General features: G+C 36.3%; 48 protein-coding genes and 1 pseudogene (2 of these 49 only partly in view). 25 read left to right on the top strand and 24 right to left on the bottom strand.

Annotated features, from left to right (window positions below):
- From FLJC2902T_RS09175 to FLJC2902T_RS09140, 8 genes are all read right to left on the bottom strand, one after another.
- Window positions 1-401, bottom strand: the start of a protein-coding gene (locus tag FLJC2902T_RS09175; protein ID WP_023579514.1) for a cation:proton antiporter domain-containing protein. It extends 1,840 nt beyond the left edge of the window; only the first 401 of its 2,241 coding nucleotides appear in the window; the start codon lies at window positions 399-401; the stop codon falls past the left edge of the window.
- 142 nt (window positions 402-543) lie between these two features.
- Window positions 544-1,077, bottom strand: coding sequence for a YybH family protein (locus FLJC2902T_RS15840; protein WP_023579513.1), 534 nt, complete (start codon window positions 1,075-1,077; stop codon window positions 544-546).
- A gap of 516 nt (window positions 1,078-1,593) precedes the next feature.
- Window positions 1,594-2,343, bottom strand: coding sequence for a hypothetical protein (locus FLJC2902T_RS09165; protein ID WP_035677997.1), 750 nt, complete (start codon window positions 2,341-2,343; stop codon window positions 1,594-1,596).
- Between the two features lie 9 nt (window positions 2,344-2,352).
- Entirely contained in the window at window positions 2,353-3,696 is a 1,344-nt protein-coding gene (gene purB, locus FLJC2902T_RS09160; protein ID WP_023579510.1) for an adenylosuccinate lyase, read from the bottom strand.
- Between the two features lie 286 nt (window positions 3,697-3,982).
- Window positions 3,983-4,768: an NYN domain-containing protein gene (locus FLJC2902T_RS09155; protein ID WP_023579509.1), complete on the bottom strand. Its 786-nt coding sequence runs from the start codon at window positions 4,766-4,768 to the stop codon at window positions 3,983-3,985.
- Window positions 4,769-4,883: 115 nt separating this feature from the next.
- Window positions 4,884-5,567: an SIR2 family NAD-dependent protein deacylase gene (locus FLJC2902T_RS09150; RefSeq protein WP_023579508.1), complete on the bottom strand. Its 684-nt coding sequence runs from the start codon at window positions 5,565-5,567 to the stop codon at window positions 4,884-4,886.
- A 183-nt stretch (window positions 5,568-5,750) separates the two neighbouring features.
- The gene (locus FLJC2902T_RS09145; RefSeq protein WP_035677994.1) at window positions 5,751-6,551 is read right to left on the bottom strand and encodes an anti-sigma factor; all 801 of its coding nucleotides are present in this window, start codon (window positions 6,549-6,551) and stop codon (window positions 5,751-5,753) included.
- Window positions 6,551-7,081 carry an RNA polymerase sigma factor gene (locus tag FLJC2902T_RS09140; RefSeq protein WP_023579507.1) on the bottom strand — a complete coding sequence of 177 codons (531 nt, stop codon included), beginning with the start codon at window positions 7,079-7,081 and terminating at the stop codon, window positions 6,551-6,553. The genes FLJC2902T_RS09145 and FLJC2902T_RS09140 overlap by 1 nt, the downstream gene beginning before the upstream one ends.
- 57 nt (window positions 7,082-7,138) lie before the next feature.
- Between FLJC2902T_RS09140 and FLJC2902T_RS09135 the strand changes: the two genes are divergently transcribed.
- Window positions 7,139-7,810 (top strand): TrmH family RNA methyltransferase, encoded by a 672-nt coding sequence (locus FLJC2902T_RS09135; RefSeq protein ID WP_023579506.1) that lies wholly within the window; start codon window positions 7,139-7,141, stop codon window positions 7,808-7,810.
- A 102-nt stretch (window positions 7,811-7,912) separates the two neighbouring features.
- Here the strand turns inward: FLJC2902T_RS09135 and FLJC2902T_RS09130 are convergent, their stop codons facing one another.
- The 3 genes from FLJC2902T_RS09130 to FLJC2902T_RS09120 form a co-directional block, all read right to left on the bottom strand.
- Window positions 7,913-8,683, bottom strand: coding sequence for a carboxypeptidase-like regulatory domain-containing protein (locus tag FLJC2902T_RS09130; RefSeq protein WP_023579505.1), 771 nt, complete (start codon window positions 8,681-8,683; stop codon window positions 7,913-7,915).
- Window positions 8,684-8,761: 78 nt separating this feature from the next.
- Window positions 8,762-10,666, bottom strand: coding sequence for a DEAD/DEAH box helicase (locus FLJC2902T_RS09125; RefSeq protein ID WP_023579504.1), 1,905 nt, complete (start codon window positions 10,664-10,666; stop codon window positions 8,762-8,764).
- A 99-nt stretch (window positions 10,667-10,765) separates the two neighbouring features.
- Window positions 10,766-11,338 carry a non-canonical purine NTP diphosphatase gene (locus FLJC2902T_RS09120; RefSeq protein WP_023579503.1) on the bottom strand — a complete coding sequence of 191 codons (573 nt, stop codon included), beginning with the start codon at window positions 11,336-11,338 and terminating at the stop codon, window positions 10,766-10,768.
- Between the two features lie 518 nt (window positions 11,339-11,856).
- Here FLJC2902T_RS09120 and FLJC2902T_RS09115 point away from each other — a divergent pair.
- Complete coding sequence (locus tag FLJC2902T_RS09115; RefSeq protein ID WP_023579502.1) at window positions 11,857-12,939, top strand: Fic family protein; 1,083 nt, start codon at window positions 11,857-11,859, stop codon at window positions 12,937-12,939.
- Window positions 12,940-12,955: 16 nt separating this feature from the next.
- Here FLJC2902T_RS09115 and FLJC2902T_RS09110 read toward each other — a convergent pair whose 3' ends face one another.
- The 5 genes from FLJC2902T_RS09110 to FLJC2902T_RS09090 form a co-directional block, all read right to left on the bottom strand.
- Window positions 12,956-14,644, bottom strand: a complete 1,689-nt coding sequence (locus FLJC2902T_RS09110; RefSeq protein ID WP_023579501.1) for a hypothetical protein — start codon at window positions 14,642-14,644, stop codon at window positions 12,956-12,958.
- 131 nt (window positions 14,645-14,775) lie between these two features.
- The gene (locus FLJC2902T_RS09105) at window positions 14,776-14,967 is read right to left on the bottom strand and encodes a cold-shock protein (protein WP_023571623.1); all 192 of its coding nucleotides are present in this window, start codon (window positions 14,965-14,967) and stop codon (window positions 14,776-14,778) included.
- A 339-nt stretch (window positions 14,968-15,306) separates the two neighbouring features.
- Window positions 15,307-17,835, bottom strand: a complete 2,529-nt coding sequence (locus FLJC2902T_RS09100; protein ID WP_023579500.1) for a S8 family peptidase — start codon at window positions 17,833-17,835, stop codon at window positions 15,307-15,309.
- A gap of 3 nt (window positions 17,836-17,838) precedes the next feature.
- Window positions 17,839-18,834 (bottom strand): AAA family ATPase, encoded by a 996-nt coding sequence (locus tag FLJC2902T_RS09095; protein ID WP_023579499.1) that lies wholly within the window; start codon window positions 18,832-18,834, stop codon window positions 17,839-17,841.
- A 130-nt stretch (window positions 18,835-18,964) separates the two neighbouring features.
- Entirely contained in the window at window positions 18,965-19,207 is a 243-nt protein-coding gene (locus FLJC2902T_RS09090; RefSeq protein ID WP_162147682.1) for a helix-turn-helix domain-containing protein, read from the bottom strand.
- 629 nt (window positions 19,208-19,836) lie between these two features.
- Between FLJC2902T_RS09090 and FLJC2902T_RS09085 the strand changes: the two genes are divergently transcribed.
- From FLJC2902T_RS09085 to FLJC2902T_RS09075, 3 genes are read left to right on the top strand one after another with little or no spacing between them, the layout of a single operon-like run.
- Window positions 19,837-22,779: a SusC/RagA family TonB-linked outer membrane protein gene (locus FLJC2902T_RS09085; protein ID WP_023579497.1), complete on the top strand. Its 2,943-nt coding sequence runs from the start codon at window positions 19,837-19,839 to the stop codon at window positions 22,777-22,779.
- 17 nt (window positions 22,780-22,796) lie between these two features.
- Window positions 22,797-24,224 carry a RagB/SusD family nutrient uptake outer membrane protein gene (locus FLJC2902T_RS09080; protein ID WP_023579496.1) on the top strand — a complete coding sequence of 476 codons (1,428 nt, stop codon included), beginning with the start codon at window positions 22,797-22,799 and terminating at the stop codon, window positions 24,222-24,224.
- A gap of 2 nt (window positions 24,225-24,226) precedes the next feature.
- Complete coding sequence (locus FLJC2902T_RS09075) at window positions 24,227-26,869, top strand: alpha/beta hydrolase family protein (protein WP_081712548.1); 2,643 nt, start codon at window positions 24,227-24,229, stop codon at window positions 26,867-26,869.
- Between the two features lie 81 nt (window positions 26,870-26,950).
- Here FLJC2902T_RS09075 and FLJC2902T_RS09070 read toward each other — a convergent pair whose 3' ends face one another.
- The 5 genes from FLJC2902T_RS09070 to FLJC2902T_RS09055 all read right to left on the bottom strand — a co-directional run bounded on the left by FLJC2902T_RS09070 (window position 26,951) and on the right by FLJC2902T_RS09055 (window position 30,245).
- Window positions 26,951-27,226: a DUF6520 family protein gene (locus tag FLJC2902T_RS09070; protein ID WP_035677982.1), complete on the bottom strand. Its 276-nt coding sequence runs from the start codon at window positions 27,224-27,226 to the stop codon at window positions 26,951-26,953.
- A gap of 90 nt (window positions 27,227-27,316) precedes the next feature.
- On the bottom strand, window positions 27,317-28,396 hold the full coding sequence (locus FLJC2902T_RS09065; RefSeq protein WP_023579492.1) for a hypothetical protein: 1,080 nt from the start codon (window positions 28,394-28,396) through the stop codon (window positions 27,317-27,319).
- Window positions 28,393-28,836, bottom strand: a complete 444-nt coding sequence (locus FLJC2902T_RS16500; RefSeq protein ID WP_051364352.1) for a MauE/DoxX family redox-associated membrane protein — start codon at window positions 28,834-28,836, stop codon at window positions 28,393-28,395. The genes FLJC2902T_RS09065 and FLJC2902T_RS16500 overlap by 4 nt, the downstream gene beginning before the upstream one ends.
- Window positions 28,837-28,931: 95 nt before the next feature.
- The gene (locus tag FLJC2902T_RS15830) at window positions 28,932-29,843 is read right to left on the bottom strand and encodes a helix-turn-helix domain-containing protein (protein ID WP_051364349.1); all 912 of its coding nucleotides are present in this window, start codon (window positions 29,841-29,843) and stop codon (window positions 28,932-28,934) included.
- An 18-nt stretch (window positions 29,844-29,861) separates the two neighbouring features.
- A complete protein-coding gene (locus FLJC2902T_RS09055; protein ID WP_035677979.1) occupies window positions 29,862-30,245 on the bottom strand; it encodes a DUF7793 family protein in 384 nt (127 codons plus the stop codon).
- A gap of 227 nt (window positions 30,246-30,472) precedes the next feature.
- Here FLJC2902T_RS09055 and FLJC2902T_RS09050 point away from each other — a divergent pair, with 227 nt between their 5' ends.
- From FLJC2902T_RS09050 to FLJC2902T_RS16490, 17 genes and pseudogenes are all read left to right on the top strand, one after another.
- Entirely contained in the window at window positions 30,473-32,899 is a 2,427-nt protein-coding gene (locus FLJC2902T_RS09050; RefSeq protein WP_023579489.1) for an aminotransferase class I/II-fold pyridoxal phosphate-dependent enzyme, read from the top strand.
- A 37-nt stretch (window positions 32,900-32,936) separates the two neighbouring features.
- Window positions 32,937-33,776 carry an RteC domain-containing protein gene (locus FLJC2902T_RS09045; protein ID WP_023579488.1) on the top strand — a complete coding sequence of 280 codons (840 nt, stop codon included), beginning with the start codon at window positions 32,937-32,939 and terminating at the stop codon, window positions 33,774-33,776.
- Between the two features lie 340 nt (window positions 33,777-34,116).
- On the top strand, window positions 34,117-34,395 hold the full coding sequence (locus FLJC2902T_RS09040) for a helix-turn-helix domain-containing protein (protein ID WP_023579486.1): 279 nt from the start codon (window positions 34,117-34,119) through the stop codon (window positions 34,393-34,395).
- Between the two features lie 293 nt (window positions 34,396-34,688).
- Window positions 34,689-35,378, top strand: a complete 690-nt coding sequence (locus tag FLJC2902T_RS09035) for a transcriptional regulator (protein WP_234972664.1) — start codon at window positions 34,689-34,691, stop codon at window positions 35,376-35,378.
- Window positions 35,362-36,018: a P-loop NTPase family protein gene (locus FLJC2902T_RS09030; protein WP_023579485.1), complete on the top strand. Its 657-nt coding sequence runs from the start codon at window positions 35,362-35,364 to the stop codon at window positions 36,016-36,018. The genes FLJC2902T_RS09035 and FLJC2902T_RS09030 overlap by 17 nt, the downstream gene beginning before the upstream one ends.
- A 122-nt stretch (window positions 36,019-36,140) precedes the next feature.
- On the top strand, window positions 36,141-36,512 hold the full coding sequence (locus FLJC2902T_RS09025) for a hypothetical protein (protein WP_051364347.1): 372 nt from the start codon (window positions 36,141-36,143) through the stop codon (window positions 36,510-36,512).
- A 196-nt stretch (window positions 36,513-36,708) separates the two neighbouring features.
- Window positions 36,709-37,584: a DUF3347 domain-containing protein gene (locus FLJC2902T_RS09020; protein ID WP_023579483.1), complete on the top strand. Its 876-nt coding sequence runs from the start codon at window positions 36,709-36,711 to the stop codon at window positions 37,582-37,584.
- Between the two features lie 105 nt (window positions 37,585-37,689).
- On the top strand, window positions 37,690-37,941 hold the full coding sequence (locus FLJC2902T_RS16430) for a heavy metal-binding domain-containing protein (protein WP_023579482.1): 252 nt from the start codon (window positions 37,690-37,692) through the stop codon (window positions 37,939-37,941).
- A gap of 90 nt (window positions 37,942-38,031) precedes the next feature.
- Window positions 38,032-39,321, top strand: a complete 1,290-nt coding sequence (locus tag FLJC2902T_RS09010) for an efflux RND transporter permease subunit (RefSeq protein WP_023579481.1) — start codon at window positions 38,032-38,034, stop codon at window positions 39,319-39,321.
- 1 nt (window position 39,322) lies between these two features.
- On the top strand, window positions 39,323-41,260 hold the full coding sequence (locus tag FLJC2902T_RS09005) for an efflux RND transporter permease subunit (protein WP_023579480.1): 1,938 nt from the start codon (window positions 39,323-39,325) through the stop codon (window positions 41,258-41,260).
- Window positions 41,247-42,500, top strand: coding sequence for a TolC family protein (locus tag FLJC2902T_RS09000; protein ID WP_035677971.1), 1,254 nt, complete (start codon window positions 41,247-41,249; stop codon window positions 42,498-42,500). The genes FLJC2902T_RS09005 and FLJC2902T_RS09000 overlap by 14 nt, the downstream gene beginning before the upstream one ends.
- A 2-nt stretch (window positions 42,501-42,502) precedes the next feature.
- Window positions 42,503-43,747 carry an efflux RND transporter periplasmic adaptor subunit gene (locus tag FLJC2902T_RS08995; protein WP_023579478.1) on the top strand — a complete coding sequence of 415 codons (1,245 nt, stop codon included), beginning with the start codon at window positions 42,503-42,505 and terminating at the stop codon, window positions 43,745-43,747.
- 2 nt (window positions 43,748-43,749) lie between these two features.
- Window positions 43,750-44,970, top strand: a complete 1,221-nt coding sequence (locus FLJC2902T_RS08990; protein ID WP_023579477.1) for an efflux RND transporter periplasmic adaptor subunit — start codon at window positions 43,750-43,752, stop codon at window positions 44,968-44,970.
- Between the two features lie 49 nt (window positions 44,971-45,019).
- A complete protein-coding gene (locus tag FLJC2902T_RS08985; RefSeq protein ID WP_023579476.1) occupies window positions 45,020-45,574 on the top strand; it encodes an AAA family ATPase in 555 nt (184 codons plus the stop codon).
- 73 nt (window positions 45,575-45,647) lie between these two features.
- Window positions 45,648-48,182 (top strand): heavy metal translocating P-type ATPase, encoded by a 2,535-nt coding sequence (locus FLJC2902T_RS08980; protein ID WP_023579475.1) that lies wholly within the window; start codon window positions 45,648-45,650, stop codon window positions 48,180-48,182.
- Between the two features lie 14 nt (window positions 48,183-48,196).
- A pseudogene (locus FLJC2902T_RS16495) lies at window positions 48,197-48,535 on the top strand (MerC domain-containing protein); the annotation flags it as partial.
- A 48-nt stretch (window positions 48,536-48,583) separates the two neighbouring features.
- Entirely contained in the window at window positions 48,584-48,805 is a 222-nt protein-coding gene (locus FLJC2902T_RS16490) for a GDCCVxC domain-containing (seleno)protein (protein WP_035118559.1), read from the top strand.
- A gap of 83 nt (window positions 48,806-48,888) precedes the next feature.
- Here the strand turns inward: FLJC2902T_RS16490 and FLJC2902T_RS08970 are convergent, their stop codons facing one another.
- Genes FLJC2902T_RS08970 through FLJC2902T_RS08960 form a run of 3 tightly spaced genes read right to left on the bottom strand, consistent with a single transcriptional unit; the run spans window position 48,889 to window position 51,761 of the window.
- The gene (locus FLJC2902T_RS08970; protein WP_035118373.1) at window positions 48,889-50,115 is read right to left on the bottom strand and encodes a hypothetical protein; all 1,227 of its coding nucleotides are present in this window, start codon (window positions 50,113-50,115) and stop codon (window positions 48,889-48,891) included.
- Between the two features lies 1 nt (window position 50,116).
- Complete coding sequence (locus tag FLJC2902T_RS08965; RefSeq protein WP_023579474.1) at window positions 50,117-50,557, bottom strand: Rieske (2Fe-2S) protein; 441 nt, start codon at window positions 50,555-50,557, stop codon at window positions 50,117-50,119.
- 1 nt (window position 50,558) lies between these two features.
- On the bottom strand, window positions 50,559-51,761 hold the full coding sequence (locus FLJC2902T_RS08960; protein WP_035118371.1) for a di-heme oxidoredictase family protein: 1,203 nt from the start codon (window positions 51,759-51,761) through the stop codon (window positions 50,559-50,561).
- Between the two features lie 122 nt (window positions 51,762-51,883).
- Between FLJC2902T_RS08960 and FLJC2902T_RS16600 the strand changes: the two genes are divergently transcribed.
- From FLJC2902T_RS16600 to FLJC2902T_RS08950, 3 genes are all read left to right on the top strand, one after another.
- A complete protein-coding gene (locus FLJC2902T_RS16600; RefSeq protein WP_234972663.1) occupies window positions 51,884-52,210 on the top strand; it encodes a DUF6660 family protein in 327 nt (108 codons plus the stop codon).
- Window positions 52,211-52,308: 98 nt separating this feature from the next.
- On the top strand, window positions 52,309-56,628 hold the full coding sequence (locus FLJC2902T_RS08955) for a CusA/CzcA family heavy metal efflux RND transporter (RefSeq protein ID WP_023571593.1): 4,320 nt from the start codon (window positions 52,309-52,311) through the stop codon (window positions 56,626-56,628).
- An 11-nt stretch (window positions 56,629-56,639) separates the two neighbouring features.
- Window positions 56,640-57,671 carry the 5' portion of an efflux RND transporter periplasmic adaptor subunit gene (locus FLJC2902T_RS08950; RefSeq protein ID WP_023571592.1) on the top strand. 237 nt of this gene lie beyond the right edge of the window, so the window shows 1,032 of its 1,269 coding nt (coding positions 1-1,032); its start codon is at window positions 56,640-56,642; its stop codon lies beyond the right edge, outside the window.

Here is a 57,671-nt window from a genome sequence, read left to right as displayed (position 1 = left end):
ACCCCTAGAAAAAGACAGTCCATTTTTTCCCAACCCATCAGTTGTCCGGCAATGAAGCCCAAGGTCACCATGAGGACAATTTGTGTAATTGCAGTTATGGAGGCGGTACCGCCCACTTTAACCAGCTTTTTGAAACTGAATTCCAGCCCTAAACTGAAAAGTAAAAAAATTACGCCTATCTGTGCCCAAATCTCTACGCTGTGGGTGTCTTTTACCGTTGGAAAGAAGTCGAAATTATTTCCGGCCAGAAAACCGGCAATCAGGTACCCTAATACTAACGGTTGCTTTATTTTTTTAAACAGAAATACCGCAATCCCGGCAGTCAAAAGGATTAAACCCAAATCACTGATTAAGGGCTGTAGTTGTGATGTAACTGATGGTGCAGTAATAGTTAAAAGCATGGGCGTGTAGAGGTTATGACTGTTGAAAATGTATGAAGGCGTAAAATAGTAAAAAAAGCCCAAATTCTCAAGTTTTAAGATTGAATTCGGGCTTTTTTGATTGTTTTTATGTAAAAATTAACCTTTCATATAGAAGGGGGTTTTATTTTTTTACCGCAGGAGGTGGTGGCGGAGGAAGGGGTATATTGCTGTTCCAGATATCGGTATAGCATTTCCATTCTTCTCCGACTTTTCTCCAAATACAAATGTATTTTCCCTTGTCGATTGTATTGCCTTTTCCATCACCGATGAAAAATTTGCCCTCTTCGATTAAGTTGTCTTCGTTACCGTACAAAAGAACTGTTTCAACTTTAAATTCGGCCATTTTCATTTTGGCATATCCGGAAAATAGTTTTGCGATTTCACTTTTTCCGACAACAGCTTCACCATTTGGAGGCAATATTCGCCCGTCATCCGTATAGTGACTTACCAATGCTGTGGTGTCGCCACTTACCATGGCTTTTGCAAAGACCGCGTTTTTCTCTTCAATGGCAGGGCGGACCGATTCGGGGTTGAAGGCAGCTACTTCCGGAGCAATATCTTCCTTGGCTTTATCCTTCATTTTATCACATCCGATAATAATTACAAGCGTTGCAAGTAAAAGAAGGTAGAGTAAAAGTAAATTTTTTCTCAACATGATTTTTAGGTTTTAGGTTGTTGTCTTTTTGTTGACTAATAATTAGTTAGCGGGAGAATAAAGGTAACCTCTTTTATTTTGCGAGTTGTTTTTTTTCTTTGAACGATATAAAATTCTCGTTAAAATGATTTTTCAGATTGAAATGGTTATTTACTTCGTTTAAAACTTTACTTGTTACATTGATGAATGTATTTCGTCACGTCTACAGCCCCTTTTACCACGACGGGTAGCGTGTTTTAATACTTCGGAAACCCTATTTAATACGTTATGTAGCGTGTTTTAATACGTTGAGTTATGAAACACCTGATAGGTTTTCGAAACCTGTCAGGTGTTTGCAAACGGAGTAAAAAAATCCGCAATGTTTTGATTGCGGATTTGTAATTGTAAAAGCCACTTGCGGCTTGGAATTATTTATAATTGAAAGACCTGACAGGTTTCGAAAACCTATCAGGTGTTTGCAAACGGAGTAAAAAAAAATCCGCAATGTTTTGATTGCGGATTTTAGATGATGGAGGTTTAGAAAAAAGCAATTCTTACTCCTCTTATCATTTCATTTTTGGTTCCAATTAGTTGAAAAGGTAATTCGATGATTTTAAATTTTTCAAATCCACTTACATCCCAAAAATCATATGTTTTATTAATCAGTTCTGTTATTTTTGCAAGCTTTTTTTTGTTTTCCAAATCATCAGAAAGGATTATTGTTTCTACTTTTTTCTCTTCGAGATTTAATTTAATAGTTCCTTCTATATAAAAATCACCATCCATGCCATTTTTTATTTTGTCAAATACATGGTTAGAGATACTTTTTCTTTGAACAGGTGTATGATATTTGGTAGTGATTAAGATTTCTTTCCCATCATTTTTTTTCAGACTTTCATTTTTAAGTATTTCATTATTAATGAAAAAATATCGTTTTGCACCACTATTAAATGAATCTGAAAGAATTAGAGAATCTTTGCTTATTTTCTCAATCATATATCCCGATTCTGAAACTCTACTGGTCTTAGCAAGTTTGCCTTTCATTGTAAAAAGAACAGGAGCTTGTAAATCTTCAATCGTTGGATCGTTATTTATATGTAAATTATTTCCTTTAAAGGTAAATTTCAAATAACTGTTATTAATGTTTTTATCAAAAGTGTCATTTTTCATTGACGTCTTGAAGACTACCCATGAGCCTTGAAGCATATTAGCATAGTTTTGAGAAAAAACATCCTGATTTGAAAAACAGAAAAGTAATGCAATGAGTAGGTTTGTAAATAATTTCATTTTCTATGATTAAATCCCCAAATAATTACTAGGTGTAATCTTCATCAACTCGGCTTTGATATCATCCGAAACGTTTAAGGTACCGATGAAATTATGAATCGCTTCCTTGTTGATTACCGTGTTGGTTCTTGTTAATTCTTTTAGTGCTTCGTATGGATTTGGATAGGCTTCACGACGTAAAATAGTCTGAATCGCTTCGGCAACCACCGCCCAGTTTCTTTCCAGATCTTCGGCGAATTTGTCTTCGTTTAAAAGCAATTTATTCAATCCTTTCAAAGTAGCTTCAAAAGCGATGATGGTGTGTCCCATCGGTACGCCGATGTTACGTAAAACCGTACTGTCAGTTAAATCACGCTGTAATCTTGATACTGGTAATTTTGCGGCTAAATGTTCGAAAATCGCGTTGGCAATACCTAAGTTCCCTTCCGAATTTTCAAAATCAATCGGGTTTACTTTATGTGGCATCGCGGAAGATCCGATTTCTCCGGCTTTGATTTTCTGTTTGAAATATTCCATCGAAACATACGTCCAGATATCACGGTCCAAATCGATTAAGATGGTATTGATACGTTTCAAAGCGTCGAAAAACGCTGCAAAATGGTCGTAATGTTCAATTTGTGTGGTAGGGAAAGAGTGGTGTAATCCTAAGATGTCTTCCACGAATTCATTTCCGAATTTTTTCCAGTCGTTGTTCGGATATGCAACTACATGTGCGTTGTAGTTTCCAGTTGCGCCACCAAATTTAGCGGCAAACGGTACGTTGAACAACAAACGCATTTGTTCTTCCAAACGCTCCACAAAAACCTGGATTTCTTTTCCTAAACGGGTAGGGGAAGCCGGTTGTCCGTGGGTGCGGGCCAACATTGGTACATCCTTCCACTCAATGCTTAATTCTTTCAGTTTGGAAACCACGCTGATTAAGCCCGGCATGTATACTTTTTCAAACGCTTCTTTGGTAGAAAGCGGAATCGCTGTATTGTTAATATCCTGAGACGTCAATCCGAAGTGGATGAACTCTTTGTATTGTTGCAATCCTAATTTATCAAAAGCCGCCTTGATGAAATATTCCACTGCTTTTACATCGTGATTGGTGGTTTTTTCGGTTTCTTTAATCCAAAGCGCGTCTTCTGTAGAGAAGTTCTCATACATTTTACGTAATTCCGGATACAGGTTTTTATCAACACCCGAAAGTTGCGGTAAAGGCAATTCGCAAAGGGCAATGAAATACTCCACTTCCACTAAAACACGGTAACGGATTAAGGCTTCTTCGGAAAAATATTGGGATAAGGAAACGGTTTTATTTCTGTAACGGCCATCAATTGGCGAAATAGCGTTCAATTCGGTTAATTGCATGTCTGTGTGTTGTTTTTAAGAAAGGGCAAAGGTAAATTTTTTAAGGCAGAAGGCAAAAGGCAAAAGGCAAAAGTTACGGGTTACAAGTGAAAAAATGTAAAGTTATAAGTTCGTGATTTGTAAGAATAGAATAAATAAAAAAAGTGTACTGTGCTGTCTTCCTGCCAAATTTGATATAATTGAAGATCTTTTTTAAGGAAATGCGAAATACATAAAAAAGAAGTTCTGATCCTGATAGCTATCGGATGTATTAAAATTAACTTTGTAAAAACGTTGTCAGTTTTGGCTATTTTAATTTAACCAAAGGGTGATTTAATCCGTTTACAACATTTTTTACTACGGTGTATTTTTCAATACTCTCAAAAAGTTTGGTCAGATTTTTAAAACCATAAGTTCTGGGGTCAAAACTGGGGTCTATTTTTCTTAAGGAAGAACCAACATGGGCAATGTAAGCTTCGTCCTCCTCGTTAATTGAAATTTCGAAAGCCTTATCAATTATGCTTAAATAAGATTCTACCTTTTCTTTTTTGGATATATGTTTACTGCTCTGCTTTGTTTCATCCTTAGCGGAAGGTTTTATAGTTTTTTTAGGTAGCTCTTTTTCAATTTGTTCTGTGACAAGAGGTAAGGCTTCCGGGATTAGATTTTCACAAAATGTAAAAATTTCACAGGACTGAACAAATGCAACAGGCGTTTTTCTTTGCCCTATTCCCATTACAAAAAGGCCTTCCTCTCTGATTCGTTTTGCAAGCCCTGTGTAGTCACTATCGCTGGAAACAATACAAAATCCGTCAATATTATTACTGTGAAGTATGTCCATGGCGTCAATTATCAACGAACTATCGGTTGAATTTTTTCCTGTGGTATAAGAGAATTTTTGAATCGGATTAATGGAATACTGATTTATTAATTCTTTCCAGCTATTCATCTGCGGAATTGTCCAGTCACCGTATATTCTTCGAATGGTAGCTTTTCCATATTTTGAGACTTCTTCAAGAATTTCTTTAATTAATTTTGCTTGAGCATTGTCTCCGTCTATCAGGACGGCTATATTAAATTTGGTTGTATCCATAAATAGTTTTTTTTTGTTTTTATAATTGCAGTTAACGTCTGGCCTCCCTCTTTTTTAAGTTATCCCTTATCCCTTATCTCTTGCTTCTTGTCTCTTGTCTCTTGCTTCTTATTCCTCATCTCAATTTCCCCTTCACCAATTCCATTCCCTCACTGGCGGTCATCGAAAGTACTTCCAGAGGATTCGGTAAATCGTAAATTGTGGCAGGTTTTAAATCGATGTAATACACCGGAACGTCTTGTTTGGCATAATTCATCAATCCTGCGGCGGGATAGACTTGTAAGGAGGTTCCGATTACGATAAGAATATCAGCGGTTTCCACGATATCAATGGCCTCGTCTATAGCGGGAACGGCTTCCCCGAACCAGACGATGTGGGGACGGAGTTGGTTGCCGTGTTTGTCGGTGTCACCTAAAATTAAATCGGTTTTCCAATCGAGGATGTGGTTTTCGTTGGTTATGCTTCGTACTTTCAACAATTCGCCGTGCAGGTGTAGAACGTTGGTACTTCCGGCGCGTTCGTGCAGGTCGTCTACGTTTTGGGTAATTACATGAACGTCAAACTGATTTTCCAGTTCGGCTATGATTTCGTGTCCGCGGTTGGGGTGTACTTCGAAAAGCTGTGCGCGGCGTTTGTTGTAGAAATCCAGGACCAGTTCCGGGTTTTTATCCCATCCGATGGGTGAGGCGACTTCCATAATGTCGTGACCTTCCCAAAGACCGTCTGCATCGCGAAAGGTTTTGATGCCGCTTTCGGCGCTCATGCCGGCTCCGGATAGGATTACGAGTTTCTTTTTCATTTTTTAACCGTATGAGGTGTTTTTGGGTAACATAACAGATACAAAAAGGGATGCTTCAATAGCCCTGATGGGAGTGGAAATCCTGTTATTGTGAGATTGCTTGGCAAGCTTGCAATGACAGATTGTAACGGACAGCAGGAACATGGATTCCAAATAAGCCCAAGCCTTTCGCTCCAAAAAAAACTAAACTTTTCCTAAAGTGTACAGTTGCTCCATCGTTGGAACTGCGCTTCCGCCTTCCGGTTCCAGTGTGATTCCGAAGGCTTCAGCTTCCGTGGTGTTGTCTACTTTGTACATTTTGGTGGTTTCGGCTGATGCTTTGTCGAGTAAGCCGATGCTTGTCGGTGTGAGCGGATCCATTTTGAGTGACCAAACCTGATACACCATACCTTGCGGCGGTTCTGGTAAGCCCTGAGCGTCTATGTGAACGGCTTGTGTGGCTTTGTTCCAATAGACTTTAGCCATAGCGGTTGGCATGGCGGGCTGTCCTTCAAGTGTTATAATCCTGTTGTTTTTGTCCCGAATGATGTTTAAAAGGTTTTCGGAAGCTTTGTTTTTATCTTCAAGGGTAATGATGGTTTTTTGCATGGATTTGAATTCGGAGCTGTCTTTTTCTATTTCCGAATTGATAACGCCATTTATCTGATCGTTCATTCTAAGGTACATGAACCCGGCTCCAAGTAGGATGACTACAGCCGCGGCCCATCCCAGGTACTGTGCCCAGTTGGTTTTGGATTTCATTTGAATTACTTCCGGTGCATCTCCAAGTAGTTCATGGCGGATTTTATCATAGGTTTCCGATGAGATGTTTGGTGAAACACTGTGGGAAAGGTTGATTACGGCTTGTTCAATGGCCGCGATTTCGGTTCGTATGGCGGGGTTGTCTGTTGCCATTTGCTGTACTTCACGGGCTTCTTCCTCCGAAAGTTTTCCGAAAACATAAAGTTCTAAAATGCCACTCTCTATATATTCTCTGCTGTTCATTATACTTTCAATAGGTTTCTTAATTCGTTGATGCAGTTTCTGTTTTGTGTTTTTACGGTGCCCAGCGGAATTTCAAGTTCGTCGGAAGCTTCCTGTTGGGTATAGCCTTTAAAAAACAGTAAATCGATTATCTGTATGCATTTGGGTTTCAGTTTTTTTACAAATTCCTGAATGCCGATGGCGTCAATTTTATTGCTGACTTTGTTCGGATCCTCCAGTACATGTACGAAATTATCAACCGATAGGTTTTTCTGATTGTTGTTAAAGTTTTTGGAGCGCAATTTATCGATGGCATTATTGCGGGCGATGTTAAGCATCCAAGTGTAAAAGCGGCCTTTACTCTCGTTATACGTCTCGATGTTTTTCCAGATTTTTACAAAAGTTTCCTGAAGTACGTCTTCCGCTTCCTCCTTATCCCTTATAAGATTGTAAATTACGCCGAAAAGGCTTTTGGCATACATATCGTACAAAAGCGTGAAAGCTTTGTCGTCTTTTTTATAAATTAGCGGCAATAATTCGTCTTGAGTCATACGTAAGAATTAACTCTGTCTAAATTAGTAAACAATATTTAAAATTCCGCGTTTTTAATGGAAAACCTTTTATCCGACCCCGATTATCTGAATTATCTGGAAGAATTCATAACGCCAAACCGAAAAGAGCGTTTTCTGGAAGTGCTTCAAAACCGAACCAAGCATTTTACGGTTGCGGTTGAGGATTTGTTTCAGTTGCACAATACCAGCGCGGTAATGCGCAGTTGTGAGGTTTTCGGAGTTCAGGAATTGCATGTGGTCGAGCAGAAATACGGAAAAACAATTGATAAGGAAATTGCGATGGGTGCCGAGAAATGGGTGGATATTCACCGTTACAGTACGAATCAGGATTGCATCGATGATCTGAAAGCGAGAGGATATCAGATTATTGCTACCACGCCGCATGAAAATGATTGCCTGTTGGAAGATTTTGATATTTCGAAACCGTCGGCCTTGTTTTTCGGTACGGAACGTCTGGGTTTGTCTGAAGAGGTTTTACGTCAGGCAGATGGATTTTTAAAAATTCCGATGGTGGGTTTTACGGAAAGTCTGAATATATCGGTTTCGGCAGCGATTATTCTGCAGCATATTTCCACGCGTTTGCGTCATTCAGACATCAATTGGCAACTTACGGAAGCTGAATTGCTGGAAAAACGCATCGACTGGGCCCGAAAGTCGATTAAGGATATTGATTTTATTACGAAGAAGTATTTGGAAAGTGTTCAGTAATCAGACGACAGTAATCAGTTGGTGAAAGAAATCAGATAGCAGTACTCAGAAATTTACGTTCTGCTATCTGTAACCTGCGTTCTGCAACCTGTAATCTGCATCCTAATTATTCTTCTTCAATAACTTATAATCCTCATAACAGCCTTTGATCGCATCCATGATTTGAAGGTCGTTTGCGGTTTCGATAAACGCATCAGAATAATTACAGCTTTTTAAGATGTCTTTGATTTCTTTTTTGTCGATGCCTAAGATAGCGGCAACGGTTTCACGGTCGTATTTGGAAGCCAAAACGTTTCGGATGGTTTCGTCTTTTTTGAATTCCTTGAGTTTTTTCATCTCCTTCGGTTTCTTACCGAAAACATTATATAGGGCGTCGGCAGGATTTGAGAGGGCACCCATTACTTTTCCGACTTGAGATGCAGCGCTTCCGCCTGACTCATAGCCGTAAGGGAGTCCGGAAATACTGTAGCGTTGTGCTTCATTAAGCGCAATCAGTTTGGTGTCGACTTCGATGTATCCCGTCAGTAAGTATCTTGGGATAAACATTTCTTCCAAAGCATAGGCTTTTTCGGTAAGTTTTACCTTGAATCCGGTTTTGTTTTTAACCCAGTCGGCAGAAACACGGATTTTTATGGATTGGAAACCGATATAAGAAAAATGTAGTGTGTCGTTAACTTTAGCGTCGATTTCAAATTCGCCTCTTCCGTTGGTTGTAGTACCTTTTACGGTGTTAAGATTGATGACGTTAACGTCGCTTTTGGGTAATAAGTTGGCTTCGTTGACAACTACTCCCGATATTCTGGTGAGTTCTCCCTCTTGGGCAAATGTGATGAGCGAAAACAGGGATAATAAAAAAACTACAAAATATTTCATACTGAATTTAGAAAGGTCTAAATGTACTAGATATTTTGTAGCTTTTAATTTTTATTTTAAGAAAATTAACAAAAAGAATTAGCTTCTTCTTGGTCTTCTTGGAGCCGGGCTGTCCGAACGTCTTGGTGTTGTACCTCCTGAACGACGCTCGTTACGTGGTGCTCTTTCGGCTGATGAAGAATCGCTTCTTCTTTCCGGACGGTCTGAACGTCCTCCGCCAAAACCACCGCGGTCACTTCTTTCGCCTCTTGGAGCTCTGTCGCGATCGCCTCCGAAACTTCTGCGTTCTCCTCCGAAACCACCTCTGCGTTCACCGCCAAAGCCGCCTCTTCTTTCTCCGCCTGAATTTCTTCCGTTATGATCACGTCTTCCGCCACCGTCGTTTTTAGAAATCTCAACGTTGATACGTCTTCCTTCCAGTTGAACGTTGTTTAAGACTTCCATTACTTTGTCAGAATGTTCTGCATCGGTATTAAAGAAAGAGAATCCTTCTTTAACGTCTACTTTAAATACATCATCACGACCTAAGTCTAATGTTTCTTTTAAGTAGTCTTTCAATGACATCCAATCGAAATTATCTCTCGAACCGATGTTGATGAAATAACGAACCGCATCACCTTCTTGAGGTGCTCTGCCTTCAGAACTTCTTTCACCACCTGATTGACTTGATAAATCTCTTTTCTTTTTGTAGTAGCTGATGAATCGGTTAAACTCAACAGAAACCATTTTCTTAATTAATTCTTCTTTAGATAAGCCATCTAAAACTTCGTTAATTGCCGGTAAGTAGTTGTCGATTTCGTGATCAACCTCTGTGTCCTTAATCTTGTTCGCTAAGTGCAACAACTGAATTTCGCAGATTTCAATTCCGTTTGGAATCGTTTTCTCCTCGAATTTCTGTTTGATGATTCTTTCGATAGCCGAAATTTTACGTAATTCACTTTTCGTAATGATAACGATGGAAGTACCTAGTTTTCCTGCACGACCTGTACGACCTGAACGGTGGTTATAGGTTTCGATTTCATCTGGTAACTGGTAGTTTACTACGTGTGTTACGTTGTCAACGTCGATTCCACGAGCTGCAACGTCTGTAGCAACCAACATCTGAATCTGACGACCACGGAACGATTTCATTACCCCATCACGTTGTGCCTGAGATAAATCGCCGTGTAAAGCCGCAGCGTTATAACCGTCTTCGATTAATTTTTCGGCAACAGCCTGAGTGTCTCTTTTTGTACGACAGAAAACTACCGAGAAAATATCTGGGTTAGCATCCGCCAAACGTTTTAAGGCTTCGTAACGGTCACGGGCATTTACCATGTAAAATTCGTGTGAAACCGTAGCTGAACCTGAGTTCTTATGTCCTACCGTAATTTCTACAGGTTCCGACATGAATTGTTTTCCGATACGTGCTACTTCAGCAGGCATCGTTGCAGAGAATAACCATGTGTTTTTCTCTTCCGGTGTGTCCGATAATATGGAACAAATGTCGTCATAGAATCCCATGTTCAACATCTCATCTGCCTCATCTAAGATACAAAAGTCGATGTTTTTAATGTTTACAAGACCTCTGTTAATCATGTCTTGCATTCTACCTGGTGTAGCCACAATAATCTGTGCGCCACGTTTTACCTCTCTAGCTTGTTCTGTAATGCTTGCACCACCATAAACAGCCACAGTATGTAACCCCTTTATGTACTTTGAGTATAATTTAATCTCGTTGGTGATTTGTAAGCATAATTCACGCGTTGGCGACAAAATTAATGCCTGAGTATTTCTGTTCTCAGCATCAATTTTCTGAATTAGTGGAAAACCAAAAGCGGCGGTTTTCCCTGTACCTGTTTGCGCTAGGGCAACTAAATCTGTGTTTTGTTCCAATAGTACTGGAATCGCTTTTTCTTGCACTTCTGACGGATTCTCAAATCCTAGATCTTTAATCGCCAGCAGTAGCGATTCATTCAATCCTAATTGTTCAAATTTATTCATAAAATATTTTAAATTGGGTGCAAAGGTATTGATTATTAATGGAATAAACTAATACAAAACCCATTATTAAAATTTTATTACGTATTGAAAATCAATAAGTTACTTTTTTAGAAACGTCGTTAAAAGGGCTACGGCCTTGCCGCGATGGCTTGCTAGCGCCTTTTCTTCGAGTGAAATTTGTGCAAATGTATCCGAAAAACCATCCGCAATAAAGATAGGATCGTATCCAAAGCCATTGGTTCCGCGTGGTTCTTTTATGATTTCACCGTTCACAATTCCGGTAAAAAGGTGCTGTTTTCCGTCTAAATTAAGTGCGATAACGGTTTTGAAATTGGCTTTTCGGTTCGTTTCGTTTTCAAGGAGTTCGAGTACCTTGTTGATATTATCGGTATCATTGCGTTGCGGACCCGCGAATCGTGCGGAATATACACCCGGAGCACCATTTAGGACTTCGATTTCTAAACCGCTGTCATCGGCAAAGCAATTGTATCCGTAGTTTTCGGTTACATAATTGGCTTTTAGGATGGCGTTGCCTTCAATGGTATCGGCGGTTTCCGGTATATCCACATCACAACCGATGTCTTCCAGTGATAAAATGGAAATGCTTTCCGGAAGCAATTGCTGAATTTCTCTGATTTTATTCTTGTTGTTGGAAGCGAAAACGAGTTGCATTTTTTTTGTGAGTTAAAGTTGGAAGTGTAAAAATGTGTCTGCAGTTGTTTTGATAATGCAAAAATAGGGAAATATGAAGATCGGATGAATATTTTGAAGTGTCTAAAAAGCAAAAACCCGATAAATCGTGAGATTTACCGGGTTTTGATTTTGTTTGTGGGGAGAGCAGGATTCGAACATCCTAACTAATCCGTTTATTTATAAGGGTTACAAGTAACCAAAAAAACAAGGGTCTCGATTTTGCATCTGTACTGCAAACATCTTCAAATCTTATATTGCTAAGATAGTTATAATTGGCAATTTGACCAAATAAAAGGCTTTAAATCAGACCAAAAAACGAACAGGTTTTGAAAGATATTTGGTACTTAAATATCGTTTTTTTTACAAAATTATTGTCACATTGCGGTGAAAAACCAAAACAATCACCGCAAATAAGCGGCAATAAAGAAAAGTAATCACCGCAAAGCAATAAAAGTGCGGTAAAAAAATCTTATATTTACCGCAAAACAGCGGTGATTATGTACATACATCAAAGAAAAGACTGGCCAAATTTCACTTGGGATGCCGATAAAATCTCTCCATTATTGGGAGCAGTGAGGCACAATCAAGGAAAAATACTTGGCCAAATGCAGGCTTTAGGTTTTAAACTACAGGAAGAAACCATGTTAAAGGCACTTACTTTAGATGTGGTAAAAACAAGTCAGATTGAAGGCGAACAACTTAATCCGGAACAAGTACGTTCCTCCATAGCCAGACGTTTGGGTATTGAAATTGCCGGAGCTGTACCGGCAGAGCGTAGCGTCGAGGGAATTGTAGAAATGCTTTTAGATGCAACACAATCCTACGCCAAACCATTAACAGCCGAACGGCTTTTTGATTGGCATGCAGCATTATTCCCAACCGGAAGAAGTGGCATGTATAAAATCAATGTAGGTGCGTGGCGTGCTGATGTAATGCAGGTAACCTCGGGTCCTATGGGGAAGGAAATAATACACTTTGAAGCTCCACCAGCTATAAAAGTTCCGGCAGAAATGCAACAGTTTCTAGACTGGATCGAAACAGACCAAGGTATAGATCCCGTAATAAAAGCTGCAATTGCACATTTATGGTTTGTAACCATACACCCGTTCGACGACGGTAACGGACGTATTGCCCGCGCAATTGCCGATTTACAATTAGCAAGAGCAGACCAAAGTCCGCAGCGATTTTATTCCATGTCAGCACAAATACAGGCAGAAAGGAATAAATATTACGATATACTTGAAAACACCCAAAAAGGCGAGTTAGACATAACGCCATGGTTAGAATGGTTTCTGGATTGCCTTATGCATTCTATGGCACAAACAGACGAAGTAGTTTCTAAAACATTAATACGCGCAAAATTTTGGGAAACACACAGGGAAACACAACTCAATGTCAGACAGCAAAAAATACTTCATTTACTTCTCGACGATTTCTTTGGGGTACTCAATGTCTCAAAATATGCAAAAATTAACAAGACCTCAACAGATACTGCCTTGCGCGATATTCAGGATCTTATGCAAAAAGACATCCTGGAGCAGGAAGGAAAGGGTAGGAGTACTTCGTATAGGCTTAAATGAAATTTATAAGAACTAATTAATTTTCAGGGAATATTGAATTGTTTAAAATTTCTTTATAGGATTTATGATCAAGGCTGCTGTTGTTTTTAAACTTAACCCTTTCTAAATAATCAGAAAACGAAATAAAAGAATCTACTGCTTTTTTACTTCTGTAATATTTAATGTAATCCTCAATTAATAAGTCGAGTTTTTTCAATTGGGTGGTTCTAAGTAATATATCGTTTATATGTATAATCGTTAATGGTTTTATTCTGTTTTTAAGGCTATTATCGATTTTTCTTAAATCATTTGACATGTATTCATTAAGGATAGCGTTAAATCCCAACGATGTTAGTGTGTTGTCAGTAGTAATTAAAATAGGGTAATAGATACATTTTTCAAGTTTTGTGTTAGTATCGAAAAATTTATATTGGCCATTGTCTGATGATTCAACGAAGTTAAGAAGTTGCTTTACGGCTTTGTTTTTAGTGCCGTTATGATAAAATTTGTTTTTTAAATCATTCTCTATTGCATCACAATTAGCTTCAATTTTTAATTTATTAGAAATTAGGGAGTTCTTACATTCAAATACGAAAATCTTGTTTCCATTTCTAACATAATAGTCTGGGAGTGCAATATTGTCCACTCCTTTTTTCCCAACTGACTTTATTTTTATTTCATCAAACTGAATATAACTTTTACCAAAAACAGCTTTTAATGTATTGACTAATAAGTGTTTTTCAATAAAATTGGTGCTATAGTCCTGATGAAACCCATTAACATAGGTATTATTACTAAATTCAAGGATGTCATGATAAATTCCGGAGAAAAATTTATCTAATAAAAAGGAAAAGTCAAGAATTAAATATTCGCCATTTGGCAGCTTAAAGAGAGGCCTTTTTCTAATTTCCGAAAATTCATTCCAGTTAGGTGTTTTTTCCTCATGATTTGAAAAATACGAAAGGAGTTTTAAATCTTTGCTGTTTTCATCAACATTAAATTTGTAATTATTAATAGCTAATTTATTAAGATGAAAAATCAAAGTAAAGAGCTCGTACCATTCCGAAGAGTCAAATTTTTTAAGATAGTCTTTTGTGAAATTTTCGTATTTGGATTGATTTTTAATCCACTTTTCAAACTGAACAAATTTTAAAGCTTCAACCCATATTTTTTTTCCTAGAGGTTCACGATTCATGATACCTTGATTAATACCAAGATACATATGAAATCGAATTTCATTGTGTTTAGTACCAAAAATTTGCTGCCATTTTTCAAAGAATATATTTTCTCTTTCGGCTATCTCATCATTTACACTTAAATATAATTTGAATAAATTTTCCTCGTCATACTCACTTTTACAATTATTGGTTCCCTTAGCCAAAAGCAATTCGATTACTCTAAGTGTTGCTGTTTGGTTTATTATTTTAATTGATTGTAAACCGGTAAAATCTCTTTTTTTCCTTTTATTTTCTGTTAGAAAATTGGTGTAATAATCAATAATTGCTTTTTTTATTTTTTCATCAGAACTTTTTAACCAATCATTACAAATAAAACGTAACTCACTTGTGTCTTTTTCATGAACTTTATATTCAAACTTATTTAATACAGTTAGAAACTCAAGAGCGGGTACAAGTTCAATTTTCTCAATTAGTTTATCCTTATTAATTGATTTTTTAAAAATGTCTTTATATCCTATTCTGGAAATTAGTTTTGTATCAGTTGTCATAATTATTTATCGGTCAGTTTGCAATTTATAGAGTCATTTTAGCTATTCAATTTGAGTTTAAATTCACAATCTATTTCTAAAAAAAAACTTGGCACAAAGCCAAGTCCTGTAACAATTGTTTTAAAAAAATATTATACTTGTCTCACATTAACAGCCATAAGCCCTTTACGTCCTTCTTCCAATTCAAATGATACACTATCATTCTCTTTAACTTGATCTACCAAACCAGATACATGCACGAAGTATTCTTTGTCTGATTCATCTTCTTTAATAAATCCAAATCCTTTAGTTTCGTTATAGAATTTGATGATTCCTTTATTCATAATAAAAATTTAGTTGATGTATAATATACGAATATAGCTATTTAAACTTTTACCTACAAAAAAAAAGACACCCCAAAAGCGCCTCTCATTTCCTTTTCCTATTCTTCCAACTCCCATTATACCCTCTATAATAATCCCTCCTATGCTCAACAAGCTTTCCTCTCAAGTAAAGCCCTAAAACCCAAACCACAACCAACCCTATTATTTCATACCATTCCATAAACCAAAAATACAGCAAGTAGGGTAGTGATGGTTATGGTAAAGGTAAATACTCCGTTTTTGACAACTTTTTTTCTAAATGTGATAACAAACATTAAAATTAGAGTAATCTAATCAATATTATATTTCTAATTCTTGCTCTGGTTCGATTTCTACTTGTGCTTGAGCCAACAATTCATATATGTTCATTTCTGCATCTAAAACTTCAAAAGAAACACAAAAAGCATAATTAGTTTCATTTTCTATGTTTTTATCCCATCCAAAATGACCAATAATTGCAAGACTGAATTCCTCAGCAAATTGTTGAGGTTCAATTATTGCCCAACTTTTTTGAACTGTTGAATTATTTCTATTAATGCCATTGTTTGACCATTTGGGATTCTCTCTCAATATCCATTTTATCGCATCGGTACCTTGATCGATCTCTCCTGGTGTCCCATCTTCTTCTAAATAATCTAATGTGCGATTTCTAAAACTATTAAAACTTTCATTATATTTTGAAGATTGCCACTCTAGCCAATTAGATAAATAAGAATGAGAACCTTTTCTAGTCAATCTGGTTTTAGCAGTGAAAGCAAGTGTTACCTCTACTAAAATTCTAAATTCTTTTCCTTCACCTTTTATTTCATTAGGAACTTTTATGTGATACATGTCTGCTTTTCGTGGACCTACTTTTCCATTTTGAATGAATGTTATTCTTGATTGGGAATTGTTTAGAGCACGATTAGTATCAGGTATACCATAGCCATAATATCTAAAATCATTCTGGGTTGGATTATAAAAACAATGTTCAGGTAATCTCGCGCTTTGAATAATTAAAGCTCTGTACATTTGTGCAGACTCCATAGGATGTTCTGTTTGTAAACGAGAAGCTATATAGCTAACTTTCGGTGTACTGAATGAGGTCCCATAAGAATCTTTACCAACTGCGTTTGCCCCATGATAGGTAGAGTTAACTAATTCAGGAGAAGTCACTTCATGACTAATCATTTCTACTGAATTTTTATTTTTAACTAAGTCACCACCAAATTCAACAACATCAGGTTTAATACAACCCCACATTCCTAGACCTGTTCTTGAAAAAGGAGAAATGTAATCTCTTCCAGCTATCGATTTGTAATCATCATCTTCGAAATTTTCTTTTGCAATTGAACCAACTGTAATTGAAAAATAACTAACTCCGGGGTTTGCTAATTTTGATTCATCTTCATTGAGATATGAAGGATAATTTTTCCCAGATGACAAATGTTCTTTTATTCCTTTGTTAAATGGATGGTTAGAACTAGTATAAAGATTTCCAGCTGCAACAATAAATAGAATATCGTTTTCATGAATAAGTTTATCTAAAGAGGCTGCAAGTGCAGGCATATGTGTTCCTTGATAGGATATATCTTCAGAAACAGATAAATTAAATATTCTTGTTTCTGAATAATCAGAAACAATTTGTGCCATTAAGGATGGCTCAAACTTATTTGTCGCAATTTGATTATTTTTGTCAAGTATTCGGGCATTTTGAATAATACTCTCAAGTTTAACTTCTCCAGTTTTAGGTATATTTACCGGATATAGAACAGCTCCAGCTACCTTAGTACCATGGCCACTTTGTTTTACATAATCCGCAACAGAGGCTTCGCCATTTACATATGAACGAGAACTTTTATGATCAATTGATAATTCAATTAATCTATGATTTTCCTGAATACCACTATCAATAACACATACTCGTGAGGCATTGCCATCTGGCGCAACTATTTGTATGTCGTATTCATCAGGAAGTGAATTACTTTTACTAACAATATTAAAACTTGGTTCTAGTTTTACTTCATATACATATTGATATGTCTGAACAATATCCTTTAGCCCATTACCACATATAGAAATTTTAAAATGTATGGCATCAGTCTCATTATCCCAAATGTCATGTAGCTCACCGCTATATGTGTTTACATATTCTTCAATTTCATTTTCTCGTACAATTTGCTTATTGTCCCTTTCAATTCTTAAATTTGTTTCATAAGCTTTAAATTCAGCCACTTTTTCTTGAAACTTTACTTCAGAATCAAAATTATCTCTAATAGGGTATTCTTTTTTATTTGGGATATAACAAGAAACTCCTAACTGGACAGTATAAACTACGTCAGGTTCGATGTCAGCCCAAATTAAATTAATTTCACCTTGAAGTAATTGATTTATGCGCCAACTATCATCTGAAATTAGTTCCCAAATTTGTGCTGCTTTATCTTTTCTTTGACCAGTTTCATTGATAAAAGATTCTACATTTTCAATAAAAGATTCTAGATTATCTGTTGATGCACCTATAATATAGCCATTATTTTCTTCTGATATAAGTTCAATTCCCCAAAGTTTGAAATTATCTATATCAAAAACTTCTGTATCAATCTTTAGAAAAATAGGAATGTCATTCTCATTGGGTATTTTGATTCCCTCATTTTTTTTAGATTCTTTTAAATTGACCCAGTTTTTAATTAGCCCCTTTGCAGAATCTTTTAAATATTGTCCATGAACTTGCCTGTTTTTTTTGTTAGCATCTGTAATAGCAACAGCTTCAGGATTTCGTGCTCCTCCTATTTTAGGTTTGGGTCTGCCTTCTATTTTAAAGGGTAATTTGAGATGAGGAAAATCTGCCATAAATTATTTTTGATAAAGCATGTTTTCACTTAATGCTTTTTCTAAATGTTTTTGTTGAAGTGTTTTTTCATTTGCTATTACAGCAATTTTAGCAGCATCATTTGCTATTTTTACAACAATAGCGGAATTAAATCCAATCATTTTATCGACTACTGTATCCCAATTTATATCATTTGATTTTTCTATTGATACAAGGGTTTTTTTTGTTAATCTTAGAATTTCATCTTTTGTTGGCTTAGGCATTTCAATAATATCATCAAATCTCCTAAAAAGAGCTTCATCAAGAGCATTTTCTATATTGGTTGTTGCTATTAATATGCCTTCTGAATTGTACTCTTCTAAAAGTGTTAATAGGATGTTTACTACCCTGTGCATTTCACCTACGTCTTGCGAGTTTGCTCTAGTTTTACCAACCATATCAAACTCGTCAAAAAGTAAAACACAGGGGTAATTTTTGATTCCATCAAATAAATTAGAAAGGTTAGTAGCTGTTTCTCCAAGAAAAGAAGAAATAATGACATCAAAACGAACTTTTAAAAATGGTAAACCAAGATTCCAAGCAATCCTCTCAGCACTCATACTTTTTCCACAACCGGGTGCGCCATAGATTAGTATTTTTTGTCTGTATTTTAGACCGTGATTAGCTAATCTCTCCTTTGCAGCAAACTCCTTTTCAATTCGTCTTATTTTGTCTTCTGTTTCAAAAGGTAATACCATTTCATGACGAAGTTCATCTCGATCTATAGGTATTGCCAAAGGTAAATTATTACGTTTGTCTTTTGGAATAGTAATACCACTTGGTAATATTCTCCTAAGTTCGCCATGAAAACTTTGGGTAGATTCAATATTTTTTTCTAAAATAAATTTAAGTTTTCCAGCAAGTTTAGTATGCCCTTTTTTCATTTCATCATCAATGATAAGAGATGCTACTTTTACTACATCATCATCCTTATCTCCTTCTATGGAGCGGAATAATCTTAACATTAAATCCTGATTCATTTCTCTTTTAATTTATTAATAATAACAGCTTCCAAAGGTATAAATATAGCTCAAAATATGTTTATAAAAATGTAAATTATAATATTTAAGTGGATTATATTAGACGTAAGGAGATATATCTTAGGAATTTTTATTCTTTTTCCAAATTGAATTCAAAATCGAATAATTCTTTTGGCTGAATATCTAATCCTTTGGCGATAGAAATTATTGTTCCTAGTGATGCCCCATGGTCACCATTTAAAACTCTATAAACTTGCTTTGGTTCAATTTTCCCAATAGACGCTACTGTCATCACATCTTTTTGATGTTTGATAAGAAGTTTTTGTAGGTTTTCACCAAACTTTATGTAGTATTCTTTTCTAATTTCTTTCACAGTGTGAATGTGCATTGAAATTCAAAAAAAAAATTGTCAAATTTGACAATTGTAAAATAAATTCGTACATTTGGATTTTAGTAGAAATTTAAAATGATTTAAATATTTATTATTTTTGCGATTCTTCAAGTAAATTATTGAAGCATTCGCTTTGAATCTCGCGTCGAAAAACTGGTAATTTTAAGCAACGAGATGATAAGTAAGATGCTCACGTCTATAGGCGTGGGCTCACTTATTGTTGCACGGTATACCAGTACCTTCGGCGCAGTAAGCTGAGTTCCACGCTTTTTTATGCGCTACACTTTTCTTTTTTCAAAGCAAAACTTCTTTTTCACAGGCTCGCAAAATCAAAATAAAACCGGCTGGGTTTTCCTTGCCTTTATATGCCACTATGGCTTAGCTGCATTAAGCAAATAGTGGCATTGTTTTACAATGTCAAACTAAATAGTTGTGCCTATGGTGTAAATTCTCTTAAAAATAAAAACCTCCTGTCCCAGTGTTGGCGCATCAGGCAGAAGGTTTGCGCTAATAAAACTTTCGTTTAACTTAACTAATCCAATAATATGAAAATTTTTTCATTCAAGGGGTATAGGCAGTCCGTTTTTTGCTCTTTTTTTTGCATTACGGCCATGAACCTCTTATCGTCTGTTGCTTGGGGGCAACAGGCTATAACCGTCCAGGGTAAAATTTATGATAATTTGTCCTCTTTACCAGGTGTCAGTGTAACCGTCAAAGGGACAACGGTCCAAACAATCTCTAATTATGATGGCAGTTACACCATCAAAACCACAACAAAAGATACATTGGTATTTTCTATGATGGGATATGCCAAAAGGGAAATTGCGATTTTAGGTCGCAATACTATAAATGTATCTATGTCAGAGGAGGCAACTTCGTTACAGGAAGTCAAAATCAATGCGGGATACTATTCCGTAAAAGAAAAAGAACGCACGGGCAGTATCGCAAGAATAACTTCGAAGGATATCGAAAAACAACCCGTAACCAATGTACTGGCTACCATGCAGGGGCAAATGGCTGGCGTCTCGGTAACGCAAAGTACCGGCGTTTCCGGGGGTGGTTTCGATATTCAAATACGAGGGCAAAACAGCCTTCGGGCAAATGGTAATGCACCATTGTATGTTATCGATGGCGTTCCGTATTCTTCCGAAGCAATTGGTGGTGGTATCACGGCAACGGTCATGCCCGCACTCACAAGCCCGTTAAACAATTTAAACCCTAGCGATATAGAAAGTCTCGAAGTCCTTAAAGATGCCGATGCTACTGCTATTTATGGCTCTCGTGGCGCAAATGGGGTGGTGCTTATCACAACCAAAAAGGGAAAGAAAGGTAAAACAACGTTCTCAACAAGCATAAATAGTGGTTTGGGTAAAGTAACCCGATTCATGGACATGATGAAAACCCCGCAGTATTTACAAATGCGTGCCGAAGCCTATGTGAATGACGGTATCACTCCATACCCATCTGATGCTTATGACATCAACGGTACATGGGATCAAAACCGATATACCGATTGGCAAAAAACACTCTTGGGCGGCACAAACGAAATTACAAACATCCAAGCAGCGCTATCCGGAGGCACTGCTCAAACACAGTTTTTAGTAAGCGGAAATTTCGGTAAGGAAACAACAGTTTTTCCAGGCGAATTCGGTTATAAAAAAGGAAACTTGCATACGAACTTAAATCATGAGTCCGACAACAAAAAGTTCAGGATAAATTTCACCGCCGGCTATACAATACAGGACAACAATCAGCCATCTACAGATTTAACACCCGAAGCGTGGTCAATCGCACCCAATGCTCCGGCATTGTATGACGAAAACGGAAACCTGAATTGGGAAAACGGCACCTTTAACAATCCGCTTCGCAATCTCGAAGGGAAGTCGTTGGCCAATACGAAAGACTTAGTGGCCAATATGCTGTTATCCTACAAACTCTTGCAAAATTTGGAACTCAAATCAAGCTTCGGATATACTGATTTGTATCATACCGAAAGCAGTACCTTTCCTTCAACCATCTACAATCCGGCTTATGGTTTGGGTAGTGAGTATTCAGTCCTTTTCGCAAACAACACTTCCCGTAATTCTTGGATTATAGAACCGCAACTTCATTGGAACAAAGAGTTTGGGAAGGCGAGAGTAGAAGCATTAATAGGAACCACTTTCCAACAGCAAAACAACGTACAGTTAGTGCAGCAGGCAAGTGGTTTTATGAGCAATAGCCTTATTTATAATCTGGCAGCAGCATCAAATATTTCAGTGTTTACCGATGAAGCTACGGTTTACAAATACCAAGCCTTTTTCGGTCGCGTAAACTTAAATTGGGACAAACGCTACATCATAAACATTACAGGGCGTCGCGATGGTTCAAGCCGTTTCGGGCCCGGTAAGCAATTCGCTAATTTCGGGGCCATTGGTGCGGCTTGGATTTTTTCAAACGAAGCGTTTATTAACGAAAACCTAAGCTTTTTAAGTTTCGGAAAACTACGCGCCAGTTATGGTACAACCGGTAACGATCAAATAGGGAATTACCAGTTTTTAAATACCTACAGTACTTCGGGTAACAATTATCAGGGTACAATCGGTTTACACCCAACACGCTTATACAACCCCGATTTCGGTTGGGAAATGAACAAAAAGTTCGAAGTAGCACTCGAAACAGGGTTTTTAAACGACCGTATCACACTTACTTCCGCTTGGTACAACAACCGTTCCTCAAACCAATTGGTAGGTATTCCGCTTCCGGGCACAACAGGGTTTCCTTCCATTCAGGCAAATCTCGACGCTGCGGTCGTAAACAAGGGATGGGAATTCACATTGCGAACGGTTAATTTTCAGAAAGAGAATTTCAGTTGGACAACTAGCCTGAATTTTACAACAACTAAAAATAAATTACTGTCTTTCCCCGGCTTGGAAACCTCAACCTATGCCAATCAGTTGGTAATCGGTCAGCCTTTAAACATCAAAAAGGTCTACCATTTTACAGGAGTAGATCCGCAAACGGGTATCTATCAGTTTGAAGATGTAAATAACGATGGGATAATTACGGCCACCGAAGACAAGAAAACAGTAAAAGACCTTAACCCTGAATTTTACGGAGGTTTACAAAATCAACTCAAATACAAGCAGTGGCAACTGGATTTCCTTTTTCAATTTGTAAAGCAGGAAAATTACAATACGGCAGCCACATTGGCTTTGCCGGGTACAATGTCCAATCAGTCAACCATAGTTGGTAATCATTGGCAAAATCCGGGAGATTCCGCTCCATACCAGCAATACAGTTCAGGAGCAAACGGTGCAGCTGTAGATGCCTTTTACAAATACATCAGCAGCGATGCCGTAATTACAGATGCTTCTTTCATTCGTCTCAAAAACATTGCCTTGTCTTATGAAGTGCCAAAGAAATGGATGAAAAATGTTCAGTGTAAAGTTTCGTTGCAGGGGCAAAACGTGTTAACGTTTACATCCTACAAAGGGGGCGATCCTGAGTTTACCGCTTTAGGCTTCTTACCGCCACTGCGTATTATCACTTCAGGAATTCAAGTGTCATTTTAACTTTAAAACTATAAATCATGAACCATCATAATATAAGTTGCAATAAAACTTCTTTCAGATACAATCTGATAAAGCAAGGCAAACGTTTAGTGTCTATCACTTTATTGGGACTATTGGTAGCCTGCGATAATTTTGTTGAGGTAGATTTACCAACATCACAATTAACATCACCCACAGTATTCGAGAACTATACCACGGCAACTGCTGCCATGGTAGATATTTACGCTCAAATAAGAAATAACGGAGTACTGGCAGGAACCGTTACCGGAGTTTCCAATCAAATGGGAAATTACACCGATGAACTCACTTTTTACGGTAGCAGTTTTATGGGAACTATTAATTTTTATAACAATACTTTAATCCCTTCCAATGCCGATATTGCAACGTTGTGGAATAACAGTTACAGCCAAATCTATGCGACGAATGCGGTTATAGAAGGTGCTACCAATTCCACTGGCTTATCAGTAGCAGAGAAAAATCAACTATTGGGAGAAGCTTATTTTACAAGAGCATTAGTACATTTCTATCTGCTCAATCTTTTTGGGGATATTCCTTATATCACTACTACGGATTATAGGGTAAACAGTATTGTGTCTCGTATGTCTTCAACACAGGTTTATGCCAATATTAAATCAGATTTGTTGCTGTCGTCTTCAATGTTGTCGGACGATTATATTACGCCGGAAAGGGTAAGACCAAACAAAGCAACCGTAAAAGCACTATTGGCCAGAGTTTATCTTTATACGGGTGATTGGAACGCAGCAGTAAACGAAGCTTCAGATATAATAAACAACACAGGTTTATACGTTTGGGATACCAATCTGGATAACATTTTCCTGAAAGAAAGCACCACTACCATCTGGCAACTCATACCCCAATCAGCTGGCAGAAATACCGAAGAGGGTAGTACATTTATTTTCAACCAAGGTCCACCTCCGGTTGTGTCACTAAACGATAATTTTATAGCGGCTTTCGAAGTGGGGGACGAGCGTAAAAACCATTGGACAAAGGCAGTAACCGATGGTGTAAATACGTGGTACCATGCGTATAAATACAAACAGTTCACAAACACTGGAACATCACAGGAATACTCCATTATATTTCGTTTGGCTGAGCAGTACCTAATACGTGCCGAAGCCTTAGCACAATTAGGTGACCTTTCAGGTGCAAAGACAGATTTGAATAAAATCAGGAATACAGCTGGTTTGCCCGATACGGCTGCTCTAACCCAACAAGATATTTTAACGGCTATTATTCAGGAAAGAAGAGTAGAGTTTTTTACCGAACTAGGACATCGTTTTTTCGATTTGAAAAGAACTAACAATCTCGATGCAGCGTTGTCAGGAGTCAAAACAGGGTGGAACACTACCGATAGATTGCTACCGTTACCGGAATCCGAATTACTCATGAATCCGAATCTCAATCCTCAAAATCCCGGTTATTAATCATGAGAACAATACAATGTCCCTTTTCATTTTTTTTGTTTTTGTTAGTAGTTGCCTGCCCTGTAATGGGGCAGGTAAAACAAAAGAGACACCTTACGTCTCAGGAGTATCACTTGTGGAGTGAGTTACAGCCCGATAAAATTTCATCTAATGGCAATTGGGTAAGCTACGCGCTACGCTACGAGTCGGGAGAAGATACCTTATTTGTAAAAAAACGTAACGGAAAAACCGTGTCATTTCCTAAAGGGAAAAACGGCAACTTTAGTAATGACAGTTGGTTTGTCTGTCAGCAGCCTAATAATACACTAAACATCTTAAATCTTAAAACAGCACTACAGCAAACCATTTCAGAGGTAACAGATTATAAAATTGCAGCTAACGGTAATTATTTGATAGTACTTAAAACCGGAGTAAACAACAAGCTTAGTTTAGTGGCACAGGATTGGAAAGGTCAGGAACTCAAAAGTATTGAGAACGTCAAAGCATGGTATCCAAATCCGCAAAATTCAGCAATAGCTTATGTTACGGATAGCGGCAAACAGCATACGGTTGAGGTACTACAAATAGAAAAAAGGATACAAACTCACACTGTAGTTGTAGATACTAGTGCTGGCTTTCACAATTTTGCATGGCAAAGTAACGGTGAAGCCTTTTGTTTTTTGCACCATCCTTTGGAGGGGTTACAGGAACAAAACAACAAAGGAAAGCTGTTCACCTTCAGAAGTAAGGATAAAAGAACATTTGTATTTGATCCTAAAGCACAGCAGGATTTTCCGGAAGAGTCTACTATTTCAGACAGCGATTATAATCCATTATCACTATCAGAAGATGGGGAACGGATATTTTTTGGCGTAAAAAAAGTGCAGATTACAAAAAATACTGCCCAAACAGCCGTGCAGGTTTGGAATACCGAAGACAAGTCAATATATCCTTTAAAAAAACAAATAAGCGGATGGGATAAAGTAGAAAAATTAACTGTTTGGTATCCAAAAAGCAATCGTTTTTTTCAGATAGCAGATAACGCTTTACCTCAGGTGGCGCTCAATGGAAATCAAACCTATGCTATTGTCTCAAATCAAGAAACCTATGAACCACAGGAAAAAAGAGAGGCCGACCGCGATTTTTATGGACTGGATTTGCAAACAGGAACAAAAAAGTTGTTGTTGAAAAAATACTCAGGTGCTAATCAAATGATACTAATGTCACCAAAAGGGAAGTACATCACTTATTTTAAAGAGTCTGACTGGTTTATATACGACATTAAAAAGGATAAGCATACCAATATCACTCAAAATAGGATAGCAGAATTGTCAAAACCCGATTTCGAAATGAGTACAGATTGGGTGCCTTATGGTAATCCCGGTTTCACTACCGATGAAAAATCACTTTTACTGTATGATAAATACGATATATGGGAGGTGTCAGTAGACGGAAGTTTTTGTACTCGTTTAACCAGAGGAAAAGAAAAAGAAATTACATTCAGAATTTCAATGCAATCAGCAATTCAAAAACCAGATGTGAAATACCAGGGAAATTCAACTGGGTTATTTGATAGCAAGGGAATACTGCTTTTGGAAGCCACAGGAAAAGATCATGTAGCTTCGGGGTATTATTATTGGCAACGCTCACAGGGTGAAAAACCAATAGTCTACAAAGAAATGAGAATCAGTCGGCTTCAATTAGCTGATAATAAACAAGACCTAATGTATGTTGAGGAAAATTTTGATGTTCCGCCACGTTTGGTAATAAGCAGTATAAAGAACCAAAAACAGCAGGATATAGTCAACAGTAACCCACAGCAGCAAAACTATTTTTGGGGTAAATCAATTCAAATAAAATATACAAATGCTTCGGGTGTTCAGTTAACAGGAGTGCTTTTTTATCCGGCTAATTACAGTCCGGATAAAAAATATCCAATGGTGGTACACATATATCAAAAACAGTCAAGGGAATTGCATAAATATGTGAATCCGTCTTTACATAATAATGAAGGCTGGAACCATACAAATTTTACCACCAAGGGATATTTTGTGCTTTATCCGGATATTGTTTATGAATTAGGTAATACAGGGGCTTCGGCTACAGATTGTACAACTGCTGCTACACAGGCTGTAATTGATATGGGGGTTATTTCTCAGGACAAAATCGGATTAATCGGGCATTCCTTTGGCGGGTTTGAAACAAATTTCATAATAACCCAAACCGATATGTTTGCTGCTGCGGTTTCAGGAGCAGGACTGTCCGATTTTGTAAGTGCTTATCTTGGGGTATCCTGGAATTACTCAAAACCGGATTTTTGGAGATTTGAATACCATCAGTTCCGTATGGGAAAATCCTTATTTGAAGACACTGAAGGATATTTGCGAAATTCACCGGTACTTCAAGCTGCAAATGTTAATACACCACTTTTAACTTGGACTGGTGAAATGGATTTACAAATTAACGCAAAACAGAGTTATGAGTTTTATTTGGCACTTCGCCGGTTAAAAAAGAAAAGCATCATGTTAGTTTATCCCGGTGAAGAACACGCGCTGAGTGAAAGCACTAATACAGAAGACTTAACCAATAAGATAGAGTCTTGGTTCGATTATTATTTAAAAGGAAAAGAATCCTCTTCTTGGATGATTCCGAATTATTACGACTAAATCCGTAGGGTATAAAGTAAAAAACAATGCAGTCATAGTAAAGACTGCATTGCATTTTTTACAACCATATTTTTTTAAAAATTATGGTTTGTACAGCGGGATTACACAATTACCATTGGTATCCTTGGCCCAAAGACGTGGTGTGGCAACACCACCGCCAACGCGACAAAATGAAGTTCCACTTGTTTCACACATATCAGCAGCCTGACAAGGATTACTTTGTGAAATGAAATGGTACCCTTGTACTAAAGCCACTGTTTTAGATTTGGTATTCATGGCATTAGTACTAAATGCGCCTGTTACAGCAACCGCAATGGTGGCCATCGGCAAAATCATTTTTAAAAAATTGCTTTTCATGATAATAAAAATTAAAAGTGATGATTTACTCTTTTCTACAGGTTTTCAATCTTACCCCTGATACTGGCCGGTATATTTTAAACAGTTGTTTTATTTTTTAATTGGTTTAAAACCATATAATAGATATTTATTCAGTTCATAAGAAACAAGTTCGGTATCAATCAGGGCAAACAATCGATTACCATAGACCACAAAGCTTTTCATTTTTTTACCGTTACTGTCATATACATAAAAGCTTGATAGGTAAGTGTTATTTGAGGTGTTGTAAACATCGATAATGCTGGCATGTTTCCATATTTCTAGTGATTCATATTTTCCCAACAAAGCTGAATTTACAAAAAGTAAACCGCTGGATGTGTTACTTGTTTTATTCACCACAAGGGGTGGTGCGGCAAAAGTTCTCTCTCGTCGGTTCTTGATGTACGCTATTTTTAACTGTGCTTTGCTAATGGTATCTATCGTTTTTCCTCTATGCTTGAGTTTAAGATTAGAATCGGCTACAATAAATTGGTTTCGGTAACGGTATAGATAAACGATTTGTTTCATTTTTGAATCATAGTTCAAAACACCATCGGTATCAAAAACACCGTCAATTTGTTTTTGTAGTAAGTCAGTTCCGTAAACAATACTTTTGGTATCAGTAAGGTCGAATTTTCCAATTATGTTTTCACCAACACTGCTCTGTCCTCTAAATACGATATTGGTAGAATCCATAATTTCAGCTTGAGAGAAATTAGTTGTTCCTTTATACTTAAGGAATGCCTTCCAGTTTTTCGTTTTTCCTTTGTAAATACAAGGAACTGTACCATCCAGAACATAAAAGTAAGGGGGAGTTACTTTAACCTGTACCGAACGAAAGGGCAGGGTAGTATCATTAAGAGTAATGGTATGATATTCTCTCGTTTTTAAAAGTGTATCAAGAACCATTATCTGTAGCGGTGCAGTGGAATTTCCTAAATAAATTTTACCATCACCAACGCCTGCAAAATAGTAAGAGTTATATTTTATATCGGTTTGATATGAGGGTGTTGCCAACATTTTTGGAAAACGGCGCACAAATGTATTGTGGTGATGCATAATACCTTCAGATAATACAAAAAGCAAGGTTACAATTCCCGTTGCTAAAAACAGGCAGAGTAATAAGACTGTGTATATTTTTCTCCATTTCATAATAATTCGGTTTTAGGATTTTGCTTTGTAATAATCAAAACAGCTGTAGCTGCCAGTACAACAAAAGCAAGGTTAAAAACTAAATGTTCCGTCCAACCCATCTTTTCAAGTATCCCACCGCAGGAACAGGGTACAAACGAGCTGAAATTCAAAATGATTACGATATAAACCGTGAACATAACCATCAAGGTAAAGGAGGCAATAAGACCTAATAATCTGGATTTTGGAACAACCAAAAGAGACACAATTATTAATTCAAGGACAGGAACACCCCAAGCCACCCAGCCTGCAAAGGCACTAAGTAATGGTGATTGCCCTATCTGAACTTGAAAGTTTTCAAAATCAAGAAGTTTACTCACAGCAGCATATACAAACAAAAGAATGTATAGCAAACAGACAATCTCAACAAAAATCTTCTTTAATGGGTCATTCAGTTTCATAGCATTAACTGGTTTAGTTTAATGATGTAAAATTCTGAAATACAATTAATAAAGACTTTTCAATTCGGGACAACAACTTATCCAAAAGGGAGAAATTACAGGTTGTCGTTGTCTCTCTTTAAATCGTTGGGTGAGTAACCGTACTTTTTCTTAAAAGCCTTCGAGAAATTAGGATAGGTATTAAAACCATTCATATAAGCAATGCTCTTTAGTGGCATGTTGGTTTGCTCAATAAGTAAGTGAACTCTTTTTAGTCGTTCGTCATTATAAAACTGATAGATACTTGTATTAAAGAAGTACTTAAAGGCTTCTTTTAGCTTATGTTCATTGGTTCCAAAAATCTTGGAAAGCTCTTTTAGGGAGGGAAGCGGGTTTTCTAAATTCGATAAAATATAATCATATACCTGTTGCATTAATCGGGCATCGTCCCGTCTCGTTTTAGGTTGTCTGAAAGCGGAATTTACATCCTCAGAGTTGTTATCACCCTCCGTTGAATCAGCAAGAATGGAATGAATAATAAAACGGTTTTTATTGGATATTTTCGATATGCTGCTAAACAATGATACGACTTCCTTTTGGTCGGAAGTAAGATAGCTCAAGGAAAGAGTAGAAACCTTTTCATTAAGTAAGATGGTTGGCAATAATCTGTCAAAATTATGAGAAGAGCTGTCCGTTAAAATTTTTACAAATTTCAGTCCTTCAAGTAAAGTTGTATCGTAATTTAAAACGAGATAAGTTTCCGGTATTGTACTGTGAATAATAAAGTTTTCATCAACAATGAAACTCAAAGTGGTAGGGCTTTGTTGCAAATGATGCGTATTGATATAGCCTTTGGGAAACAGCGTTTCTTGCATTTCCTCGGCTACCATATTGATAAGAACTGCTAAGGATTCCAGCTCATCATCTTCCTCAGTTCGCACTATCCGCTGACTAAAATTACCACTGGCCATTTCAAGTAACATTTGCCGGATACTGTGCATTCGTTTCTGATTGATTTCCCTATGCATACACGCTTTAAAATTTAATTATAAATAAGATTTCAGGAAAGCTAACGCTTGTTCTTCATCAGTGAAAAATAAAGTGGGAATAGTGGGTTTGTTTATCCTTAGATAAAAATCTCCCATAGTTTCAGAAACTTGCGGATTACCAAGAATGGCAACAGCTTTAGTAAGTACCGAACCAAATTGAGCCAGGTAATCCCTACCGGCTTTGTCCGAATCTTTTACACCTCTGATATCACATAAAACAGGATAAGTTGTTTTGTTTTGAAATTGGATTCGGTCAGACACGACTTTTCGGGCGACAGTTAAGGAAATAACGGTCTCCGGCTTATATTCAAAATAGAGAATGCCGTGCGCTATGCAAAATCGTGCATGCGCATTTTCGTAACAATCATGAGCTGCATTCATGATGTATTAAATAAAATGATACAATGCTGCAAAAATAAAAATAATACTGAATTAAAAAACCTACAAAACAAACTAATTGTCCCTAAAATCAATTAGTGTTTGTCAATTCGGGAATATGAGTTGTCAAAATAGGAGTAAGCACAATTCGCTGTAAAACACACCAAAATTTATCTACAATTTTGGCGCCTTATTAACTCAAACGTAACCCACTACTAATCAAAACAGAAATGGCTAAAATTAAACACAACAACTTTATCGACACCGTAAATAGTGTCATTTCGGGAGCAAAAAATGAAGGAGTACTTCATTTGTATGCCGAAGATTCCTTTTTTAACGGTAGAACATTGCAAATACAAGGAAAGCAAATGTATCATTTCGGAACTACCGGTTACCTCGGTTTAGAGCAGGATGAAAGAATTAAGCAGGCGGCAATAAACGCTATTCGAAAATTCGGTACCCAGTTCCCGCTTTCCAAAACATACATTTCAAATCCATTGTATGCCGAATTGGAAGCTAAAATTGAAAGGATGTATGGTATAACGCCTGTAATTACTAAAAACAGTACACTAGGACATTTGGCGGTTATCCCAACAGTAGTTCGTGACGAAGATGCTGTTATCTTAGACCATCAGGTACATTGGAGTGTACAAAACGCTTGTCAACAACTCAAACTAAGAGGGATTCCCGTAGAAATGGTTCGTCATAACAACCTTAATATGTTAGAAGACAAAATAAAAGAGCTAAGCAACAGAAACGGAAAAATATGGTATATGGCCGATGGTGTATATTCAATGTTTGGCGATTTTGCACCAATCCCTGAATTGATAATGCTTACACAAAAATACACTCAGCTACATTTATATTTTGATGATGTTCACGGCATGAGTTGGAAAGGGAAAAATGGGACAGGCTATGTTTTTGACTCATTTAATCAATTACCAAACAATGTTTTAATTGTTTCAACTTTAAGTAAAACATTCGGAGCAAGCGGAGCAATGTTAATTTGCTCAGATGGAAAGTTAAGAGAGAAAATCAAAAACTTTGGAGGACCACTAACATTTTCCGCACAATTGGAACCCGCTTCACTAGCCGCAGCTTCTAGCTCTGCCGATATTCATTTATCACCCGAAATCACAGTATTGCAAGATGAATTAACAGAAAGAATAACATACTTCAATTCATTATTAGAAGAATCAAATGTGCCGCTAATCGTGAAGAATGATTCCCCTGTTTTCTTTATAGGAACGGGCATGCCGGCCACAGCTTATAATCTTACTCAAAAGCTTTTCAAAGAAGGCTTTTTTGTGAATCCGGGATTGTATCCAGCCGTTCCGGTTAAGAACACTGGTATTCGCATAACGATATCACGACACAATCAGAAAGAAGATATTAAAGCTCTTGCAGATGCATTGCAATTTCATTTTCCAAAAGCTTTGGAAGAAACCGATAATAGTCTGGAAAAAATCCAAAGAAGTTTTCGACTTGAAAAATCATATCCTAAACTCAAAAAGGAAAGTACCAATTCCGGTTTGTTGAAATTTCAGTTTGAAACATCAATTCACAACATAGATAAATATTTTTGGAATAGTTCACTGGGAGGCCAAAGTGTTTTCGATTGGGAAGGAATCTGTTATTTAGAAGAAACTTTCAAGAACAATCCGAATCCACAGGACAACTGGGACTTTTATTACTGCATTATAAAAGATACCGATAGTACACCAATCCTCGTTACTTTCTTTACTTGCGCACTATGGAAGGATGATATGTTGTTACCGGAATCCGTTTCAAAACAGTTGGAGGAAAAACGAAAATCAAATCCGATGTACCATACTTCAAAAGTACTGAGCATGGGATCGTTATTTACTGAAGGAAAGCATTATTACTGTAATAGTCAGCATCATTTAAAAAGTGAAGCAATCAAATTATTGCTTTCAAAAGTTGATGAGTTATACCATGATATAAATGCGGATATGCTGGTATTTAGGGATTTTGAAACGAATAATAATTGGAATGGTGTGCTACACAATCAAGGCTTTGTAAAAGTAGATATGCCGGAAGCTTGCACAGTAACCAACAACACTTGGTCAACGATTGAAGATTTTACTAAGAAGCTGTCACCTCGTTCCAGAAAACATTTTAATAAAGAAGTTCATCCTTTTGAATCCTGCTTTGATATTCAGGTTAAAAGTAGTCTGTCAGATTTAGAATTAGAAAAAGCATACAAGCTATATACGAACGTAAAAGAGAATAATTTTGCTATAAATACTTTCACTTATCCATTAAGTGTATTCAGGAAAATGAGCGAATATGCTTCATGGGAATATATAATACTATACTTAAAAGGAAAGGAATCCATAGAACCTGAAATGGTGGGTGTGGTATTCGGGTATAAAAATTTAAACAGAACTTACGTTCCAACGCTAATTGGTATGAATTACAACTATGTTCAGGAATTGAATTTGTACCGTCAGTTATTGTTTCAGATTATTAAGAGAGCCAATATTTTAGGCATTTCAAAAATAGATTTTGGCTTTTCGGCCACATTCGAAAAACGAAAACTGGGAGCAGAAATAACACCTAAAATTGCCTACATACAAGCCAAAGACAATTACTCATTCGAGGCATTAAACAGTTTACAAAACGAAATAAAGTAACAAACCAACAATGCTCACTATTAGCCAAACACAACAAATGAAAACTATTACAGCACAAATTACAGATTTCAACCAAAAGTGCAATGCCATTTTAGAAACAAACGAAAACCATTTAAAGAAAGCAAACGAAGGTATTCAGTTATGTAATAGAACACTTTCGGTTTTAAAAGATAAAGTAGAACAACATGATTTTGAAAACGTACCGGACGAAATCGAGTTCTTCAAAAATCATAAACCCATTCCAATGAGTTATCTCATTTATTTTACGGAAGTTAGGTCTTGTGAGCTGCGCATGCCCAAAGCAGGTACGTCATATAAGATTGAATTTCTTCAAAAGGAGTTAAAAAAAGTCAATAAATTTTTCTGTAAAAATGCTGATTTTGTGCATTATATGGAACAGGGCTACAGTTACCTGGATCATCAGTTTTTCACAAGGAATCAAAGAGATAATTTCCCATTTACCCCAATGACCGACTACTACCAGTTTCCTGAATTTTCCACTGCTCAGGATATGCTTTGGTCTAAAGTAAAAGCGATGTATCGGTTCATCCACTACATCAGGGAAGCACTGAAAAAGCTAAAAGTGAACGACGCGGAGATTTTTCAAGAAAAAAGGCATAAGGTCTTGGTTTGGACTGCTCCAAAAACGGCCTTGATTGAGCTTATTTATGCTCTTTATTCAAGTGGAGCGTTGAATCATGGCGCAGCAGATATTAATACCATTACCTCATCTTTCGAAGATTTTTTCAATGTGAAGCTTGACAACGTGTACAAAACCTATAACGAGATAAAAGAAAGAAAAAGTAGTAAAACCAAATTCCTTGAAGAATTAATGCTCAATTTGCAACATAAAATCAGTAAAGAAGAAAGTGTTTGAGGTTTCGTAGGTAATCGTAACTACGAAGTCTAACGTCTTTTAATTGTTGGTTATGAATTGATTACGATTTTTAAAATCCGAAAACTGAATCCGAATTGGTAAAAGAATACCAATTCGGATTTTTTGTTGGTCGGTAAAAGCAATACGATTAAAAAAGTTTGATTTCAATTGTCTTGTAAACAGGCATTTTTTAGCGTTTTGATGTTAAATTTTCTCGTAACTACGATAAGCATTGGGAAAAGAAAAGAATAAAATACAACAATTTTGCCCTGTTCGAACAAAACAAAACAAGTAACAAGAAATGACGTCATTCAAAATCGTTTAACATTTAAAAAGCAATATGGCAGCAACAATTATTACAACCGAAGATTTAAGAGAATTCAAGAAAGAACTATTGGAGGATATTAAAAAGTTATTGGATGTCAAGTCCACATCCGCTTCAAAACAATGGTTAAAATCAAGCGAGGTTAGAAAACTACTCGGTATTTCCTCCGGCACACTCCAAAATTATAGAATCAACGGAAGCCTTTCGTATACCAAAATCGGCGGGACTTTATTTTATTCGCACGATGATATCGAAAAGATACTTTCACAGAATAAAACGAATTCAACTAACTAGCTAATAGCCCAATGTTAGGGCATATATGGCATGACAAAATCACAAGCTAAAAACTTAGCAACTCAGAACCTTAGTAACTCAGCAACTCAAAAATTATGAATTACATAAAACACCTCACAGCTTATTTCGATAGGGTGGTAGACGACCATTCCCTAAACCCAACCCACATCAGCCTATACATTGCACTCTTTCAGTTCTGGAACCTTAACCGGTTTCAGAACCCCATAAGCATCACTCGCGATGAGGTCATGCGAATCAGCAAGATATGTTCAAAAGCCACCTATCATAAATGCATGCGAGAACTACATGATAAAGGCTATGTTATTTACGAGCCCTCCTATAATCCATTTAAAGGAAGTATGCTTCAAATGGTCAATTTATCTCATGAACTTAAACCAATAAAGCGAAGCGATAAAACCAATTCAAAAAGTAAACAAGTTATTGAACAGGAAGTAAACAAGCAGCAAACAAGTAGTGAAACAGCTACTGAACAAGCGCTGGTATCTTCTATAAACAATATAAACAGTACAAACAATACAAACATTTTAAACTTGGCCAAAAGCAAAAATGACTTAAAAAAAGACGAGTTCAAAAATCAGTCAGGTGATATTAATTGTCATCCTGAGCATGCCTGTACTGAGCCAAGTCGAAGTGTCGAAGGACCAAAAAAAAAGTTGCGCGAAAAAAAAGGTGAAACAACAGAGAACACAATCCCACCACAATGGCAAAGTGTAGTACAGTTTTTCAGCGAATGCAATGTTTCCGAAATCGAAGCGCAGAAGTACTACAACCATTTTCAAAGCAATGGCTGGCTGGTAAGTGGAAAGTCAAAAATGAAAAACTGGAAAGCCGCTGCGAGAAATTGGATGCTGAACAGCCAAAAATTTAACTCAAAAACCAATCGTCATCCTGAGCTTGTCGAAGGACCTAAACCAAATCATCTTCACACAGTAATTCAGAAAAATTATGCAGAACCACTATAGTTTTACCAGCACGTTCGTTGTAAAAAATAATTTTAGAACGTACAATTTAGAACAATGTTTTAGATACCTTGAGCAGCAAGGGAAACAAACCTATGGACAAAGCTTCAAAATATACGAAGAGGATAAACCGGTTATTTGTAAGTTGCTTATATATGCAATCCAAGATACCGAAAATGCTTTGAAGTTAGGTTTAGATCTTAACAAAGGAATCATACTATCGGGTCCCGTTGGTTGTGGAAAAACATCAATCATACACCTGATAAAACCGTTCGTACCATCCAAGTATGACTACAAAATAAAATCGACTAGGGAAGTTTCCTTTGAATTTGCAAAACGAGGTTATGAGGCTTTAAATTTATATACTCAAAAAGCGACTAATCAAAACCGTTTGACAGGTTATTGTTTTGACGATTTAGGAGCTGAACAGCAAATCAAGCACTTCGGTAACGATTGCAATGTAATGGCAGAAATACTCATAAGTCGTTATGAACAGTTTGTCGAGAATAATACAGTAACGCATATAACTACAAATCTCTCTGCCTCAGAAATTGAAAATCTTTACGGAAACCGGCTTAGAAGTCGTTTAAGAAGTATGGTAAACCTAATAACTTTTGACAGAAATTCAAAAGACAAACGTTGAAAGTACTGTTGAATTATTCATAATAGTGATTATAGGTAGAATAAAGAAGAATGAGTTTTTTTGCAATTATTTAATACAAATTGGTTTAAATTTCATAAATTTGATTTTGTTATTTAGTGCAAATGAAAAAGTTTCATATAGTTTTAATCTTTGTGTTGGGCATTTTTTTTATGCCTAGTGAGGTTTTTGCGTGCAGTAAGGACAATCCAAAAACAGAAAAATCTTGTTGCGATAAAAAGAAAACAGATACTAAATCTGAAAAAAAATCTTGCTGCGATAAAAAAAATAATTCTGAAAAAGGATGTGGTGGTAAATGTGGTAATTCAAATTGTACATCTACCTCCACAGTACATTTTAGTGTAGTTACTTTCAACGACATTGAAATCAAAAACCGTCTTTATGTTATAAGTGATAAAAAACAAAACTTTTTTCACAACGAGGCCAATATTTCTTCTGGCTTTTATTCTTTATGGCTTATCCCTAAAATAAGCTAAATTTCTTTTTTGATAGCCACAAGTGCGTCAATTCTATAGCAGCATTGCTATTCCAAATTCATTTACAGTTTTTTTTTTTGTTCTAAAACAATCTTTTATCGTTTGTTTTGACTTAATCAAGCTGTATTCTCTAATTAAATCAATTTTTAAATTGAAACATTGTTTGCTAAAGCACTGTTTCTAAAATCATAATTCAATGAACAAATCATTTATAAAAGCAATGGTGATATTGACACTATTGCTATCAGCGGTTGTGTCTAATGCTCAAATTAGCAACGCCAAAACAGAAACCGTTAAGGTATATGGAAACTGTGGTATGTGTGAGGCAACTATCGAAAAAGCAGGTAGTTTGAAAAAAGTAGCAGAAGTAGATTGGGATCAGGATACGAAAATAGCCACATTTACTTATGATGTCAAAAAAATATCACAAGATGAAATACTAAAAAAAATAGCATTAGCAGGATACGATAGTGATAAATTCCTTGCACCTGATGATGTTTACAATAACCTTCATGGGTGTTGTCAATATGATAGGGTTGCTAAAGTTGCTGTAAATGAAACAACTACTGCTATGGCATCCAATGAAGACCATTCATCTCACGGTAATCATAATGAAGCATCAGTATCTGAAAATCAGAAAGAAAATCATTTAAAAATAGTTTTTGATAATTACTTTATTGTTAAGGACGCTTTGGTTAAGTCTGATGGTAATGCAACGGCTATAGCTTCCAAAGAATTATTGGCTGCAATTAACGGTGTAAAAATGGATAAGCTGGAAATGGATGTGCATATGGTATGGATGAAAGTTGTAAACCAATTGAGAGAAGATGCGGAACATATTGCAGACACTAAGGATGTAAAACACCAACGGGAACACTTTATGACTTTATCAAAAGACATTTATACTTTAATCAAAGTTTCTAAAAATGAAACTCCGGTGTACTATCAGTTTTGTCCAATGGCAAATGATGGTAAAGGGGCAAATTGGTTAAGTAAAGAGAATGCAGTCAAAAATCCATACTATGGTTCAATGATGTTAAGTTGTGGTAAAACTGTTGAAACAATTAATTAGTTTTAAAACTGTAACGTTTTAATTTATAATTAATTATACAATTAATTGTACATGATTATTCGTACTTTTAATAATAAAAGTAATACATAATCTAAATCTAATAATATGAAAAAAATAATCTTTTCTGCCGTTCTAATGGCATTCGTAATGACTTCTTGTAACCAAAAAAACAAAGAAGCTGAAACTAATAATTCAGAAATGATGAGCCATGACTCCACCATGGTGGATCATAATTCTAAAACTATGGAAAGCGATTCAAAAATGTATGCCTGTCCAATGCATCCGGAAGTTACTGGAAATAAAGGGGACAAATGCACAAAATGCGGTATGGAATTGACTGAAGAAGTCACAAAATAGCTCGTAAATTAATACCATTAGTTAGATAAGAATGTCCTGCAAATCTTCTGGAATTTTGTAGAACTTCCTGACTAATAAATAATAAACAGTATGGTCGAAAAATTGATTTCATTCTCCTTAAAAAACCGTTTTATAGTGCTGCTTGTTGCAGCTGGACTATTTGGTTGGGGAGTTTACAGTGTGCAACAGAATCCTATTGATGCCATCCCTGATTTATCAGAAAACCAGGTTATTGTTTTTACGGAATGGATGGGAAGAAGTCCGCAGGTAATAGAAGCACAAGTGACCTATCCTTTGGTTTCCAACCTTCAGGGGATACCAAAAGTTAAAAACATACGTGGTGCCTCCATGTTTGGGATGAGCTTTGTATATATCATTTTTGAAGATAATGTAGATACCTATTGGGCAAGAACCCGAGTATTGGAAAGACTAAATTATGCACAACGTCTACTTCCACAAGACGTTGTTCCAACATTGGGTCCTGATGGTACAGGAGTTGGCCATATTTTTTGGTATCATTTAGACGCCAAGGGTATGGACTTGGGAGAACAAAGAGCTTTACAAGACTGGTATGTGAAATTTGCATTGCAAACAGTTCCTGGTGTAGCGGAAGTAGCTTCTTTTGGTGGATTCGAAAAACAATACCAATTGGTTTTAGATCCGCTCAAAATGCAATATTATAATGTCAGCATGATGGAAGTTATGAATGCCGTAAAATCAAATAACAATGATGTTGGAGGGCGAAAATTTGAAATGAGCAATATGTCGTATATCGTAAGAGGTTTGGGATATATCAAGAATATCAAAGATGTAGAGAATATTGCCATAAAAAATTACAATGCTGTTCCTGTGCGGGTAAAAGATATTGGTTCAATACAAATGGGAGGTGATTTACGATTGGGAATTTTTGATGAAAACGGAAAAGGAGAAGTTGTTGGTGGAATTGTAGTAATGCGTTACGGAGAAAATGCCGACAAAGTAATAAAAGCGGTAAAAGAAAAAATGAAAGAGGTCGAAAAAGGGTTACCGGAAGGGGTCTCTTTTAAAACTTCGTATGATAGGAGTGAACTGATAGAAAAAGCCATTGCATCAGTCAAAGGAACGCTAATTGAAGAAATGATAGCAGTATCACTTGTTATACTCATTTTTCTTTTCCATTGGAGAAGTGCCTTAATTATCCTTATTCAGCTTCCTATATCTGTAGCCGTTGGCTTTATTTTACTTGAGGCTTTCGGCATCTCTTCCAATATTATGTCATTAACGGGTATTGCGCTGGCTATCGGAGTGGTTGTCGACGATGGTATTGTAATGGTGGAAAATTCATATCGAAATATTTCGGAGAAACAGGAAGAAATGGCTAACAATAAAGAATCCGTTTAAGATGAAAGAGAAACTATTAAAAATATTCAAAAAAGAACAGGATCCATTATCTTCAGAAGAGAAACTCAAGATAATTGAAGCATCATCTAAATTGGTGGGGCCAGGGGTTTTTTATTCAACAATCATTGTAATTGCCTCTTTTTTACCGGTGTTTCTTCTGACGGGAATGGAAGGTAAATTATTTAGTCCATTAGCGTATACAAAATCCTTTATTCTTATTGTCGATGCTTTTTTGGCCATCACACTAACACCAGTGCTAATCAGCTTCTTACTCAAAGGAAAACTTCGTCCGGAAGAAAAAAATCCAATCAATAGCAAACTGGAAGCAATCTATACGCCAATATTAACCTTTTGTTTAAAATGGCGTAAAACAATATTGGGTTTCAATATTGCGGCATTACTGATTGGCGTGTTAATGTTTACCCGTTTAGGGTCGGAATTCATGCCTCCGTTAGATGAAGGCTCTATTTTATTTATGCCGGTAACATTACCGGATGTATCAAATTCTGAAGCAAAAAGGATTTTGCAAGTACAGGACAAACTAATAAAATCAGTACCAGAAGTAGATCATGTTTTAGGAAAAGCGGGTAGGGCAAACACAGCCACCGATAACAGTCCGATAAGTATGATTGAAACTATTATTTTGTTAAAACCCGAAACGGAATGGAGAGAGGACAAAACAAAAAATGATATTATCACTGAAATAAATAATAAACTGCAAATTCCTGGAGTAACAAACGGTTTTACACAGCCTATTATCAATCGTATCAACATGCTTTCTACGGGTATTCGAACGGATGTTGGAATAAAAATTTACGGTGCAAGTTTAGATACAATCGATGTTTTATCTCAAAAAATCAAAAAAACATTGGAGGGTACTTCAGGAGTAAAAGATTTATATGCAGAACCTATCACAGGTGGTAAATATATAGATATTGAAGCAAAACGAGAAGTTATTGGTCGATATGGACTTTCCATTGATGATATCAATAATGTTGTCGAAGCGGCTATCGGTGGAATGAAACTGACTACAACCATTGAAGGAAGACAACGATTCTCTGTAAATGCAAGATATGCTCAGGAATATCGAAATAGCCTTGACGCTTTAAAAAAATTGCAAATACAAACGATGCAATTTGGTCCAATTCCGTTGGAAACGGTTGCTGATGTAAAGATAAGTGATGGACCACCAATGATAAACAGTGAAAACGCAATGCTTCGAGGTAGTGTATTGTTTAATGTTCGTGAACGTGATTTGGGCAGTACGGTAAAAGAAGCACAGAAAAAATTAAATGCAATGATGACTAAAATGCCCAAAGGATATTACGTGGAATGGAGCGGACAATGGGAAAACCAAATCAGAGCTAACAAAACATTAAGTCTGATATTGCCTATAGTGGTCGTTATTATTTTCCTTATCCTATACTTTACCTATCGTTCCATGAAAGAAGCCTTAATCACCATGATAACCGTACCATTTGCATTAATTGGTGGAATTTTTATGGTCTATTTTTATGGTATTAACTTGTCTGTAGCGGTAGCTGTCGGGTTTATTGCCTTGTTTGGAATGGCCATAGAAACGGCAATGCTAATGACCATTTATTTAAATGAATCCATGAACAAAATGGTGGAGAAATACGGAAATAGCAATGAGGTTATCACCGAAGAAATATTGAGACAATATATTATTGATGGATCAGCAAAAAGGTTACGACCAAAACTAATGACGGTTTCCGTTTCATTATTTGGTCTGATTCCTATTCTTTGGGCAACAGGAACCGGAGCCGATGTAATGCTTCCTATTACTGTTCCACTTATTGGCGGTACAATTACGTCCACTATTTATGTTTTATTAGTAACACCAGTTGTTTTTGAAATGGTAAAACTCCGCGAGCTAAAAGCAAATGGTAAAATAGAAATTTTAGATGCTAAAGAATAAGTATTATATCGTAATAGGTTGTTTGATTTTAAGCCTCACTTCAAGTAGGGCTCAAACACTTTCGTTGGATGAAGTTTTGAAGAAAATAGAAACTGACAATCCGCAATTAAAAATGTATGACGCTGATATCCAAAGTATGGATACAGCTGCAAAAGGTGCTAAAAGCTGGATGCCACCACAGGTCGAAACAGGTTTTTTCATGACACCTTACAATTCTAAAATGTGGAAGGCTGATGAAATGTCACCCGGAATGGGGTCTTATATGTTGGGAATCACGCAAATGATACCGAATTCCAGAAAGCTGAATGCCGATTTTAAGTATATGAACGCAATGTCTTCCGTGGAAAAGGAAAACAAAAATTATACGATTAATCAGCTCAATGCTTTGGCAAAAACAAATTACTACCAATGGATTGTACTGAATAAGAAAATAAAAATTGCCAATGATAATTTATTGCTTTTGGACTACATGATTAAAAGTATGGAGATACGCTATCAATATAACATGGACAAACTACCAACATATTACAAAGCAAAATCTCAATACAGTGTATTACAAAGTATGATTGTCATGCTGCAAAATGACATAGCACAAAAACGAATTATGCTTAATATGCTGATGGCAAGGGATAAAAATACCCCATTTGATATTGATTCGGCATATAAATTAACCGATTTTAATCTGATAAAGACCGATACAACGCTGCTTTCCCAAAACAGAAGTGACATTAAAGCTATTGAAAAAACAATGGCGTTAAATCAACTGAAAATAGAAGCCGAAAAGACAAAGTTTTTGCCGGAGTTTGGAGTTAAATACGACCATATGTTTGCTTTTGGACAGCAACCCCAGCAATTCTCTTTAATGGGAATGGTTACCATTCCAATGCCTTGGTCAACCAAAATGAACAAAGCCAACATTAGTAGTTTTCAAATTAAAAATGAAAGTCTTAATTGGCAAAAACAAATGATACTGAATGAAGCGTCGGGAATGATTTCAGGAATGCAAACGGAACTGACAAATCTTAAAAAACAATATGATATAGCTGAAAAAAATATTATTCCGGCCTTGCGTAAAAACTACGATACTGCCATTATTGCCTGGCAAAATAATACGGGAGATTTGTTTGTTGTACTCGATGCCTGGGAAGCGTTAAATATGGCACAGATGGATTCGTTAGATAAATTACAAGCTATTTTGGCAACACAGGTTGAAATTGAAAAACAACTGGAAACGAAATAATTATGAACAGATATTTAAAATACAGCTTAATAACCATTGCGATTGTAACGATTGGGTTTGCAGTCTATTATTTTGCAACCAAATCGGATAACCATTCCAGTCACGAACAACAAGCAGTGGTTTATACCTGTTCGATGCATCCGGAAATTATTCGGGATAAACCGGGAAATTGTCCTATTTGCGGTATGACTTTAGTAAAAAAGATTACAAACAATCATACAGAAGAAAACAATTCAATCGAAAATGTTTTAAAGCCAACGGATAATTTTATTGTTGGAAATTATCAAACCACAATGGCAAAAGATACAACGATAAGCAATGTAATTAATTTACCTGGGCTTGTGGCATACGATCCAAATTCCTCCGTAAACATCGCGGCAAGAATAAGTGGAAGAATTGAAAAAATGTATGTGAATTACAAATACCAAAAGGTCACTAAAGGTCAAAAACTGTTTGATTTATACAGCCCCGAATTACTTACGGAACAGCAAAATTTCATTTATTTAATTTCAAATGATGCTGCTAATACTTCCATTGTTGAAGCTTCAAAACAAAAATTAATGCTCTACGGAATGAGCGGTAATCATATTAATTCCTTAATGGCAACAAAACGAGCAAATCCCGTAATTTCAATTTATAGCCCTGCTTATGGCATAATTGACGCGACGGAAACAATGGAGGTCAATAGTAATACAATGTCAAACGCAAGTGCTACTTCCGAAATACTAAATGTGAAGGAAGGAAACTATATAAAAAAGGGCGAAACTGTTTTTAAATTAGTGAATACCGATAAAGTATGGGGTGTTTTTAATGTTTTACAAGGATATAACGGATTACTAAAAATGAATCAACCCATTACCATTACTACAGAATTAGATGAAAATAACAGCATCAATGCAAATATAAATTTCATAGAAACGCAGTTTAACGCATCTGATAAATCCAATAGGATTCGGGTGTATTTAAATAATGCTAAATTAAAACTACCTATTGGTTTACGTTTGCAGGGTAGCGTAAAAACTAACCCGATTAAAGCGACTTGGTTACAAAAACAGGCATTCGTCAGCATTGGTAACAAGAAAATAGTTTTTATAAAAATGAATAACGGCTTTAAGGCAAAAGAAATAAAAACGGGAATTGAAATGGGAGATTATATTCAAGTCATCAACGGAATTTCCATTAAAGATACTATAGCTAAAAATGCACAGTATTTAATAGACAGTGAAAGCTTCATTAAAACCGAGTAAGAATGAAAAAGATGATAAACCGCAGTATTACAGTACTATTAGTATTCATGATGGTAATTGCATGTACTACTAAAAACAAAGAAGACCATTCAGGACATGATATGGGGAAAGAAACTACTTTCTACACGTGTTCCATGGATCCACAAATAAAAGAAGACAAACCGGGAAAATGTCCTATTTGTCACATGCCGCTAACTCCAATAAAAAACAACGATACTAAGGCAAACGAAATAAGTTTGAGCAAACAGCAAATGCAACTGGGAAACATTACCACCCAAACAATTGCAGCAACGCAAAACAGCTTAGAACAAAGCTATACGGGAGTTTTAACAATGAACCAAGAAAAAATCAATACCATTTCAGCAAGAGCAATGGGACGAATTGAAAAGCTTTATTTTAAAACGATTGGGGTATATGTGCGTAAAAATGATGCTTTGTATTCTTTATACAGTGAAGATATCGCCATAGCCAAACAGGATTATTTTACGGCTTACAAACAGCTTTCCATGCCGGGTGATTTTGGAAAAAATGCTCAAAATATGCTAAATGCGGCCAAACAAAAACTTTTGTTCTTCGGATTGTCGAATGCACAAATCGAGAACATAAGAAACAGCAAGGTAATTTCACCGTATACAACTTTTTACAGCACAACAAGTGGTTATATTTCAGAAATAATAGCCACAGAAGGAACTTATATGATGGAAGGTTCCCCTATAATAAAATTGGCTGATTTAAGTAATCTTTGGCTCGAAGCACAAGTAAACGTGAACTATTCAAAAAATGTTAGTCTTGGACAAAATGCCAAAGTTTCTTTTACCGATTTCCCCGATAAAACAATGAACGCGAAAGTTTCTTTCATCAATCCCGAAATCAATCCGGATACCCGACTGCTTTTAATCCGATTGCAAGTGCCAAATAAAAATTTGGAATTGAAACCCGGAATGCAGGCAATGGTTAAGTTAAACCAATCAATTAAAAAAGGGATTTTTATTCCGGTAGATGCGGTTATCCGAGAAGAAAATGCCTCTTACATTTGGATTGAAAAAAGTCCGGGGATATTCGAAAACCTTATGGTGGAGACAGGGATAGAAAGCAATGGATTGATAGAGATTAAATCAGAGCTTGATTCCTCTAAGAAGGTTGTAATTACTGGAGCGTATGCCATTAACAGTGAATATATATTTAGGAAAGGTACTGATCCAATGGAAGGAATGAAGATGTAGCAATCAAAATGGTTCTTAGGGATTACATGAACAAACTTAATTTTGAACAATGAATACAGATAGTATAGATAAGCCCAATATTCAAACAAACTGGTATGTCATTACAGGAGGTCCAAGTTCGGGTAAAACCACCACTGTCAATTTACTGAAAGAAAGAGGGTACATAACAACTTTTGAGCATGCGAGACATTATTTAGACACGCAACGACTAAAGGGAAGAACAGTTGAAGAAGCAAGAAAAAACCAAAGAGAATTCCAATTGGGAGTTTTGGATATGCAGATTGAACAAGAAAATGAAATTGCACCAAACGTTCAGGTATTTCTTGATAGAGCAATTCCGGACGCTCTTGCCTACTATCGTTTTTTAAACCTATCGGTAGATGAAAAGTTAGCTAAAGCACTACAAATGGTTTCTTATAAAAAGATTTTTATTCTGGATTCCCTTCCATTAAAAAATGATTATGCCCGAAGTGAAGATGAACAGGCACAAAAAAAAATTCATAAGTTAATTACCGAAGTTTACGAATCCTTACCCTTTCCGGTAGTTCATGTTCCGGTTCTATCGGCTGAAGAAAGGGTAGATTTTATTTTGAAAAATCTTTAATGATGAAAAAAAATAAACATTACTAAAGCTATCCAATAATTTATAAATCCCATTATTTTAAACAATTAAACTGATGACACATACGTATAATATAGCTGGTATGACATGTGATAACTGCAAGTCAAAAGTAGAAAATGCATTAAATACTATTGATGGGGTTGAAGCTACAGTTTCCTTAAACCCACCGATAGCCACTATAACTATGGAAAAGCACATACCGACGGAACAGCTTCAGCAAGCGCTTGCAATTGCCGGTAACTACACCATAACTATGAGCAATTTAGCTCATAACCATCAAACATCCGAAGCCGCGAGAGAAAAAGCATCTGTTGAACACCATACTCATCATTCCAAAATGACAATGGCAGTTTCCGGAAATACCAAAGGGAAATATTATTGTCCGATGCATTGCGAAGGAGATAAAACTTATGACAAACCAGGTAATTGTCCGGTTTGTGGAATGAATCTGGAAAAATTGGTTGAATTGGATACCATCCCAAAAATGTATACCTGTCCGATGCATCCCGAAGTTATTAAAGAGGGGCCAGGTTCTTGTCCTATTTGCGGAATGGATTTGGTTCCGATGGAACCAACGGATACTGAAGAAAACAGAACCTATCTGGATTTGCTGAAAAAAATGAAGATTGCCACGCTTTGTACGGTTCCGATTTTCATTATCGCCATGATGGAAATGCTGCATAACAACCCGTTGTTTCAGATAATGGACAGCAGCAAGTGGAACTGGGTGCAATTTCTGCTTTCGATTCCGGTTGTATTCTATGCAGGTTGGATGTTTTTTACCCGTGCATGGAAATCAATAATCACATGGAATTTGAATATGTTCACGCTGATTGGAATAGGAACCGGAGTAGCTTTTGTGTTTAGTATTGTAGGGATGTTGTTTCCGAATGTTTTCCCGGAAGAATTTAAAACCGAACACGGAACTATTCATCTTTATTTCGAAGCAGCAACAGTAATTATCACGTTGGTCTTGTTGGGACAACTATTAGAAGCTAGAGCGCACAGCCAAACCAGCGGTGCGATAAAAGAGTTATTGAAACTGGCGCCCACAGAAGCAACTTTAGTGGAAAACGGAAAGGATAAAGTCATTTCCATTCATGATATTAAGAAAGGGGATTTATTACGTGTAAAACCCGGAGACAAAATTCCTGTTGATGGGAAAATCATGGAGGGCACAAGTACTATTGATGAATCTATGATTACCGGAGAGCCCATACCGGTAGATAAAAAAACTGGAGACGAGGTAACTTCCGGTACTATAAACGGAAATAGATCTTTTGTAATGGTTGCCGAGAAAGTTGGTTCAGAAACACTATTGTCGCAAATTATTAAAATGGTTAATGATGCGAGTCGCTCAAGAGCACCAATCCAAAAATTAGCCGATAGTATTTCAAAATACTTTGTCCCCATTGTGGTAATTATTGCAGTACTAACATTTTTCGTTTGGGCAAAATTCGGACCTGATCCGGCATTAGTTTACGGTTTCATCAATGCGGTTGCAGTCTTAATTATTGCGTGTCCTTGTGCTTTAGGACTAGCAACGCCAATGTCAGTAATGGTTGGGGTAGGTAAGGGAGCACAATCAGGTGTTTTGATAAAAAATGCAGAAGCGTTAGAAAACATGAACAAAGTTGATGTTTTAATAACCGATAAAACTGGGACTATTACTGAAGGAAAACCATCAGTAGAAAAAATTTATGCATCTAATAGTGACGAAAATAGTTTATTGCAAAATATTGCTTCTTTAAATCAATATAGCGAACATCCATTGGCACAGGCCGTTGTAAATTACGCTAAAACAAAAAACACTTCTTTGATCGAGGTTAAAGATTTTGAAAATGTTACTGGAAAAGGAGTTGTTGGTACAGTAAACAGTAAAATAGTAGCATTAGGAAATAAAAAGCTAATGGAGCAAGTGAATGTAGTTGTTTCGGATGACATAGAAAATCGAATTATAACCGAACAAAAACTAGGAAAAACAGTATCCTATATAGCAGTGGATAATATAGCAGTCGGTTTTGTATCGATTACCGATGCTATTAAATCATCTAGTGCAGCAGCGATTAAAGAACTAATGCGCCAAGGAGTCGAGGTAATTATGCTTACAGGCGATAATGCTAATACTGCTAAAGCTGTAGCCGATATACTGCATTTAAGTTCTTTCAAAGCCGGTTGTTTACCAGAAGATAAACTTAAAGAAATTAAGCGATTACAATCCGAAGGCAAAATTGTTGCAATGGCAGGCGACGGAATAAACGACGCACCAGCCTTAGCGCAATCCGATATAGGAATTGCAATGGGAACCGGAACCGATGTAGCCATAGAGAGTGCTAAAATTACATTAGTAAAAGGTGATTTGCAGGGAATCGTAAAGGCTAAAAATCTAAGCCATTCCGTGATGAAAAACATCAAGCAAAATTTATTCTTTGCTTTTATATACAATGTATTGGGAGTACCTATTGCAGCAGGCGTTTTATATCCGACATTCGGAATTTTATTATCACCCATGATTGCCGCATTAGCAATGTCTTTTAGTTCTGTATCAGTAATTGCAAATGCCCTGAGATTACGAAATTTAAAAATTTAAAAACAAAAACAAAAATGAAAATAATTAATAACATTGATAAATTAGGTACGATTGGACTTTTCTTCACAGCACTATTTTCGCCTTGCTGTTTTCCGCTATTTGCATTTGGTGCTTCAGCTCTTGGACTCGGCAGCTTTGAATTATTTGGTGGATGGACGATGTGGATTTTTCAAGCAATGGTTTTAATTTCAATTGTTGGCTTAATCATTTCTTACCGTAAACATCGTTGCGTGTATCCTTTATTAATAGCAATACCAAGTGGAATATTAATATTCTTCGCATATTATTTTAGTAAATCGGAAAATGCAGTCTATTTAATTTATTCTGGTATGCTTGGGCTTTTTATTGCTACAATAGCAAATTATTATCAAAATAAAGTTCAGGGTAATTGTAATACCTGTATTTCGTATGGAGGAAAAGAGGTTGAATTAAAATCTACGATTACTTGTCCCAATTGCGGGCATAAAAAGGAAGAAATGATGCCTACTGATGCATGTCAGTATTTTTACGAATGTGAAAAATGCAAAACAGTATTAAAACCGAAACAGGGTGATTGTTGCGTTTATTGCAGTTACGGAACTGTAAAATGTCCACCCATACAAGCAGACGGAGATTGTTGCTAGCAAAATTTATTAGTCATGGGAAAAACATAGTTAATTTGCATGAAAAACTTTTCTGATCTTGGGTGATTTTCATGCAAATCAGACTAAAAATAAGTGGAAAACCCAAATTGAATCCCAGCTGTCTTCGAAGGATCATTACCAAAAATATCTGTTTCCCAAATATAGCGGTAATTCATTCTGAAAACCGTTTGTGAAGAGGGTCTGAAACTGATTCCCGGAGTTATAGCCATTACATCATCGTGGATATTCTCGTTAGTTTCTTTAAACGTTCCAACATTATAATCTGTGTATTCCATTCTAAAAGCCAAATTAAGTGTGCTGTTTTGCCAACCCAATACATCGCGCTTTAAAATGGGTTGCACAATATCGATAAAGCCCCCTTTTTGTTTTGAGCCAAATTGTTGAGTATAGGTGTCAGGAACATCTATATAAGCCCAAACCCATTCCGTATTGATGTATGTTTTTAGTTTCGGGAGCACTGTGTTAAAATCCAATGCGAATAAGTCCACTCTACGTTTTTTGTCAATTTGAATACCGTCTTCCTGAAATTTGTTGTACACACCACCCATCCAAGAAATACCAAATTCACCTATTTTTCTGTGTTTTAATGCAGTCTTGGCGGTAATCAATGGTACTCCGTTAAAACTTTCCTCAAAGCGTTCTTTATTTTCTTTTGAAGCAGGAAGCCATGTTCTGTTTTCGGTATTCGATATAATCGTATCATCAAAACCATTGGAGAAATAACCTTCATACGCCCAAACCAAATTATTTTTGGCATACTTTCCGAAAAAACCAAAACCAACATTACTCCATGTAGATGGGATTATGGTTGTTGAAGATATTGGACGGTCAATGAATTCCCATTTTGGACCGTCGTGATTTTGGTTGAAAGAGCCAATAGGGTTCATAATAATACCACCACGCAAATTGAATAGTGGATGTAACTCCACATCAAGCGAAGCAAATTCAATATTTATTTCTTTTCCGCCTTCTTCAAACTCAATTTCCGATAAAAATTTAATTCGGTTTCTGATGGTGGATGAAACAAATAATGTCATTCTCGGCATCTGAAAAGACATACCTTCTGTGACTCCATCAGTAGCAAAATAACTCGTATTGGCTTCAACATAACCACCTATGGAAATGGGAAGTTTCCCTAATTTCAAAAACGGACGTGCATAAACTGCATCCATATTCAAAGCTAATTTTGTAGTGTCTTTTTGTGTCGTTACGACTTTTGTTGAATCAACCTGTGCCAGTACTGAAAAATTAAAAAATAAGATTAATACAGTTATATATAGTGATTTCATTTTAGGATAATTGAATGTAAATGTTTTGTGCATCGGTTTGCACTTTAAATGCGGTTAATTGTTGTTCTGCGGGTCCTTGAATAACCTCACCGTTTTTACCAAATTCGCTTCCATGAGCTGAACAGGTTAATACATCACCATTAACGGTAAGTTCGGCTCCTTGATGAGAGCATCTTAACAAAAATGCTGAATAAGTATCATTTAGGTTTTTGTATATGATAATCGGATAGTTGATACCTTCTATTTTGCTAACAACATGATTTCTGTAACGAATGGTGTCGTTTTTGATTATTTCAAATTCTTTTTTAGACACAATCAATCGATTGCCTTGAACATTTGTAGAAGCATAATGAGTTGTTCCACAACTTTGCATCATCCCAGACAATCCAAAAACTCCTAAACAGGAAAAGCCACAAATCTTTAAAAATTCTTTTCTGTCCATACTATAAACTTTCAATGAATTTTATCAGTTTTTGTTTTTCACCCGATGTTAATTGCTGGTACGCATTTTTACTGCTGTTAGCTTCACCGCCGTGCATTAAAATTGCTTCTTCAATACTTCTGGCTCTACCGTCATGCAGTAAAAAATATTGTCCACCTTGCGATTTTTTAGCCAGCCCAATTCCCCATAAAGGCGGAGTTCTCCATTCGCTTGTTAATGCAGTTCCTTCTGTATAACCGTCGTTTAAGCCACTTCCCATATCGTGTAACAGTAAATCGGTATATGGGTAAAAAGTTTTGTTGGATAAACTGGCAATATCACTGTTTGGTGTTGTCCATTGCGGTTTATGGCATTCTGCACATTTTAAATTTGAGAATAAAGCTTCACCTGCTTGAACTTCAGCATCATTTTGATTTCTTCGTTTGGGTGCTTTTAAGGTTCTCAAGTAAAACACTACACTGTTTACTGTTTTGTTTGAAACTTCAGGGTCAATTTCTAATCCCGAATAGGTGTCGATTGGAGAAAAAGAAGAGGTAATTCCCATGTCCTGATTATAGGCATTAACGGTTTGATGCAACAAATCGATAGCTGCCGCTTTTTTTCCGTAGCGACCAATGTATTTTCCGTTAATTTCCTGATGAAACCATTTTGGCAAAAAGAAAGCTGGAGGTGTAATATAGTTTGGTACACCTGAAATTCCATCTCCATTATTATCATTGGGGTCTGCATTTGCTAAAATTTGTGCATCGGTTAAAGCGGCTAAAAAACCTAAACCTGTATTTGCAGGAGGCATAAACTTAGCTGAAGTAGCTCCCGCAGGAATTTGCTCTGGTAAATACCCCGGTAAGGCTCTGTTTTGCAACTGTGGCGCACCCAAATGCATGAATTGATTACCTGTGGCATCTGTTTGTCCAAATCGGGTTAAAGTAGTAAAAGGATGTCCTTTTCCGTCCCCCGCATGACAGGACACACAACTGGTAGAAACAAATAATGGTCCCAAACCTGTTTCGGTTGTAAATACTTCTTCATTGAAAGCAACATCACCTTCTAAGAATTCTAACATTTCCGAAGAAGTCAATCCTTCAACGGGCCCGTCTAAAATTTCTTCATCGGCAGGAGCATCTGTTAATATATCTTCACAAGAGGTTAGGGTGCTTATCCCTAAAGTCATAACAATTAAAATTAGATATGCCTTGTTTTTCATTTTTATATATGCTTAATATTATTTTTAGGCAAAGCTAAAAAAATATTTCGAATCGCATCAAATTGCATTAAAAAAATAAAATGTGATTAGTTCATATAAATTTTATTGCTATTTTTACACTCGTGAAATGGTTAAATATCATATTATCAATTTATTTAATAGTCTTGGCATCTATGCCTTGTGCTGATATGGAAGTAAATAGTGCTGGGCATTCTTTGGAAGCGCATCGGGCTGACCATGACAACCATTCACACGACAAGAGTAAAGATTTGTGTTCGCCTTTTTGCATTTGCAATTGCTGTGGAGCGCAGGTTTTGAGTTACTTTCCTTCCATCAGTTATGATTTTCCTGTAATTTCTACAGTTATAAAGACCAAAGAGCCATTTTATAAGCCAGTTTTTGCTTCCTATTTCTTTGGAAGTATTTGGCAACCTCCTCAAATAGTATAATGATGCCCGAGTAATTTCGGGTTAGAAAAGTGTGTTTTAATCACATATAATGGCAAGTACTTTAATTTGCTAATTTCTAATTCATTACAATATTTTCAATGTTAGACAAAATAATACAATTCAGTATAAAGAATAAATTCATTATACTATTGCTAACCTTAGTCCTTATAGCGTGGGGTAGCTATTCTATTAAACAATTACCGCTTGATGCTTTGCCTGATGTAACCAATAATCAGGTACAAATTATTACTACTGCGCCCACTCTTGCCAGTCAGGAAGTGGAGCAATTAATTACCTATCCGTTAGAGCAATCCGTTAAAACCATCCCCAAAGTAATTGAGTTACGAAGTATTTCTCGTTTCGGGCTTTCGGTAGTTACGGTTGTTTTCAAAGACGATGTAGATATATATTGGGCAAGGGAACAAATTTTTCAACGATTAAAGCAAGCCGAAGAAAATATACCTGACTATGCTGGTTCGCCTGAATTGGCACCAATTTCAACAGGTCTTGGAGAAATTTATCAGTATGATGTATATGCTAAAAAAGGGTATGAAGATAAGTACGATGCCATCAAATTAAGAACCATTCAAGATTGGATAATTATACCACAATTACAAGGTATTGAAGGCGTTGCTGAAGTGAGCACTTGGGGTGGAAAATTAAAACAATATGAAGTTGCAGTTAATCCAAACACACTCAATAGTTTAGGCGTTACTATCACTGAGATTTTTGATGCGTTAGAAAAAAATAATCAAAATACTGGTGGTGCCTATATTGAAAAAGACCAATACGCTTATTTCATTCGTGGTGTGGGTATGGCAACGGGCATCAAGGATTTAGAAAATGTAGTAGTCAAAAACCGAAATGGTGCTCCTGTTTTAGTGCGTGACGTTGCAACAGTACGTGAAGGTATTGCATTGCGATATGGTGCCTCTACAAAAGACGGTAAAGGAGAAATTGTTTGCGGTTTAGCATTAATGTTAAAAGGCGAAAATTCCAGTGCTGTAGTGGAAAGAGTGAAAGAAAAAATGGTTCAAATCAATAAAACGTTACCTGAAGGAGTAGTTGCCGAAGCCTTTATTGACAGAGGTAAATTAGTAGACAACGCCATAGGAACGGTTACAAAAAATCTATTGGAAGGAGCTTTAATCGTAATTTTTGTACTGATATTATTTTTAGGAAATCTTCGTGCCGGATTAATCGTAGCTTCCGTAATTCCTTTGTCAATGCTTTTTGCAGTAATCCTGATGAATTACTTTGGTGTGAGTGGAAACTTAATGAGTTTAGGTGCAATCGATTTTGGTATCATTGTCGATGGGGCAGTTATTATTGTCGAAGCCACAATGCACCATTTACAAAAACTCAAAAGGCAAAAGGATTTAACCCAATCCGAAATGGATAGCGAGGTATATAAATCTGCTTCAAAAATCAGAAATAGTGCAGCATTTGGGGAAATAATAATTCTTATCGTATATCTGCCAATATTAGCCTTAGTAGGAACAGAAGGTAAAATGTTCAAACCAATGGCAATGACAGTAGGTTTTGCAGTTATTGGAGCATTTATTTTATCATTGACTTATGTGCCAATGATGAGTGCTATGTTCTTATCGAAAAATACTGAGCATAAATCGAATTTTAGCGATAGAATGATGGCGTGGTTCGAGAAGATATATACCCCTTTTTTAGAAAAAGCATTGCAAATTAAAAAATCGGTTTTAGTAATCGCATTAGGATTATTTGCTTTGGCTGTAATAACTTTTCAAAATATGGGTGGCGAATTTATTCCAACCATTGAAGAAGGCGATTTAGCCATTAATGCTACCATTATGACAGGTAGTTCATTAACCCAAATGGTAGAAACAACAACCAAATATGAGAAAATTCTAAAAGCAAAATTCCCAGAAATTAAAACCATCGTTACCAAAATTGGAAGTGGAGAAATCCCAACCGACCCAATGCCAATTGAAAGTGGCGATTTGATTATTGTTTTGAAAGACAAATCTGAGTGGACATCTGCCGATAATTGGGAAGATTTAGCCAATTTGATGAAAGAAGAAATGGAAGCTATTCCTGGGGCGAATATCGAAATTTCACAGCCTATTCAAATGCGTTTTAACGAATTAATGACGGGTAGCCGAAGCGATATAGCCATTAAAATTTTTGGTGACGATTTAGAAGTTTTAGATACAAAAGCCAAAGAATTGATTTCTAAAATAAATAAAATAGAAGGTATTGGCGATTTAAAGGCTGATAAAGTAACCGGACTCCCACAAATAACTGTAAAATACGATTACAATAAAATTGCATTGTATGGTTTAAATATTACTGATGTCAATAAAATTATTCGTTCCTCGTTTGCAGGGGAAAGCGCAGGAAAAATCTATGAAGAGAGTAAGCGTTTTGATGTTGTGGTTAGAATGGATGCAGCCAACAGAAGCGATATTACAGACGTAAGCAATTTGTTTATTCCATTGCCAAATGGTCAGCAAGTACCACTATCCCAAGTGGCTGCCATTAGTTATGAGCAAGGTCCTGTACAAGTTTCTCGTGAAAATGGAAAGCGTAGAATAACAGTTGGGTTAAATGTTCGTGGTCGTGATATAAAAAGTGTGGTAGAAGAAATTCAGCAAAAACTGGAAACCAATTTCAAGCTTCCTGCGGGTTACTATATTACTTATGGCGGACAATTTGAAAATTTGGTTGAAGCCAATAAGCGTCTTTCAATAGCGTTGCCCATTGCATTAGGACTTATCATGGTTTTACTGTTTTTTACATTCAACAGTGTGAAACAGTCCTTGTTAATCTTCACCGCGATTCCTTTATCAGCGATAGGTGGTGTTTTTGCGTTATGGCTTAGAGGAATGCCTTTTAGTATTTCAGCAGGAATTGGATTTATTGCTTTGTTTGGTATTGCCGTTTTAAACGGAATTGTATTGATTTCCTATTTCAATCAACTAAAATCAGAAGGTATAACCGATCCGTTGCAACGTGTATTAATGGGGACAAAAACAAGACTTAGACCTGTGTTAATGACAGCGGCAGTGGCTTCTTTAGGATTTATGCCTATGGCATTATCAACCAGTGGCGGTGCCGAAGTACAAAAACCATTGGCAACAGTAGTTATAGGCGGTTTGTTCTCGGCAACATTACTGACATTAATAGTATTACCAATACTTTATTTATTATTTGAAAACGGAATGAAAATAAGAAAATTTAAAAAAAGACAACCATTTGTAACCCTTTGGTTTCTATTGATTAGCTGTGTAGCATTATCACAAAACAAGCAAACGGTAACTTTAGACCAAGCAATTACCTTAGCCAAGAAAAGCAATATCGATTTAAAAATTGCCGATAAAGAAATTGAAAAACAAACGACGCTTAAAAAAGCGGCATTTCAAGTAGATCCTTTGCAAGTCCAATACCAAGGCGGACAGTTTAATAGTGTTGATTATGACCATAATGTTTCTGTTCAGCAATATTTCCCAATTGGTAAAATCACTAAGGCAAACAGACAATTACAGGAAGAATTGGCAAAATTAGCTGAGAAAAGAAAAGCCTTATCAGAATACGAAATTGAAAAAGCGGTAACATTAGCTTACTATCAATATTTGTATGGTGTTTCCATTCAAAAGTTAAACAACGAATTGAGTGACATTTATATCAAGTTTTTAAAAAATGCTGAACTTCGTTTTCAAACAGGTGAAAGTGGTAATATAGAAGTCATAAGTGCCAAAGCCAAGGTAAAAGAAATTGAAACCCAAAAATTACAGTTGGAATACGATTTGGCGGTGTATCAAAAGCAGTTACAGTATTTTATCCAAACCGATGAAAATATTGTTCCTGATGCCGCAACTCCGTTAAAGTATGAAAAGAATGTTTCAATTGCCGAGGATAAAGTGCAAGGATTGGTAAACGATTATTACACCCAACAAATTTCAGTTTATCAAAAAGAAGCCAATATTTTCAAGGCAATGAGAACACCAAAATTAGGATTAGGTTATTTTGGACAGACCATCGATACAAAATCTTATTTCCAAGGATTTACGGCGGGGCTACAAATTCCACTTTTTGGAGGTGTAAATTCGGCTCGTGCCAAGGCTTCAGAAATAAGTGTGGTACAGGCACAACTGGAATTAGATAAAAGTAAATTAGCTTTAAAACTGCAAAAAGAAGAATTGAAAAGCGAGTTCGATAAACAGAACAAAGCAATGCTGTATTATCAAAATGAAGGATTGCAATACGCAGACCAAATCATAACAACGGCACAAAAAAGTTATGCCAATGGCGATATGAGTTACTGGTCGTACATCAGTTTTTTAAATCAGGCAATCGATATAAAAAAGCAAAATGCCGAAGCGGTAAATGCTTATAATCAAAGCGCTATTCAATTGCAATTCCCATCTTTTAGCAATAATTAATACTCAACAAAATGAAAAATATATTTTTAAAAATAAATTATAATCTGGGTTCGTTCTTCAATCTCTTTGTTCTATTTTCTTTTCTCTTTTTTCTAAATTCTTGTGGCGAGAAGAAAACCGAAGAAGCCCACGAGGAAGAAAAGTCAGAAACCGAAGTAGCGTTGACCGAAGCGCAATTCAAAACCATTGGTATTGTAACGGGTAGTATTGAAATGAAAAATCTTAATACCGTAATTAAAGCTAACGGATATACAGCAGTTCCGCCACAAAATATGGCTAATATTTCAACTTTAATAGGAGGCGTTGTTAAAGATATTTATGTGTTAGAAGGTACATTTGTTGCAAAAGGCAAAACATTGGCAACCATTCAAAATCTTGAAGTTACAGAAATGCAGGAAGATTATAATTCTGCCATTGCTAACATTGAATACCTGCAATTGGAATACAACCGTCAAAAAACATTGAGCGATGAAAATGTAAATCCTCGCAAAACATTTCAGGAAGTAAAGTCAAAATTAGCAGTTGAAAGAGCAAGAGCACAAGCCGCTAAAAATAAACTACAAGCATTACACGTAAGTTTAAGCGGAAGTACTTCACTTATTCCTATTGTTTCTCCAATTAGTGGTTACGTAGGTAAAATAAGCATAACCAAAGGCGCTTTTGCAGAAACAGGAGTGACACTTTTTGAAGTGGTTGACAATAGCCAAATGCATTTGGATTTGAATGTATTTGAAAAAGATTTAGGCAAAATTTCAGTAGGTCAGGAAGTCGATTTTGTTTTAACCAATCAATCCAACAAATCCATCAAAGGGAAAATATTCGGTATTAATAAATCCTTTTCTAATGAAAGTAAGTCGGTAGCCGTACACGCAAAAATTAATCCAAGCGATGCTAAAGATTTAATTTCAGGAATGTATGTAGCTGCTAATATCAATATTACCAATCAAACGGTTCAGGCATTGCCAAAAGATGCCATTGTTAGAAACGGAGATAAATATTTTATTTACATTCAAGAAGAACACAGCGAAGAAGCACCAAAAGCT

It is taken from the genome of Flavobacterium limnosediminis JC2902, assembly GCF_000498535.1.
Taxonomy (GTDB): domain Bacteria; phylum Bacteroidota; class Bacteroidia; order Flavobacteriales; family Flavobacteriaceae; genus Flavobacterium; species Flavobacterium limnosediminis.
This window is presented reverse-complemented; position numbering and strand designations above follow the sequence as displayed.

Bases quoted from the DNA above. Each gene is read 5' to 3' on its own strand.
- FLJC2902T_RS15840 (WP_023579513.1), bottom strand. From the start codon at position 1,077: ATGTTGAGAAAAAATTTACTTTTACTCTACCTTCTTTTACTTGCAACG.
- FLJC2902T_RS08985 (WP_023579476.1), top strand. From the start codon at position 45,020: ATGAATACAGATAGTATAGATAAGCCCAATATTCAAACAAACTGGTAT.
- FLJC2902T_RS08995 (WP_023579478.1), top strand. From the start codon at position 42,503: ATGAACAGATATTTAAAATACAGCTTAATAACCATTGCGATTGTAACG.
- FLJC2902T_RS16430 (WP_023579482.1), top strand. From the start codon at position 37,690: ATGAAAAAAATAATCTTTTCTGCCGTTCTAATGGCATTCGTAATGACT.
- FLJC2902T_RS09125 (WP_023579504.1), bottom strand. From the start codon at position 10,666: ATGAATAAATTTGAACAATTAGGATTGAATGAATCGCTACTGCTGGCG.
- FLJC2902T_RS09105 (WP_023571623.1), bottom strand. From the start codon at position 14,967: ATGAATAAAGGAATCATCAAATTCTATAACGAAACTAAAGGATTTGGA.
- FLJC2902T_RS09045 (WP_023579488.1), top strand. From the start codon at position 32,937: ATGAAAACTATTACAGCACAAATTACAGATTTCAACCAAAAGTGCAAT.
- FLJC2902T_RS09075 (WP_081712548.1), top strand. From the start codon at position 24,227: ATGAGAACAATACAATGTCCCTTTTCATTTTTTTTGTTTTTGTTAGTA.
- FLJC2902T_RS09070 (WP_035677982.1), bottom strand. From the start codon at position 27,226: ATGAAAAGCAATTTTTTAAAAATGATTTTGCCGATGGCCACCATTGCG.
- FLJC2902T_RS08970 (WP_035118373.1), bottom strand. From the start codon at position 50,115: ATGAAATCACTATATATAACTGTATTAATCTTATTTTTTAATTTTTCA.
- FLJC2902T_RS09010 (WP_023579481.1), top strand. From the start codon at position 38,032: ATGGTCGAAAAATTGATTTCATTCTCCTTAAAAAACCGTTTTATAGTG.
- FLJC2902T_RS16500 (WP_051364352.1), bottom strand. From the start codon at position 28,836: ATGAAACTGAATGACCCATTAAAGAAGATTTTTGTTGAGATTGTCTGT.
- FLJC2902T_RS09040 (WP_023579486.1), top strand. From the start codon at position 34,117: ATGGCAGCAACAATTATTACAACCGAAGATTTAAGAGAATTCAAGAAA.
- FLJC2902T_RS08960 (WP_035118371.1), bottom strand. From the start codon at position 51,761: ATGAAAAACAAGGCATATCTAATTTTAATTGTTATGACTTTAGGGATA.
- FLJC2902T_RS09140 (WP_023579507.1), bottom strand. From the start codon at position 7,081: ATGACTCAAGACGAATTATTGCCGCTAATTTATAAAAAAGACGACAAA.
- FLJC2902T_RS09130 (WP_023579505.1), bottom strand. From the start codon at position 8,683: ATGAAATATTTTGTAGTTTTTTTATTATCCCTGTTTTCGCTCATCACA.
- FLJC2902T_RS09025 (WP_051364347.1), top strand. From the start codon at position 36,141: ATGAAAAAGTTTCATATAGTTTTAATCTTTGTGTTGGGCATTTTTTTT.
- FLJC2902T_RS09055 (WP_035677979.1), bottom strand. From the start codon at position 30,245: ATGAATGCAGCTCATGATTGTTACGAAAATGCGCATGCACGATTTTGC.
- FLJC2902T_RS09005 (WP_023579480.1), top strand. From the start codon at position 39,323: ATGAAAGAGAAACTATTAAAAATATTCAAAAAAGAACAGGATCCATTA.
- FLJC2902T_RS09120 (WP_023579503.1), bottom strand. From the start codon at position 11,338: ATGCAACTCGTTTTCGCTTCCAACAACAAGAATAAAATCAGAGAAATT.
- FLJC2902T_RS09095 (WP_023579499.1), bottom strand. From the start codon at position 18,834: ATGAATCAGGATTTAATGTTAAGATTATTCCGCTCCATAGAAGGAGAT.
- FLJC2902T_RS09100 (WP_023579500.1), bottom strand. From the start codon at position 17,835: ATGGCAGATTTTCCTCATCTCAAATTACCCTTTAAAATAGAAGGCAGA.
- FLJC2902T_RS09000 (WP_035677971.1), top strand. From the start codon at position 41,247: ATGCTAAAGAATAAGTATTATATCGTAATAGGTTGTTTGATTTTAAGC.
- FLJC2902T_RS09115 (WP_023579502.1), top strand. From the start codon at position 11,857: ATGTACATACATCAAAGAAAAGACTGGCCAAATTTCACTTGGGATGCC.
- FLJC2902T_RS09135 (WP_023579506.1), top strand. From the start codon at position 7,139: ATGGAAAACCTTTTATCCGACCCCGATTATCTGAATTATCTGGAAGAA.
- FLJC2902T_RS09150 (WP_023579508.1), bottom strand. From the start codon at position 5,567: ATGAAAAAGAAACTCGTAATCCTATCCGGAGCCGGCATGAGCGCCGAA.
- FLJC2902T_RS09050 (WP_023579489.1), top strand. From the start codon at position 30,473: ATGGCTAAAATTAAACACAACAACTTTATCGACACCGTAAATAGTGTC.
- FLJC2902T_RS09085 (WP_023579497.1), top strand. From the start codon at position 19,837: ATGAACCTCTTATCGTCTGTTGCTTGGGGGCAACAGGCTATAACCGTC.
- FLJC2902T_RS09080 (WP_023579496.1), top strand. From the start codon at position 22,797: ATGAACCATCATAATATAAGTTGCAATAAAACTTCTTTCAGATACAAT.
- FLJC2902T_RS15830 (WP_051364349.1), bottom strand. From the start codon at position 29,843: ATGCATAGGGAAATCAATCAGAAACGAATGCACAGTATCCGGCAAATG.
- FLJC2902T_RS09065 (WP_023579492.1), bottom strand. From the start codon at position 28,396: ATGAAATGGAGAAAAATATACACAGTCTTATTACTCTGCCTGTTTTTA.
- FLJC2902T_RS08955 (WP_023571593.1), top strand. From the start codon at position 52,309: ATGTTAGACAAAATAATACAATTCAGTATAAAGAATAAATTCATTATA.
- FLJC2902T_RS09030 (WP_023579485.1), top strand. From the start codon at position 35,362: ATGCAGAACCACTATAGTTTTACCAGCACGTTCGTTGTAAAAAATAAT.
- FLJC2902T_RS08990 (WP_023579477.1), top strand. From the start codon at position 43,750: ATGAAAAAGATGATAAACCGCAGTATTACAGTACTATTAGTATTCATG.
- purB (WP_023579510.1), bottom strand. From the start codon at position 3,696: ATGCAATTAACCGAATTGAACGCTATTTCGCCAATTGATGGCCGTTAC.
- FLJC2902T_RS09165 (WP_035677997.1), bottom strand. From the start codon at position 2,343: ATGAAATTATTTACAAACCTACTCATTGCATTACTTTTCTGTTTTTCA.
- FLJC2902T_RS09020 (WP_023579483.1), top strand. From the start codon at position 36,709: ATGAACAAATCATTTATAAAAGCAATGGTGATATTGACACTATTGCTA.
- FLJC2902T_RS09110 (WP_023579501.1), bottom strand. From the start codon at position 14,644: ATGACAACTGATACAAAACTAATTTCCAGAATAGGATATAAAGACATT.
- FLJC2902T_RS08965 (WP_023579474.1), bottom strand. From the start codon at position 50,557: ATGGACAGAAAAGAATTTTTAAAGATTTGTGGCTTTTCCTGTTTAGGA.
- FLJC2902T_RS09035 (WP_234972664.1), top strand. From the start codon at position 34,689: ATGCGAGAACTACATGATAAAGGCTATGTTATTTACGAGCCCTCCTAT.
- FLJC2902T_RS09145 (WP_035677994.1), bottom strand. From the start codon at position 6,551: ATGAACAGCAGAGAATATATAGAGAGTGGCATTTTAGAACTTTATGTT.
- FLJC2902T_RS09155 (WP_023579509.1), bottom strand. From the start codon at position 4,768: ATGGATACAACCAAATTTAATATAGCCGTCCTGATAGACGGAGACAAT.
- FLJC2902T_RS08980 (WP_023579475.1), top strand. From the start codon at position 45,648: ATGACACATACGTATAATATAGCTGGTATGACATGTGATAACTGCAAG.